51 protein-coding genes (2 of these 51 running past the window's edge) are annotated in these 57,671 nt (G+C 52.2%); 29 read left to right on the top strand and 22 right to left on the bottom strand.

Annotated features, from left to right (window positions below; all coding sequences use genetic code 11):
• Positions 1-220 carry the final stretch of a VUT family protein gene (locus AACY98_RS09520; RefSeq protein WP_126979616.1) on the top strand. It extends 278 nt beyond the left edge of the window, so only the last 220 of its 498 coding nucleotides appear in the window; its start codon lies off the left edge, out of view; its stop codon occupies positions 218-220.
• A 15-nt stretch (positions 221-235) separates the two neighbouring features.
• Here the strand turns inward: AACY98_RS09520 and AACY98_RS09515 are convergent, their stop codons facing one another.
• The 3 genes from AACY98_RS09515 to tldD all read right to left on the bottom strand — a co-directional run bounded on the left by AACY98_RS09515 (position 236) and on the right by tldD (position 2,789).
• Positions 236-679 carry a hypothetical protein gene (locus AACY98_RS09515; protein ID WP_339804451.1) on the bottom strand — a complete coding sequence of 148 codons (444 nt, stop codon included), beginning with the start codon at positions 677-679 and terminating at the stop codon, positions 236-238.
• Between the two features lie 120 nt (positions 680-799).
• Positions 800-1,312 (bottom strand): O-acetyl-ADP-ribose deacetylase, encoded by a 513-nt coding sequence (locus tag AACY98_RS09510; RefSeq protein ID WP_339804448.1) that lies wholly within the window; start codon positions 1,310-1,312, stop codon positions 800-802.
• 10 nt (positions 1,313-1,322) lie between these two features.
• Positions 1,323-2,789: a metalloprotease TldD gene (tldD, locus tag AACY98_RS09505; RefSeq protein ID WP_339804445.1), complete on the bottom strand. Its 1,467-nt coding sequence runs from the start codon at positions 2,787-2,789 to the stop codon at positions 1,323-1,325.
• 551 nt (positions 2,790-3,340) lie between these two features.
• Between tldD and AACY98_RS09500 the strand changes: the two genes are divergently transcribed.
• From AACY98_RS09500 to AACY98_RS09480, 5 genes are all read left to right on the top strand, one after another.
• Positions 3,341-4,795 carry a M20/M25/M40 family metallo-hydrolase gene (locus AACY98_RS09500; protein ID WP_339804442.1) on the top strand — a complete coding sequence of 485 codons (1,455 nt, stop codon included), beginning with the start codon at positions 3,341-3,343 and terminating at the stop codon, positions 4,793-4,795.
• 122 nt (positions 4,796-4,917) lie between these two features.
• Positions 4,918-6,090, top strand: a complete 1,173-nt coding sequence (locus AACY98_RS09495; RefSeq protein ID WP_423817556.1) for an ABC transporter substrate-binding protein — start codon at positions 4,918-4,920, stop codon at positions 6,088-6,090.
• 299 nt (positions 6,091-6,389) lie between these two features.
• The gene (locus AACY98_RS09490; protein WP_339804481.1) at positions 6,390-7,445 is read left to right on the top strand and encodes a branched-chain amino acid ABC transporter permease; all 1,056 of its coding nucleotides are present in this window, start codon (positions 6,390-6,392) and stop codon (positions 7,443-7,445) included.
• Positions 7,442-9,223, top strand: a complete 1,782-nt coding sequence (locus AACY98_RS09485) for a branched-chain amino acid ABC transporter ATP-binding protein/permease (RefSeq protein ID WP_339804439.1) — start codon at positions 7,442-7,444, stop codon at positions 9,221-9,223. Before AACY98_RS09490 ends, AACY98_RS09485 begins: the two co-directional genes overlap by 4 nt.
• Positions 9,220-9,984: an ABC transporter ATP-binding protein gene (locus AACY98_RS09480; RefSeq protein ID WP_339804436.1), complete on the top strand. Its 765-nt coding sequence runs from the start codon at positions 9,220-9,222 to the stop codon at positions 9,982-9,984. The genes AACY98_RS09485 and AACY98_RS09480 overlap by 4 nt, the downstream gene beginning before the upstream one ends.
• A 58-nt stretch (positions 9,985-10,042) precedes the next feature.
• Here AACY98_RS09480 and AACY98_RS09475 read toward each other — a convergent pair whose 3' ends face one another.
• The 5 genes from AACY98_RS09475 to AACY98_RS09455 all read right to left on the bottom strand — a co-directional run bounded on the left by AACY98_RS09475 (position 10,043) and on the right by AACY98_RS09455 (position 15,236).
• Positions 10,043-11,440, bottom strand: a complete 1,398-nt coding sequence (locus AACY98_RS09475) for a DUF945 family protein (RefSeq protein WP_339804433.1) — start codon at positions 11,438-11,440, stop codon at positions 10,043-10,045.
• Positions 11,441-11,611: 171 nt separating this feature from the next.
• Positions 11,612-12,625, bottom strand: coding sequence for a tyrosine recombinase XerC (xerC, locus tag AACY98_RS09470; RefSeq protein ID WP_339804431.1), 1,014 nt, complete (start codon positions 12,623-12,625; stop codon positions 11,612-11,614).
• A gap of 20 nt (positions 12,626-12,645) precedes the next feature.
• On the bottom strand, positions 12,646-13,338 hold the full coding sequence (locus AACY98_RS09465) for a DUF484 family protein (protein WP_339804428.1): 693 nt from the start codon (positions 13,336-13,338) through the stop codon (positions 12,646-12,648).
• Positions 13,335-14,207: a diaminopimelate epimerase gene (dapF, locus tag AACY98_RS09460; protein ID WP_339804425.1), complete on the bottom strand. Its 873-nt coding sequence runs from the start codon at positions 14,205-14,207 to the stop codon at positions 13,335-13,337. Before dapF ends, AACY98_RS09465 begins: the two co-directional genes overlap by 4 nt.
• Before the next feature lie 120 nt (positions 14,208-14,327).
• Positions 14,328-15,236, bottom strand: a complete 909-nt coding sequence (locus tag AACY98_RS09455; protein WP_339804422.1) for a lipid A biosynthesis acyltransferase — start codon at positions 15,234-15,236, stop codon at positions 14,328-14,330.
• A 246-nt stretch (positions 15,237-15,482) separates the two neighbouring features.
• On the opposite strand from AACY98_RS09455, the gene metK reads away from it, so the two are divergent.
• A complete protein-coding gene (gene metK, locus AACY98_RS09450; protein WP_339804419.1) occupies positions 15,483-16,679 on the top strand; it encodes a methionine adenosyltransferase in 1,197 nt (398 codons plus the stop codon).
• Between the two features lie 137 nt (positions 16,680-16,816).
• On the opposite strand, the gene lysA is transcribed toward metK, so the two are convergent.
• Positions 16,817-18,097 carry a diaminopimelate decarboxylase gene (gene lysA, locus AACY98_RS09445; protein WP_339804416.1) on the bottom strand — a complete coding sequence of 427 codons (1,281 nt, stop codon included), beginning with the start codon at positions 18,095-18,097 and terminating at the stop codon, positions 16,817-16,819.
• Positions 18,098-18,144: 47 nt separating this feature from the next.
• A complete protein-coding gene (lptM, locus tag AACY98_RS15045; protein WP_126978615.1) occupies positions 18,145-18,321 on the bottom strand; it encodes an LPS translocon maturation chaperone LptM in 177 nt (58 codons plus the stop codon).
• Positions 18,322-18,355: 34 nt separating this feature from the next.
• Between lptM and cyaY the strand changes: the two genes are divergently transcribed.
• Complete coding sequence (gene cyaY / locus AACY98_RS09440) at positions 18,356-18,691, top strand: iron donor protein CyaY (protein WP_339804413.1); 336 nt, start codon at positions 18,356-18,358, stop codon at positions 18,689-18,691.
• Between the two features lie 57 nt (positions 18,692-18,748).
• Here cyaY and AACY98_RS09435 read toward each other — a convergent pair whose 3' ends face one another.
• Positions 18,749-21,139, bottom strand: a complete 2,391-nt coding sequence (locus tag AACY98_RS09435; RefSeq protein ID WP_339804411.1) for a penicillin-binding protein 1A — start codon at positions 21,137-21,139, stop codon at positions 18,749-18,751.
• 184 nt (positions 21,140-21,323) lie between these two features.
• Here AACY98_RS09435 and AACY98_RS09430 point away from each other — a divergent pair, with 184 nt between their 5' ends.
• The 11 genes from AACY98_RS09430 (at position 21,324) to AACY98_RS09380 (ending at position 36,592) form a co-directional block, all read left to right on the top strand.
• Complete coding sequence (locus tag AACY98_RS09430) at positions 21,324-22,403, top strand: pilus assembly protein PilM (RefSeq protein ID WP_126978621.1); 1,080 nt, start codon at positions 21,324-21,326, stop codon at positions 22,401-22,403.
• Positions 22,400-22,990: a PilN domain-containing protein gene (locus AACY98_RS09425; protein ID WP_126978623.1), complete on the top strand. Its 591-nt coding sequence runs from the start codon at positions 22,400-22,402 to the stop codon at positions 22,988-22,990. Before AACY98_RS09430 ends, AACY98_RS09425 begins: the two co-directional genes overlap by 4 nt.
• A 42-nt stretch (positions 22,991-23,032) precedes the next feature.
• Positions 23,033-23,770, top strand: coding sequence for a type 4a pilus biogenesis protein PilO (locus AACY98_RS09420; RefSeq protein ID WP_126978625.1), 738 nt, complete (start codon positions 23,033-23,035; stop codon positions 23,768-23,770).
• 10 nt (positions 23,771-23,780) lie between these two features.
• The gene (locus AACY98_RS09415) at positions 23,781-24,323 is read left to right on the top strand and encodes a pilus assembly protein PilP (protein WP_126978627.1); all 543 of its coding nucleotides are present in this window, start codon (positions 23,781-23,783) and stop codon (positions 24,321-24,323) included.
• Positions 24,324-24,367: 44 nt separating this feature from the next.
• The gene (gene pilQ / locus AACY98_RS09410; RefSeq protein WP_339804406.1) at positions 24,368-26,533 is read left to right on the top strand and encodes a type IV pilus secretin PilQ; all 2,166 of its coding nucleotides are present in this window, start codon (positions 24,368-24,370) and stop codon (positions 26,531-26,533) included.
• Between the two features lie 72 nt (positions 26,534-26,605).
• Positions 26,606-27,154: a shikimate kinase gene (locus AACY98_RS09405; RefSeq protein ID WP_339804403.1), complete on the top strand. Its 549-nt coding sequence runs from the start codon at positions 26,606-26,608 to the stop codon at positions 27,152-27,154.
• A gap of 44 nt (positions 27,155-27,198) precedes the next feature.
• Positions 27,199-28,299 carry a 3-dehydroquinate synthase gene (gene aroB / locus AACY98_RS09400; protein WP_339804400.1) on the top strand — a complete coding sequence of 367 codons (1,101 nt, stop codon included), beginning with the start codon at positions 27,199-27,201 and terminating at the stop codon, positions 28,297-28,299.
• 5 nt (positions 28,300-28,304) lie between these two features.
• Positions 28,305-29,471, top strand: a complete 1,167-nt coding sequence (locus AACY98_RS09395; protein WP_339804398.1) for a deoxyguanosinetriphosphate triphosphohydrolase — start codon at positions 28,305-28,307, stop codon at positions 29,469-29,471.
• A complete protein-coding gene (locus tag AACY98_RS09390) occupies positions 29,471-30,166 on the top strand; it encodes a hypothetical protein (protein WP_339804395.1) in 696 nt (231 codons plus the stop codon). Before AACY98_RS09395 ends, AACY98_RS09390 begins: the two co-directional genes overlap by 1 nt.
• A 139-nt stretch (positions 30,167-30,305) precedes the next feature.
• Positions 30,306-35,072 (top strand): glutamate synthase-related protein, encoded by a 4,767-nt coding sequence (locus AACY98_RS09385; RefSeq protein ID WP_339804392.1) that lies wholly within the window; start codon positions 30,306-30,308, stop codon positions 35,070-35,072.
• Between the two features lie 53 nt (positions 35,073-35,125).
• Positions 35,126-36,592 (top strand): glutamate synthase subunit beta, encoded by a 1,467-nt coding sequence (locus AACY98_RS09380; RefSeq protein ID WP_339804390.1) that lies wholly within the window; start codon positions 35,126-35,128, stop codon positions 36,590-36,592.
• A gap of 93 nt (positions 36,593-36,685) precedes the next feature.
• Here AACY98_RS09380 and AACY98_RS09375 read toward each other — a convergent pair whose 3' ends face one another.
• The 4 genes from AACY98_RS09375 to AACY98_RS09360 form a co-directional block, all read right to left on the bottom strand.
• Positions 36,686-36,907, bottom strand: a complete 222-nt coding sequence (locus AACY98_RS09375) for a FeoC-like transcriptional regulator (RefSeq protein ID WP_339804387.1) — start codon at positions 36,905-36,907, stop codon at positions 36,686-36,688.
• A gap of 1 nt (position 36,908) precedes the next feature.
• Positions 36,909-39,266: a Fe(2+) transporter permease subunit FeoB gene (feoB, locus tag AACY98_RS09370; protein WP_339804385.1), complete on the bottom strand. Its 2,358-nt coding sequence runs from the start codon at positions 39,264-39,266 to the stop codon at positions 36,909-36,911.
• 26 nt (positions 39,267-39,292) lie between these two features.
• Complete coding sequence (locus AACY98_RS09365) at positions 39,293-39,511, bottom strand: FeoA family protein (protein WP_204250826.1); 219 nt, start codon at positions 39,509-39,511, stop codon at positions 39,293-39,295.
• Between the two features lie 79 nt (positions 39,512-39,590).
• Positions 39,591-39,848, bottom strand: a complete 258-nt coding sequence (locus AACY98_RS09360; RefSeq protein WP_162615250.1) for a FeoA family protein — start codon at positions 39,846-39,848, stop codon at positions 39,591-39,593.
• On the opposite strand from AACY98_RS09360, the gene AACY98_RS09355 reads away from it, so the two are divergent.
• Entirely contained in the window at positions 39,847-39,996 is a 150-nt protein-coding gene (locus AACY98_RS09355; protein ID WP_339804379.1) for a hypothetical protein, read from the top strand. The two genes, AACY98_RS09360 and AACY98_RS09355, sit on opposite strands and share 2 nt — an antisense overlap.
• Before the next feature lie 136 nt (positions 39,997-40,132).
• Here AACY98_RS09355 and AACY98_RS09350 read toward each other — a convergent pair whose 3' ends face one another.
• A complete protein-coding gene (locus tag AACY98_RS09350) occupies positions 40,133-40,840 on the bottom strand; it encodes a TerC family protein (RefSeq protein ID WP_339804377.1) in 708 nt (235 codons plus the stop codon).
• 432 nt (positions 40,841-41,272) lie between these two features.
• Between AACY98_RS09350 and AACY98_RS09345 the strand changes: the two genes are divergently transcribed.
• Positions 41,273-41,731: a DUF3717 domain-containing protein gene (locus AACY98_RS09345; RefSeq protein WP_339804479.1), complete on the top strand. Its 459-nt coding sequence runs from the start codon at positions 41,273-41,275 to the stop codon at positions 41,729-41,731.
• Positions 41,732-41,785: 54 nt separating this feature from the next.
• Here the strand turns inward: AACY98_RS09345 and purB are convergent, their stop codons facing one another.
• A complete protein-coding gene (gene purB, locus AACY98_RS09340) occupies positions 41,786-43,171 on the bottom strand; it encodes an adenylosuccinate lyase (protein WP_339804374.1) in 1,386 nt (461 codons plus the stop codon).
• Between the two features lie 594 nt (positions 43,172-43,765).
• Here purB and AACY98_RS09335 point away from each other — a divergent pair.
• Positions 43,766-44,074, top strand: coding sequence for a DUF485 domain-containing protein (locus AACY98_RS09335; RefSeq protein WP_126979626.1), 309 nt, complete (start codon positions 43,766-43,768; stop codon positions 44,072-44,074).
• Positions 44,075-44,094: 20 nt separating this feature from the next.
• Positions 44,095-45,807 (top strand): cation acetate symporter, encoded by a 1,713-nt coding sequence (locus AACY98_RS09330; protein WP_126978654.1) that lies wholly within the window; start codon positions 44,095-44,097, stop codon positions 45,805-45,807.
• Positions 45,808-45,892: 85 nt separating this feature from the next.
• On the opposite strand, the gene AACY98_RS09325 is transcribed toward AACY98_RS09330, so the two are convergent.
• The 3 genes from AACY98_RS09325 to pyrE all read right to left on the bottom strand — a co-directional run bounded on the left by AACY98_RS09325 (position 45,893) and on the right by pyrE (position 48,244).
• On the bottom strand, positions 45,893-46,423 hold the full coding sequence (locus AACY98_RS09325; RefSeq protein WP_339804368.1) for a CinA family protein: 531 nt from the start codon (positions 46,421-46,423) through the stop codon (positions 45,893-45,895).
• A gap of 66 nt (positions 46,424-46,489) precedes the next feature.
• Positions 46,490-47,149: a DUF4124 domain-containing protein gene (locus AACY98_RS09320; RefSeq protein ID WP_339804366.1), complete on the bottom strand. Its 660-nt coding sequence runs from the start codon at positions 47,147-47,149 to the stop codon at positions 46,490-46,492.
• A gap of 402 nt (positions 47,150-47,551) precedes the next feature.
• A complete protein-coding gene (gene pyrE / locus AACY98_RS09315; protein ID WP_423817555.1) occupies positions 47,552-48,244 on the bottom strand; it encodes an orotate phosphoribosyltransferase in 693 nt (230 codons plus the stop codon).
• Positions 48,245-48,256: 12 nt separating this feature from the next.
• On the opposite strand from pyrE, the gene AACY98_RS09310 reads away from it, so the two are divergent.
• The 3 genes from AACY98_RS09310 to AACY98_RS09300 all read left to right on the top strand — a co-directional run bounded on the left by AACY98_RS09310 (position 48,257) and on the right by AACY98_RS09300 (position 50,805).
• Positions 48,257-49,045 (top strand): exodeoxyribonuclease III, encoded by a 789-nt coding sequence (locus tag AACY98_RS09310; RefSeq protein ID WP_339804363.1) that lies wholly within the window; start codon positions 48,257-48,259, stop codon positions 49,043-49,045.
• Between the two features lie 158 nt (positions 49,046-49,203).
• Positions 49,204-49,809, top strand: coding sequence for a nitroreductase family protein (locus AACY98_RS09305; protein WP_339804360.1), 606 nt, complete (start codon positions 49,204-49,206; stop codon positions 49,807-49,809).
• 171 nt (positions 49,810-49,980) lie between these two features.
• Complete coding sequence (locus tag AACY98_RS09300; protein ID WP_339804359.1) at positions 49,981-50,805, top strand: phosphodiesterase; 825 nt, start codon at positions 49,981-49,983, stop codon at positions 50,803-50,805.
• 52 nt (positions 50,806-50,857) lie between these two features.
• On the opposite strand, the gene AACY98_RS09295 is transcribed toward AACY98_RS09300, so the two are convergent.
• Entirely contained in the window at positions 50,858-51,184 is a 327-nt protein-coding gene (locus AACY98_RS09295) for a DUF1840 domain-containing protein (protein WP_339804356.1), read from the bottom strand.
• A gap of 170 nt (positions 51,185-51,354) precedes the next feature.
• Here AACY98_RS09295 and aroC point away from each other — a divergent pair, with 170 nt between their 5' ends.
• The gene (gene aroC, locus AACY98_RS09290; RefSeq protein ID WP_339804355.1) at positions 51,355-52,443 is read left to right on the top strand and encodes a chorismate synthase; all 1,089 of its coding nucleotides are present in this window, start codon (positions 51,355-51,357) and stop codon (positions 52,441-52,443) included.
• A gap of 172 nt (positions 52,444-52,615) precedes the next feature.
• Positions 52,616-54,511, top strand: coding sequence for a molecular chaperone HtpG (gene htpG, locus AACY98_RS09285; protein WP_339804353.1), 1,896 nt, complete (start codon positions 52,616-52,618; stop codon positions 54,509-54,511).
• Positions 54,512-54,672: 161 nt separating this feature from the next.
• Here htpG and AACY98_RS09280 read toward each other — a convergent pair whose 3' ends face one another.
• The gene (locus tag AACY98_RS09280) at positions 54,673-55,179 is read right to left on the bottom strand and encodes a hypothetical protein (protein WP_339804352.1); all 507 of its coding nucleotides are present in this window, start codon (positions 55,177-55,179) and stop codon (positions 54,673-54,675) included.
• 473 nt (positions 55,180-55,652) lie between these two features.
• On the opposite strand from AACY98_RS09280, the gene AACY98_RS09275 reads away from it, so the two are divergent.
• A protein-coding gene (locus AACY98_RS09275; RefSeq protein WP_339804350.1) for a pilus assembly protein crosses the window boundary here: on the top strand, positions 55,653-57,671 show its 5' portion. The gene runs 1,824 nt beyond the window's last position; only the first 2,019 of its 3,843 coding nucleotides appear in the window; the start codon lies at positions 55,653-55,655; its stop codon lies off the right edge, out of view.

The following is a 57,671-nucleotide window of genomic DNA, read 5'->3' as shown; positions in this document are numbered from 1 at the left end:
GGCCTCCTGGTGGAAGGCGCCGTTTTTTGGCTCCACCGTGGCAACCGTGGTAGATACGCTGGTGTTCTTCTCTATCGCTTTTGCTGGTACGCACATGAACTGGTTCATGCTGGCCGCCGGTGATATGAGCGTGAAGTGGCTGATGGCAGTGATGCTGCTTGCACCCTATAAGGTGTTGCTGCCGTACTTATTCAGCTACTACAAAAGGGCATTCAACTGAGTTGAGCTGCTGGCATTAAGGCCGAATGGTAAATCCAGCCGGTGCAACGTTGGGAGCGGGCTGGTTACAGTGGTACATGTCCATGTAAATCATGACGATGTGGTCGCCACATTGCACATGGTAGCGGTCAATGATGTGATAGTCCGGGTCTCCGGGTTGTATCGGCTGGCCGCATTTGGCGGCATATTCTCTTTCCTGCGCGGGTGTCAGATTCTCGGGCCAAGGCGTACGCATGCCGACATTGCCGGTCCGGTAAAAGTACGGGCTTTGCCCGTCCGGGCAAATCAGTCGGGACAGATATTGGCGTTGTCCCACAGGCTTGCAGACTTCAATGGCGGTTTCTATGGTCATACCGTATTGCGGGTCTGGCGTTTCATGCACTGGGGCGTTTGATACGCACCCGGATGTGCTGATGATGGCTGACAAAAGCAGCAGCAAAGAGAAATATGATGGCTTCATAGGGGGCAATATGCTTTGCTGGTAAAGGACAAGCCTGCTTTGCATCACGCTGAGCGCAATGCAAATCTGGCCCACACAATAAGAGCAGTATATACGCTTGCCGGGGCAGCACCCACAAAATCAGAGTATGTGCTGGTAGATTGCCAGATCTGCAGCGCTGAAGCAGCAGAAAATGATTTCCTGAAGATGGTGGTTATGGAGCGCTTCTTCAGCCAGATAGGCTTTGACCGTGTTGACGGCAATTTCTGCCGCGGCTTTTTGGGGATAACGGTATGCGCCGGTGCTGATGCAGGGGAATGCCATGCTTTGAACACGGTGTTCGCCAGCCAAGGCCAAGCTGTTCTGGTAGCAGTTTGCAAGGGCCTGTGGTTCACCGTGCAGTCCATCCTGCCAGTAAGGGCCGACGGTATGGATAATGTATTTCGCAGCGAGGTTAAAACCTGGGGTTATACGTGCCTGCCCTACCGGGCAGCGTCCAATGCGGCGGCACGCTTCCAGCAGGTCAGGCCCGGCGGCACGGTGGATCGCACCATCGACACCGCCGCCACCCAGCAAAGAGGTATTGGCGGCATTGACAATGGCATCAACCTGCAAGGTGGTGATGTTGGCCTGAATCGCACGAAATTCTGGCATCGCCATGTATTCAGGCGGTACCGCCAACCGTCATGCCGTTGATTCGGATGGTGGGCTGGCCAACGCCAACGGGAACGCTCTGGCCTTCTTTGCCGCAGGTGCCTACACCGGTGTCCAGCTCAAGGTCGTTGCCGATCATGGTGACGCGGGTCAGGGCGTCAGGGCCGTTACCAATAATGGTGGCGCCTTTGACCGGGTACTGGATTTTGCCGTCTTCAACCCAATAGGCTTCTGATGCCGAAAATACAAACTTGCCGCTGGTAATGTCGACCTGACCACCACCGAAGTTGGTGGCGTACAGCCCCCGTTTCAGCGAAGAGATGATTTCCTGCGGGTCTTTGTCGCCGCCAAGCATGAATGTATTGGTCATGCGCGGCATGGGCACGCTGGCATAGCTTTCGCGGCGGGCGTTGCCGGTGGAGCTGGTTTTCATCAGGCGGGCGTTCAAGGCGTCGTGCAGATAGCCTTTGAGTATGCCGTCTTCAATGAGTACATTGCGCTGGGTAAGGTGGCCTTCGTCATCAATGTTCAGCGAGCCGCGCCGGTCGGCGATGGTGCCGTCATCCAGAATGGTGACACCAGGCGCTGCCACGCGCTCACCGATACGGCCGCTGAAAGCGCTGGAGCCTTTGCGGTTAAAGTCGCCTTCCAGGCCATGGCCGATGGCTTCGTGAATCAATACGCCCGGCCAGCCGCTGCCCAACACAATATCCATCTGGCCTGCCGGAGCGGGGCGGCTTTCCAGGTTGAGCAAGGCGGAGTTAACAGCCGTGTCGGCATATTGTTGAATCTGCGCTTCTGACAGTGCAGTCAGGGCGAAACGGCCGCCGCCGCCACTGGAGCCGATTTCACGCCGGCCATTCTGTTCTGCAATGGCGGTGACGGATAAGCGGACCAGAGGCCGTACATCAGCGGCAATGGTGCCGTCAGCACGGGCAATCAGTACAACATCGTATTCTGCGGCAAGGCCTGCCATGACCTGAACAATGCGTGGATCTTTGGCCCGGGCCAGGCGCTCCACTTTTTCCAGCAGAGCTACTTTTTCGGCGTTGTCCAGGGAGGTGATCGGATTCAGGGCCGGGTACAGGTTGTGCGAACTGCTGCCAGCAGTGGCTGGCCTGGCAATTTGGATGCGTTTATTTTGCCCCGCCGCAGCAATGGCGCGCACCGTGCGTGCAGCATCAAACAAGGCGTTTTCTGAAATATCGTCAGAATAGGCAAAAGCGGTTTTTTCACCCGTAATGGCACGTACGCCCACCCCGGTGTCAATGCTGAAGCTGCCGGATTTGACGATTCCTTCCTCCAATGACCAGCCTTGCAGGCAGGTGTACTGGAAATAAAGGTCGGCATCGTCTATACGGTGTTCGCCGATCAGTTTCAGTGCCCGGGCCAGTGTGGTTTCATCCAGTCCGAAGGGGGTCAGCAAAAGTGATTGGGCAGTTTGCAGCCGTTCCAGTGCAGGTTCGTGTGAAATCATGAAATAAATTCCGTGGTGAAGTCTGAATTATCGCGTAAAGGCGCTCCAGACGGGGAAACATCTTATAAAGATGGGGATGAAAATGCCGGATTTCCAGTGCAGGCAGAAAAATGATCTGTTTTTGGGAATAAGCAAGGCCTGAAACGCAGGAGGTGCGTATGATATGAACGCGTAAATCTAGGGTCAGGACTCATTAAATAGCGCGTTGCGCAAGTGTGTAAGGAGGATGCAGCATAAGGCGTTGAAGTGCGCCGTGTAATAAACTACGCAAGCACGAAACAACGCAGTGATGCGCCTCATGGCACATTTGCCCTTCGGGTTTGCTGGAATGGCGCTATTGACTGCGTTGCTCAGCTTGGCAAGGGCCCGTGCCATTGCCTTCGCTTCGTGCCTTGTCCTACCCCCATTCCAGCAAACGCAATCTCTCTATTTAATGAGTCCTGACCCTAATCAGCGTATCATGGCAGTTTGTTGCAGGCATAAGGTGTTTTTTCAGGCGGAAGGTGTTTACCTGCCTTTCTGCTTTTAATAGGGAATAAGGTTTAATGAGTATGGATCACAAAACAATCGACACACAGGCGCTACAGACACTGGTGCACCAAAAATGGGATCGGGAAATTACCCCTGCACTGGTGGAGTACATCAAAATTCCGGCGAAATCGCCTGCATTTGATGCACAGTGGGCAGAGCATGGCTATATTGACCGGGTGGTGCACGATGCGGTGGCGTGGGTCAAGGCCCAGCAGATACAGGGGTTGCAGATAGAGGTTGTGCGTTTGAGCAAGCCGGATGGTTCGCCCCGCACGCCGGTGATTTATTTTGAGGTGGCGGCATACCAATCCGCCGCAACACAAACGGTTTTGATGTATGGGCATTTGGACAAACAGCCTGAATTTTCCGGCTGGAGTGCCGGGCTGGGCCCGTGGCTGCCCAAAATTGTGGATGACAAGCTGTATGGTCGCGGTGGCGCCGATGACGGGTATGCCATTTATGCCAGTGCCACCATTGTGAAGGTTTTGCAGCAACTGGGGGCATCACACCCGCGGGTGGTGGGTGTGATAGAAACCTGTGAAGAATCGGGCTCGACCGATTTGCCTGCTTATCTGGATGCTTTGAAAGAGCGCATGGGTGATGTGGGCATGGTGGTCTGCCTGGATTCGGGTGCGGGCAACTATGATCAGCTCTGGATGACCAATTCGCTGCGTGGCATGGCTGCCGGCGTATTGCGGGTGGAGGTGCTGACGCAGGGCATCCATTCGGGCGATGCGTCAGGCGTGGTACCGTCCAGCATGCGGGTCATGCGCCAGTTACTGGACCGGCTGGAGGATAGCCAGACCGGGCAGCTCAAACCGGCGGTATTTCAGTGCGAAATCCCCGCCAAGCGGATGCAGGAGGCACGGGCCGCCGCCCGGATTCTGGGGGAAGGCATGCTCAAACGCTATCCCTGGGCGCAGGGGGCTGATGGCTCGCCGGTGCATCCGGTTACTACAGACCTGGTGCAGGCGCTGCTGAACCGCACATGGGGTGCGACTTTGTCGGTGACCGGTGCGGATGGTTTACCGGCACTGGGAAATGCCGGCAATGTGCTCAGGCCGCATACGGCGTTGAAACTGAGCCTGCGGTTGCCGCCGGTGGTTAATGCACAGGATGCCGTGCGGCAGGTGAAAACGCTGCTGGAAGAAAATACGCCCTATAACGCCAAAGTGACTTTTGCGCCTGAACTGCCGGCCAATGGCTGGAACCTGCCGGATTATCAGTCCTGGCTGGATCAGGCGTTGCAGCAGACTTCACAAGCTCACTATGGTGCGCCCTGTGCGTTCATTGGGCAGGGTGGGACAATTCCGCTGATCAACATGCTGCAAACGAATTTTCCAGCGGCGCAAATGCTGGTGTGTGGCGTACTGGGCCCCAACAGCAATGCGCATGGGCCGGATGAGTTTTTGCATCTGCCCTATGCACGCAAGCTGACGGCATCTGTGGCGCAGGTGATTGCAATGCATCCTTGACGCGGCCGGGGCAAAGAGCGGACCATGTATATGAGCCCCTTGCGCCTTGCGGCATGATTTTGTGGATAATCCGGTGTAAGCAATCAATGTGAAGAACGGTTCGGATAAAGGAGAAGGCAGAGATGAGATGGATTGAGCATTTACGCAAAGCAGCTATGGCGCTGACAGCGGTTGCGGCTGTGGGCATGGCGCCCATGGTACAGGCAGAGGTGAAGGTTGGGGTGGTGCTTTCCAGCACCGGGCCGGCGGCGGCATTGGGTATTTCAAGCCGCAATGCCATTCAGATGTGGCCCCAGACATTGGGTGGAGAGCCTGCCAAGTACATTATTCTGGATGATGCGACCGATCCTTCTGCCACCGTGCGCAGCTTCAGCAAATTCATCAATGAAGAAAAGGTGGATGTGATTGTAGGCCCCAATCTGACAGCTGGGGCACTTGCTGCGCTGGACCTGATTGCACAGAGCAAAACGCCAACCATCACGCTGGTGGGCTCAGGGGTGGTGGTGGAGCCGCCTGATGATCCCAAGAAACGCTGGGTATTTAAGATGGCTGCCACCGATACGCTGATGGCCGATGTGCTGGCGCAGTACATGGCGCAGCATGGTGTGAAAACGCTTGGGTTTATCGGCTATGCGGACAGCTATGGCGAAAGCTGGCTGAACGCGTTCAAGCCTTTTGCTGAAAAGCACGGCATTCAAATTGTGGGAGTTGAGCGTTACAACCGTACCGATACCAGCGTAACCGGTCCGGTGCTCAAGCTGATTTCGCTCAAGCCCGATGCTGTTCTGATTGCGGGCTCAGGCACCCCCAGCGTATTGCCCCAGAAAACACTGATGCAGATGGGCTATAAAGGCACCATTTACCAGACGCATGGCATTGCCACGCCGGAGTTTCTGAAAATCGGCGGGCGAGATGTGGAAGGCACCATTTTCCCGACGCAGCCGGTGGTGGTGGCAGAAACACTGCCGCAGGACCATCCGGTGCGTGCGGCGGCGATGGAGTTTGTGAATGCCTACAATGCCAAATATGGTGCCAATTCAGTGACGCAGTTTGCCGGTGATGCGGCCGGTGCTTATCCGGTACTCAATGCCGCAGTTGAGCGCGCTTTACAGCATGGAAAGCCGGGAACCGTGGAGTTCCGCACGGCTTTGCGCGATGAGCTGGAGCGGACCACTGAAGTGATCATGCCCAACGGCATTGTCAATACCAGTGCCAAAGACCATGTGGGGCTAGATGGCCGCTCGGCGGTGATCGGCACTATTCGAAACAACCGCTTCGTTTATCTGGCGGACTGAACGCGCAGGTTTTGGCCGGTGCATCCGGTTCTTTGACAGCCACCCTGAGCGGTGGCTGTTTTTATGGGGAGAGGAATTCCGACAATAGGTCATGTGGCTGTCAGAAGGTGCTGATAAGGAGGTAAAATCAAACCTTTGCCCGATGGGCGCAGCATTCTTTACGGCATTGACCTAAGAATGCGGTGTGAGGAGAGGTGTGTCGTGCTGTCAATCAGTGTGGCGCAGTCAGATGAACATGAACCGATTGAATGGCGATCAGATCAAATTGAGCAACATCAACCCGTATCAGGTGGTTTATGATTGACCCGTTTATTGCAGGCGTGCTGAGCATTGACGGGCTGACCACAGGTGTCATTTATGCCTTGCTGGGGCTGGCGGTGGTGCTGGTGTTTTCTGTCACGCGTGTGCTGTTTGTTCCTCAGGGCGAGTTTGTTTCATATGGGGCGTTGACCATGGCGGCCTTGCAGTCGCAGATGTTTCCGGCAACGGTGTGGCTGCTGCTGGTATTGGGTGGGGTCTGTTTCATGGTTGAAGCCGCACGCATGCTGGGGGCCCGCACCCGCTTCCCGGCCAAACAATGGGCATATATGCTGGTGCGCGATATTGCGTTGCCTGTGGCTATTTTTTTGCTGGTGCGCACGTATGCGCTCAGAGAAACCGGGCTGCTGGTGCAAAGCCTGCTGACGCTGCTGATTGTGATTCCGCTGGGTCCGATGGTCTACCGCCTGGCGTTTGAGCCGGTGGCGCAGGCCAGCACGCTGACGCTGCTGATCATTTCCATCTCTGTGCATTTTGCGCTGATGGGGCTGGGGCTGGTGATGTTTGGCCCCGAAGGCGTGCAGACAGCGCCTTTCATTGATGGCGGCATGTTGCTGGGCACCATTTTTGTGAAGTGGCAGACCGTGGTGGTGATCATGACGGCCTTGGCACTGGTGCTGGTGTTGTATGTGTATTTTGAGCACAGCTTCATGGGCAAGGCACTCAAGGCGATGTCGGTGAACCGCATGGGGGCAAGGCTGGTAGGGATTAATACCGCACGGGCCGGCCGTATGACATTTGTCATTGCCGCGGCGCTGGGGGCAGTCAGTGGCATGCTGATTGCGCCGCTGACCACGGTGTATTATGACTCCGGTTTTATCATGAGCCTCAAGGGGTTTGTCGGGGCTGTTTTTGGAGGCCTAGCGAGTTATCCGCTGACGGCGCTGGGTTCTATTTTTGTGGGCGTGCTCGAATCATGGGCATCCTTTCTGGCCAGCGCTTATAAGGAGGTGATTGTCTTTACGCTGATCATTCCGCTGCTGCTGTGGCTGTCTATTTCCAAGGGACAACACGATGAGGAGGAGGAGGAATCATGAAGCCTCATCATCTCAGTGCGGTTGGTCTGGTATTGTTGGTGATTTGCCTGGCTGTGCCTCAGTTGCCGGTGCCGGAGTACTGGATCACGCTGCTGAATTACACCGGCATTTATGCGCTGCCGGTGCTTGGTCTGGTGCTGTTGACCGGGTTTGCCCGCATCACCACACTGGGGCAGGCGGCGTTTGTCGGCATTGGCAGTTACGCAACAGCGGTGCTGGCGGTCAAATTCAATATCTCGCCCTGGTTCGGTTTGCTGGCAGGCATTGCACTGGCCGTGCTGATTGCCTTTTTGATCGGGCTGGTGACAATGCGGCTTTCCGGCCATTTCCTGACGCTGGCAACGTTGGCGTGGGGGCTTGCGCTGTTTTATCTGTTTGGCAATATGGAGTTCCTGGGCAAATACGACGGCCTTTCCGGCTTGCCGGCACTTCATGTCTTTGGGTGGGAACTGGCCAGCCCGCGGCAGATGTATTACCTGATCTGGATCGTATTGATTTTATCGATGCTGGGGGTGCGCAATCTGCTGAATTCGCGCATTGGCCGGGCCATCCATACACTTAAAGGTGGTAATGTGCTGGCAGAAGCCATGGGCATTAACAGCCAGTGGCTCAAGATGCTGGTGTTTATTCTGGCAGCGGTGCTGGCTGCCGTGTCCGGCTTTCTATATGCCGGGCTGCAACGGGCGGTGAACCCGACATCGTTTGGCATCAACTATGGCATAGAATATCTGTTCATGGCGGTCATTGGTGGCATGGGGCAGGTCTGGGGCGCGTTGATTGGCGCGGCGGTCATCACGATTTTGAAAGATGTGCTGCAAAGCATGCTACCCAGGTTGATTGGAGAGCAGGCCAATTACGAAATGGTGGTGCTGGGCATTGTCATGGTGCTGATTCTGCATTACAGCCGCGATGGGGTCTGGGGGTATATTTCGCGTCTGCTGCCGCAGCGCGCGCAAACGCAGGCGCCTGACCCGCAAAGTGTGGAGCCATTACCGTCACGGCGGCGGACTGGCGACAGCAATGGGCCGTTGCTGGAAGTGCGGCAGGCGCGTAAAACATTCGGTGAGCTGGTTGCGGTCAATGATGTCAGTTTTGATGTCGGACCGCGTGAAATCGTGGGGCTGATCGGCCCCAATGGTGCCGGCAAATCAACGCTGTTTAACCTGGTGTCTGGTGTATTGGCACTTAACAGCGGAGAAATCAGGTTCTGCGGCGAACGTATTGATGGGCGCTCCTCAAGACAGATTGTGTATCAGGGGGTTGGACGCACATTTCAGCATGTCAAACTGTTGCCGCAGATGACGGTGCTGGAAAATGTGGCTGTTGGCGCGCATCTGCGCGGGCACAGCGGCCCGCTGCGTGCGGTGTTGCGCTTGGACCGTCCTGACGAAAAACGGCTTTTGGCCGAGGCCGCCAGGCAGATTGAACGGGTCGGGCTGACAGGTGCCATGTATACCCAGGCGGGTAATCTGGCGCTGGGGCAACAGCGGGTGGTGGAGATTGCGCGTGCGCTGGCAGGAGACCCGACGCTGCTGCTGCTGGATGAGCCCGCTGCCGGGCTGCGTTATATGGAGAAAAAGGCGCTGGCAGATCTGTTGCGCAAGCTGCGTGATGAGGGCATGAGTATTTTGCTGGTGGAGCATGACATGGATTTTGTGATGAACCTGACCGATCGCCTGGTGGTGATGGAATACGGTGCACGCATTGCCAGCGGCACACCGCAGCAGGTTCAGCAGGACCCGGCGGTGTTGCAGGCTTATCTGGGAGGCATGGCATGAGCAGCCTAGCAGAGAGCCATATTCTGTTGAAAGTTGAACACGTGCATGTGTTTTACGGCAAGATTGAAGCCGTGCATGATGTCAGCCTGGAGCTCAGGGCCGGGCAGATTGCCACAGTGATCGGCCCCAACGGGGCGGGCAAAAGCTCTTTGCTCAATGCGTTGATGCATGCCTTGCCTGCAACCGGGCTGGCGCATGGGCAGGTCATGTTTGATGGGCAGGATATCAGTCACTGGTCGATTGAATCCCGGGTTCAGAACGGGTTATCGCTGGTGCCGGAAAAAAGAGAGTTGTTTTCATCCATGTCGGTGGAAGATAACCTGAAGCTGGGTGCCTATGTGCGCAAACTGGCTGGTGAGCGGGGCTTTCTGGACCAGCTTGATGTGGTCTATGCGCTTTTTCCCCGGCTGAAAGAGCGTTTCCGGCAGGAGGCCGGTACGCTGTCCGGCGGCGAGCGGCAGATGCTTGCTGTGGGCCGTGCGCTGATGGCAAAGCCCAAAGTGCTGATGCTCGATGAGCCGAGCCTGGGTTTGGCGCCGCTGATTGTGCAGGATATTTTTGCAACCCTGAGCCATCTGCGCTCACTGGGCATGGCGCTGCTGCTGGTGGAGCAAAATGCACGCATGGCCTTGCAAACCGCAGACTATGGTTATGTGCTGGAGACCGGGGAACAGGTTTTGCAGGGGAAGGCATCAGAGCTGCTGCACAACCCTAAGGTGATGGAAACCTATCTGGGGCTGGGACGCCAAAAGCAGAAATGAACAAAGCCGGAACGCTTTTTACAGCGGCCCGGCTTTGATCTGGAATGCAAAAGCAGGTTTAGAACGGGAATCCTCTGCCCATATTCAATGGTTTGCCGTTCACCGTCATATTGCCCATTTCATATGAAAAATTGGAAGTGATCCGGTCGCCTGTGCGGGTGATATAGCCGCGGGCAACGGTTTCGTCGAGGAAGTCCTCAATCTCATAATCTTCCATGAAAATATTCAACCAGCTGACAGGTATATCCATGCTGGCATGTGCCTGCAGTTTTTGCATAATCAGCAAATGCATGCGTGTCTGGCGCTCTTCAGCGGTGAATGGCTGAATACCGATGTCATAGCTCAGCTCGCCTTTATCGCCATTGAGCACCAGTGAGAATTTGCTGATATCAACCTTGGGGCCATGGCTGAGTATATCCAGCATGATGTTTTCCATGGCCTTGGAGTCCATACCGTAGAAATCATCTTTGAACTGATCCATCAGTTTGAGGTAATTGTCTACGTGCAGATTGCTGATCGTTCCGGCAACATCAAAGCTATCAACCTGTACGGGTTTTTCTGTCGGATTTTCAACATCCACAACGGCGTTGCCGGCAAAAGTGAACTGTGTTTGCAGCAGACCCTTGTCATCAACTTTGGAGTCTTCTGTGTATTTGCCATTGTTGAGCGTAAAGACGGTTTCACCTTCATCGCGGAATTCTGCTTTTTCAACGCTGACTTCATTGTGCCCGTTAAACTGCCACTGATGGTCACGGATGGGTTTGCCGCTTTGCAGGATGCGCAGGTTGGTTACCCATAAACCGCTGCCTTCGTAATAGGGATCGGTGCTGTAAACCGAAAGCGAAGGCATGGTAACGTCCATGTCGGCCAACTGCCCCTGATTGTATGTACGGAATGTTCCTGTATAAGACGGCACATTAAAGGCGATATCGTCTGCTTCGCCTTCCAGTGCCCGTGCACTTTGTATGGCACCGGTGATATCACCATTGAGCGCGATGGTGCCTTTGCCTTGCTCGATGGGCTGATCGCCCAGCAGTTCCAGCAACTCAAAAGTCGTGTTTTCCGTGGCGCGTGTGGTCCATTCAATTTGGGCAACGTCAAAATGCCCGTTTTCCAAAACCGGGTTATGGTGGATCGTCAGATCGGTTTCAAAGGTCATGTTGACCTTATCGTCTGTCCACATGTCCACTCCGAAATCGAAATAAGATTCGATGACAGCGGTAGACTGGTTTCCGGTATTTTGGAAAGTTTTCAGCGTAAAGCGTGAAGACGGAAAAGTGGCTTGCAACCCCTTCAGATAACTTTGCAACTGTTGTTCAGCCATGGTTCCGTAAACAGACTGTGCTGCCGGGGCTGCGGTTGCGGTTGTGCTGTCGCTGGTTTGGGCCATGGCGCAGGATATGCTGCCTGCCATGGTGGCAGCAATCAGGGACCGGGCAAAAAATTTGGTTTTCATAAAAGGTTTCCTGTCTCAGGTCTCATGGGAAGGAGCAACGAAGACGCAAAAACAAGCCGTCTTGTTGTTGATACCCGAAGTATTCTACCGTATCGCGTTCAAATAGCGCTAAAAACACGCATTTCTCTGTAAGCGCAATGTCATTATAGAAATGCAGAAATGGCAGCAGGCTTATTTTTTCGCTGGTTTGGGTTGTGTGGGTGTGTGCGGTACATTTCCGGCACGGGGGTGGGCGGCATCATATACCTGCGCCAGGTGCTGAAAGTCCAGACGGGTATAGACCTGTGTTGTGCTGATGCTGGCGTGCCCCAACAGCTCCTGTACAGCACGCAGATCGCCGCTGGACTGCAGCAGATGGGTGGCAAAGCTGTGGCGCAGCATGTGCGGATGCACTTTGCCTGCAATGCCGGCATGGCGGGCCCTGCTTCTGAGGCGGTTGCGGATTTGAACGTCTGTCAACCGGGTGCCATTGCGTCCCAGAAATAAGGGGGCCGGGTCTTCACGCACAAATTCCGACCGGACACGCAACCAGTTTTGAATGGCATGGATTGCGGTGCTTCCAATGGGAACGATACGCCGTTTGTTGCCTTTACCGAGAACATGTGCTTCTCCGGCCTGTAAATCAAGCCAGCCGGCAGCATGGTCAGATGGCGTGATATTCAGACCGACCAGTTCTTTGATACGTAAACCGCAGGAGTAAAGAAGCTCAATGATGGCATGGTCTCGTGTTTCAAGCCGCATGTCCTGATGATCAAAAGTGCTGGGAGGCTCCTTGTAATCGGTCAGTTGCATGGCCTGGTCCACAGATAGTGCTTTGGGTAATGGCTTGCCGGCTTTGGGTGCACGGATGCCGTCAATCGGATTGATGGATATAAGCTGTTGCTGGCCCAGCCAGCGAAACCAGCCACGCCATGCAGACAGCAAGTGCGCAATGCTGCGCGGGGCTAAGCCGCGCGCATGCAGTTTGGCCAGCCAGGAGCGCAGGTGAAACGGTTGAACCTGATCATATTGGGTCGACAGGTCGAGCCCGTGCTCTTGGGCCAGCAACGCCAGTTGGGCCAGGTCATGGCGGTAACGTTCTAAAGAGCGTGCGGCCAGCCGGCGCTCATAACGCAGGTGTTCCAGATAGGGCATGAACGCTGCCGGTTCTTCTTGAGAACTGGCAGGTGGCAAAGGCGTGTTCATGGCACCGGCTCGGGTTGCGGTTAAATGTCGCCGGAAGCCGGGGCTTCTTTAAGGCAGCGGGCCAGTGCCGAACTGGCAATGGTGCCCATGCTTTTGAGCACGTCTACGCCCATGTCTGGTGAGAAGCGCTGCGCATCTGGCGAGCCTAACACCATCAGGCCGAATGTTTTGTGCGGAGACTGGGTGTACAAAGGCAGTAATGCAACCGAGCGGATGGCGGCGGCATCGTCCAGCCAGTTAACGGCTTCCAGATCGGGGTTGTGCCCGCAATAGGGGGTGCCACCCATGCTGTTGACAAAAGACTGCACATTGGAAGATACCGGCTGCGCGTAGACACTGGAGGCATAAGCGCTGTCCATATCCCACAGGCGCAAAGCAATCTGGGGGACATTAAAGTGGTTTTGCAGGCCGGTAACCAGTTTGTGCGGGATACGTGTGGCAGTGCGCTCCTGCAACAGCGTCAGTATCCAGTCCAGCAGTTTCTGGTGTGTCTGGTCATTCTCGCTGGCTGCACGGATCATGTTGGCCATGCGCAGTTCCAGCCCCTTGATTTTGTCGCGCAGCAGTTCCATCTGGCGTTCCTGCAATGACACTGCACGCTGGCCGTGCGGGCTGGTTAACTGGATGGAGGCCAGTATATCGGCATTGCGGTCGAAAAAATCGGGCGTACTGAGCAGGTAAGCTGCAATGTCATCTTCTGTTATGGTATTCATAGTTCTATCACTCCCTCAAAAACGGTCTGGGCAGGCCCACTCATCCAAACAGGTTCCTGCAGCCCACGGCTAAAAGCCCAGCGGATTTGCAGGCGCCCGCCGCGGGCATCAACATCAACCTGCTCATCCAGCCAGCCTAACCGGATACCGCACACAACAGCGGCGCAAATGCCGGTGCCGCAAGCCAGCGTTTCGCCAGCGCCGCGCTCATAGACGCGGACTTTGATATGCTGGCGGGATACCACCTGCATAAACCCCACATTAGTCCGCTGCGGAAAGCAGGGGTGGTTTTCAAGCAGAGGCCCTGTTTCCGTGACCGGGGCCGTATCGACATTATCAACCCGTTGCACCGCATGCGGATTGCCCATGGAAACTACCGCGCATGAAATGCTTGCCGGCAATGCGGCTGCATTCAGGGGCAAAGGCCAGAGCTGCCATGCACCGTGAGCAACGGGCTGCAAATTGCCTGGTGCAAACGGAATTCGCTCCAGCTCAAAAACAGGAGCCCCCATATTGACGGTGATATGCCCTGCATCATCCATCTGCAAAACAATATCGCCTGCAAGCGTGCGAACTTTGACCGTGTTTTTTGTGGTCAGTTTTTTTTCATGGATAAAACGCATGAAACAGCGGGCGCCATTGCCGCATTGTTCCACCTCGCTGCCGTCGGCATTGATGATGCGGTAACTGAAATCAATGCCTGGCGCAGGGGATGGGCCGACGATCAGAATCTGATCAGCGCCAATGCCGAAATGCCTGTCTGCCAGTTGCCGGTATACCGCAGAATTCAGTTCAATGGGCATGGCGGTGGCATCCAGAACAATGAAGTCGTTGCCCGCGCCGTGCATTTTGGTAAAACTCAGTTTCATAGGCTGTTATTATGAACGATGGTGCAATGAAAACAAGGGGGTAAGGGGATTTTCACGGCAGCTTTCGACATGAGCACATATACCAGCTACATATGCCGGTTGATATGCGTATGCGCGTGGTCAGGCAGCCGGGCTTTTGTTCTCATATAAAGAAGGCTCTCCAGGCGGTCTGGTTTTAAAGCGGCGGTGCACCCACAGGTATTGCGACGGGTTCAGGCGTATTTGCTGCTCAATAAACTGGTTGATCCGAAGTGTGTCGGTGTATGCATCGGCGGTGGGCACGCCCTCTAACGGGGCATGGTAGTGCACTTTATAACCTTTTCCTCCGGGGAGCATTTCTGCAATGATGGGTACGATTTTCATGTTCAGCGTCTGAGCAATTCGCGACGGCGCTGTCAGCGTGGCGGCCGGAATGCCAAAGAACGGTACAAACTCAGCGTCCTGCATGCCAAAATCCTGGTCGGGCAGGTTAAAAAAAGCCATGCCTTCACGGCGGATGGCACGCATGACCGGTATCAGTCCCTGCTGGCGTGTGAAAATAACGGCTTTGCCTAAACGCAAGCGGGCTTTACGCACCGCTTTATCCATAATCGGATTGGACTGCGCCTGATAGATGGATGCCGCATGGCGCTCCTGGTTCAACTGGGTGGTGACTGCAGCAATGTCCAGCCCAACAAAATGAGGCACCAGCCACATCACGGGTTGATCGGGGTGTTTATCGGCATAGCGTGGGTTGCCTTCGACCTGAATCAGACGGCGTAAACGTGCCGGACTGGCATAAAACAGAATGCCACGCTCCAAAGCGCTGCGGGCCAGCCATTCAAAATGCTGGCGAACGATTTTGTCCTGCTCAGCAAAAGACAACTCAGGAAAGCACAATTCGATATTGCGTAGTGCAATGCGCCTGCGTGAGCCGGCCAGACGGTAAAGCAGCTTGCCCAAGCCTTGCCCGATAGGCGCAAGAATACACAAAGGCAGCCAGTGCAGCAGCCAAAGTAACCATAAAAGTAGCCGAGTACCTAAATACATGAAGCAAACAGATTAAGGCGGTGATTAAAATATGCGAATGCCGCCAAGTGTATAACCAGAAATCCGGGATGGGATTCGTTGCATGTATTATCGTGGATAAACGGACCTTTCCTAGCCAGGGCACAGCAAAAAGCCTATAATACGGTTCTATATCGCCGAGTTAATGAGCAACTTGCGGGGCGATTGATAAATGCCGCTAAAGCGTTCGCCGCTCAGTAACTTCAGAATGGCGATACGTCTTGTGTAATGCCGAAGTTTGAATGGAGTGAAAAAGTGGCGAGTAATGATTATCTGTTTACTTCTGAATCAGTTTCAGAAGGGCATCCTGATAAATTAGCCGATCAGGTCTCTGATGCGATTCTGGATGCTGTGCTTGAGCAAGACCCCCTTTCCCGTGTGGCAGCCGAAACGCTGGCAAATACCGGCCTGATTGTTCTGGCTGGGGAGATCAGCACCAATGCGCATGTGGACTATATCCAGGTGGCGCGCGATACCATCAAACGCATTGGCTATGACAATGGCGATTATGGTATTGACTATAAATCATGTGCCGTGCTGGTTGCTTATGATAAACAAAGCAATGACATTGCCCAGGGGGTAGACCGGGCTTCTGATGATTATCTGGATATTGGTGCTGGTGATCAGGGGCTGATGTTTGGTTATGCCTGCGATGAAACGCCGGTGCTGATGCCGGCCCCGATTTATTATGCACACCGGCTGATGGAGCGGCAGGCGCAGTTGCGCCGGGACGGACGTTTGCCGTGGCTGCGCCCGGACGCCAAAAGCCAGGTGACATTGCGTTATGTGGATGGCAAGCCGCACAGCGTGGATACAGTGGTGATCTCTACCCAGCATGCGCCTGATGTTACGCAGGAGACGATTCGCGAAGCTGTGGTGGAAGATATTATCCGGCCCGTTTTGCCTGAGGCATGGTTGAGCGGCACCCGCTTTCTGATCAACCCGACCGGGCGATTTGTGGTTGGAGGGCCGCAAGGCGACTGTGGTCTGACGGGGCGCAAGATCATTGTGGATACCTATGGCGGGGCGTGCCCCCATGGTGGCGGTGCATTTTCCGGGAAAGATCCGACAAAAGTGGATCGCTCAGCGGCCTATGCGGCACGTTATGTGGCTAAAAATGTGGTGGCCGCGGGGCTGGCACGGCAGTGCCAGGTGCAGGTGGCGTATGCGATTGGTGTGGCTAAACCGGTCAATATCACGGTGTATACGGAAGGCACAGGGGTTATTGCCGACGAGAAAATTGCGGATCTGGTCCTCGCGCATTTTGATTTGCGGCCCAAGGGCATTATCCAGATGCTCAATTTGCAACGCCCAATTTATGGCAAGACGGCTGCGTATGGCCATTTTGGCCGTGAGGAACCGGAGTTTACCTGGGAAGCAACCGACAAAGCGGCTGTTTTGCGCGATGCGGCAGGGTTAAAGTAAACGTCAATGCGTTTTTAAAACGGCAAGGCCGCAGCCTTATTTGGCTGCGGTTTTTGTTTGGCAATTTACGTTATTTCAAGCGACAGGCTTTGCTAATGGTACGGCTTGCCTGGTTGAATGACAGGCATTTTGGTGCATTAGGGCAGCAATTGTTCATGGGCATACAGGTCTGTAACTGCTTCCCGCTTTCTGATTAAATGAACAGATTTGCCATCCACAAGTATTTCTGCTGCACGTGTGCGCGAATTGTAGTTGGATGACATGGTCATGCCATAAGCACCGGCGGACAATACCGCCAGAAAATCACCAGCCTGTACACGAAGTTGACGGTCGTAGCCCAGCCAGTCGCTGGATTCACACACCGGGCCAACCACATCATATGGTGCCGCAGGGAGGTCGGCATGGCGTTTAAGCTCAACAATCTCATGATACGCTTCGTACATGGCCGGGCGGGCCAGATCGTTCATGGCCGCATCAACGATGCAGAAGTTTTTATGTGCCCCCGGTTTCAGGTACAAAACCTGTGTGATCAACGCGCCCGCATTGCCGACAATGGAGCGTCCGGGCTCAACCAGTAATTCCCGGCTTTGCAGGCCGTGCGCATGCAGCCGCTCAATCAGCGGTTGGTAAAGGTTGGTTGGCGTGGGCGGGGTTTCGTCATGGTATGTAATGCCAAGGCCGCCGCCCAGATCGATATGTTCCAAATGAATGCCATGGGATTCAATCTGCTGGATCAAGGCAAGCAGACGATTCACAGTGTCCAGATAGGGAGACGCCTCGGTGATCTGAGAACCGATATGACAGTCAATGCCAACAATGCGCAAATCCGGCAACGAGGCTGCATGCTGATAGGCCGCCAGCGCTTGTTTGTAAGCAATGCCGAATTTGTTATTTTCCAGCCCGGTGGAAATGTATGGGTGCGTTTTGGCATCCACATCCGGGTTGATGCGCAGGCTGACAGGCGCTTGGGCTCCGGCTTCTTTGGCAACGGAAGCCAGAACATCAAGCTCTTGCAGGCTTTCGACATTAAAGCATTTGATTCCGGCTTTCAATGCCTGGTGCATTTCTGCACGTGTTTTACCGACGCCGGAAAAGACGACGGTATTGGCTTTTGCCCCTGCGGTTAAAACACGCTGTAGTTCTCCACCAGAGACAATATCAAAACCGCAGCCGGCCTGTGCCAGCGTTTGCAAAATGGCCAGACTGGAATTGGCTTTAACAGCGTAGCAAACCAGATGAGACGGTGTGTGCGTCAAAGCCTGTTGGTAACCGGAAACAGCGTGTATTAAGGCGGCTTTGGAGTACACATACAGCGGTGTTCCATACTGTGCGGCTAACGCAGCCATGTCTACCTGTTCAAGATAAAGCTGGTCTTGGTGGTAATGAAAGAATGGAAATCCGGGTAATGAGGCGTTCATGGCGTGTGAGAAAATAGTTTGCTGAATATGCGAAATGGCGAAAAATGCTATTTTGATGTCGAAGCGGTTGTTGCAGAATGGGATGTATTGGACAGAGCCGCGGTGCTTTCTGGCAAATAAAGATCACCCTTGAGTCCGCAGGCGCTTAACAGTGCCAGAAAAACCCCGCCGACAGCCAATTTAATGATTCGCTGCAAAATGGCAGTTTCAGGTATATTGTTCATAGTGCATTAATATTTTGATAAAAGAATGATTGTAATGACAGATAAAGATTTTCTGGATGCAGCGGAAAAAGTGCTTGACGCAATTGAGGCATGTTGCGATGACATCAATGAACATACTGAGGCTGATATTGATAATTTGCGCAATGGAAATGCCGTCACGCTGGCTTTTACCAATAAAAGTCAGATTGTGGTGAATTTGCAAAAGCCGATACACGAAATCTGGTTGGCATCACAGGCAGGAGGATATCACTTTACGCTGGGTGATGATGGCTTATGGCATGATAGCCGTGAAGGACTGGAGTTGTTTTCAGCCTTGTCGTCTTTTGCATCGCAACAGTCCGGTATTACGGTACAGTTTCATCCGGTATAGCGGTGGGCCGGAAAGTAAAAAAGCACCTGAAATAATTCAGGTGCTTTTTTTCATGCGTTAACGGAACATGTCCAGAATCGTATCTCTGTGCTCGTCATTGACGATGGGGATATCTTCTGGATTGGGGGTTAACTCGTCTCCCAGTGATTTGATGCCGCCTGAATAGGCAAATTCATCATAAACCCACTGCCCATTGACATTGGTGACGCCGGCAACAGGGCGGAACGGTTTTTGCGGAACGCCTTCCAGGGCATCTTTCATATAGGATACCCAGATTGGCAGGGCCAGAAAGCCGCCGTTTTCCCGCCGGCCCAAGTCTTTGGGCGTGTCGTAGCCGACCCAGACAGCGGCCGCAAGGGTTGGCGTGTAGCCCACAAACCAGGCATCGCGTGAGTCGTTGGTGGTGCCGGTTTTCCCATAGATGTCACTGCGCCGCAATGCACGGTTGGCGGCTGCCCCCGAACCGCGGGTGACAACACCATTGAGCAATGTGTTCATGACAAAAGCATTGCGTGCGGGAATGACACGCCTTTGTTCTGAGAGGGCAGGTGGCGTGTAGTCCAGCAGGATGTTGCCTTTGGCATCGGTAACACGGGTTACCAGGTACGGATCAACCTGATAGCCGCCATTGGCAAAAATCGAGTAGGCACTGGCCATTTGTAACGGCGTCACAGAGCCTGCACCCAGTACCATGGTCAAATAAGGGGGATGCTTGCTGGGCTCAAAACCAAAGTGCCCGATCCATTGCTGAGCGTATTGGGGCGAAATGGCGTCCAATACCAGAATGGCCGGGATGTTTCTGGAGCGTGCCAAGGCTTCCCACATGGGAACGCGGCCGGCAAAAGAGCTTCCATAATTCTTCGGGGTCCAGACGCCCCTGCCCCCAGGGTTGCGGACCATGATCGGCGCATCGTTCAGTGTGGTGTTGGCAGTGACGCCCCGCTCAAGTGCAGCAGAATACACAAACGGTTTGAAGCTGGAGCCTGGCTGACGCCAGGCCTGTGTCACATGGTTATATTTTTTGCGGGCAAAGTCAAAGCCCCCGACCAGCGCCCGGATTGCGCCGGTTTGTGGATCCATAGCGACCAGTGCACCTTCCACTTCCGGAATTTGGGTAATGTCCCAACTGCTTTCCCCGGTTTGCACAATGCGAATGATGGAGCCGGGCTTGATCTGAACCTCTGGCCGTGCATTGGCGGCCAGTCCTGATTTGACTGGCTCCAGACCTGCGCCTGTAATTTCGATGACGTGCTGCCCGTCACGTGTCACAGTGACTTTTTTCGGGTCTGCTGAAAGCACAATGGCTGTCATCAGCTCTTCATTGTCAGGATGCTGCTCCAGCGTGGACGCAACGGTTTGGATCAGCGCCTGAGGATCTTGCGGTAAGTCGATATAGCCTTCAGGGCCCCGATAAAATTGGCGTCTTTCATAGGCCAGCAAGCCTTGCCGTACTGCGCGGTACGCTGATTTTTGATCGTTTCCTTGAATGGTGGTGTATACATTCAGGCCGTTGGTATAGGCATCAGCCCCAAACTGATCCAGGATCATCTGCTGCACGGCATCGGCAGCAAATTCTGCATGCAGTGTCGGGGGAGCAGGTTTTCTTAAAACGATCGTTTCGGCGACCGCCTGATCGTATTGTTCCTGGGTGATCCAACGGACTTCCAGCATGCGTCGCAGCACATGCATTTGCCGCTGACGTGCGGCATTAAAATCACTGATAGGGTTGTTTCTGGAGGGAGATTGAGGTAATCCTGCCAGCATTGCCGCTTCTGCTAGTGTGATGTCCTGCAGTTTTTTGCCAAAATAAGTTTGCGCTGCGGCGGCAAAACCATAAGAGCGATGCCCCAGGAAAATCTGGTTCATATAAATTTCCAGGATCTGGTCTTTGGTCAGATTGTTTTCAATCCGGAAAGAAAGCAGAATTTCGTAAAACTTGCGGATGTATTTACGCTCACTGGAAAGATAAAAATTGCGCGCAACCTGCATCGTAATGGTAGAGGCGCCCCCAGCATCCTTATTGAGCACCTGGCCCAAAACCGCGCGTGCCAGACCTTTGTAGTCAATACCAGGATGGTTATAGAAATTAGCATCTTCTACAGCCAGCACGGCATTGCGCATGACCAGCGGAATTTCGCTGATGGGCATAAATTCACGCCGTTCTTCGCTGTATTCGCCTATCAAAATACCATCTGCTGAATAAATTCGCAGAGGCAGTTTCGGCTGATACTCTGCCAGCAGGTGCACGTCCGGTAGTTTGGGGTACGCAATGGCATAAGCAATAGCGCCAACGGCTAACCCGCAGATAATTAGCGAAATAACGGCAATAACACCCCATTTGATCGCAGCCAGCCCCAAACGAAGCACAAGCGGAGAGGCGGGTGCTTTTTTGGCGGGTTTTGCCTTAGGGGATGATTTTTGGGTGGTTGAGGTTTGATGTCCGCTCATAAGTTTCCTAGAGACCGGAATTATAGGAATTTATGACAAATTCTTGAATTCATATTAAAAAGTGTTATATCCAGACAACAGCAAAGCCGAGTAAGCTGACATTTTTCTTTGATTCCGCTCCCAGATGCTGCTACGATCATACAACATATTTGAAAAAGACAATTATTAGAGAGCAGGGGGGTCTGTGAGTTCACTGACTAGTTTATTCCATCGTGAAGAGTCGTCGCCCTTATTTGGCCTGGATATCAGTTCTTCCAGCGTCAAACTGGTTGAATTAACTCAAGGCAAAAGTGGTGATTATATCCTTGAACACTGCGGTCTTGAGTTGCTTGAGCCGGGGTGGATTGAGGGCGGCAATATTGAAAACTTCGATGCTGTTGTCGCGGCTGTGCAACGGGTTGTCCGTACCAGTGGTACCAAGGCAAGGCGCGTGGCATTGGCTTTGCCGCCACCGGCTGTCATCACCAAAAAGATTATGCTTGCCGCAGATCTGTCAGAGGCAGAAATGGAGGTACAGGTGGAGGCCGAAGCCAGCCAGTACATTCCATTCCCATTGGAAGAGGTGAGTTTGGACTTTTGCGTGCTTGGGCCAGCATCTGGATCCGGGAAAGATGTGGAAGTCCTGCTGGCGGCATCCCGTAAGGAGAAAGTCCAGGACCGGCAGGCTGTGGCAGAAGAGGCCGGGCTGAAGCCAGCGATTATGGATGTGGATATTTTTGCAGCACAACTCGCTGCTTCTCGTGTCATTGACTCGATGCAACTGGGTAAAAATGGTATTGTTGCGCTGTTTGAAATTGGCGGATCAACGACCACTTTACAGGTGTTGCGCGGCGGCGAGTCGGTCTATGAGCGTGATTTGAGTTTTGGCGGACAGCAATTGACGCAGGCCATGGCGCGCCAGTATGGGTTTACCCAGCAGGAAGCGGAAGCTAAAAAGCGTACGCATGAAGTGCCGGAGGATTTTGAAACCACCTTATTGCCAGAATTTGTTGGGAATGCGGCATCTGAAATTTCCAGGGCCATGCAACTATTCCTTTCTAGCACCGTGTACGGAAAAGTAGACCGTATTCTGTTGGCTGGTGGTGTGGCTAATGTGGCGGGTTTGGATGCCCAGGTTGCCAAGCAGGCAGGGTGTCAGGCCATGGTGATTAATCCTTTTGAGGGTATGCAAATAGGTCGAGGCGTGCGGCAGCAACGATTGGTGCATGAGGCCCCCTCTTATTTGACGGCTTGCGGTTTAGCCATGCGGAGGTTTCAACAATGATCCTCATTAACTTATTACCTCATCGCGAAGAGGCGCGCAAAAAACTGCGTGAAGGGTTTTACGCAAATGTTGGTATGGCGTTTGTCATTGGGCTGGTCATTGTGGCCGGGGCCTGGTTTGCGCTGGATATGATGAAAAATGCGCAGAGCACTCGTAATGAGTATTTAACGCAAAGAAATGCAGAGTTGGACCGGCAAATTGTGCAAATCAAAGCGCTGAATGAAGAAATTACGGCGCTGCAGGCACGTCAGACAGCCGTTGAAAACCTGCAATCTGATCGTAATTTGGCTGTACATTGGATGGAAGAGCTGGCAAGGCAAACACCCGATGGCATCTTTCTGACCAAAGCACAGCAAAGAGAGTTGAGTCTTACCATAGAAGGTGTAACGCTTTCGAATGACCGGGTGAGTGAGTTTTTGGCAAAGACAGCGGCTGGGCGCTCAAACTGGATGACCAACTCACAGTGGATTGGGAGCATTGAGGCAAAAAACATGCAGCTTGCACCTAATGAGCCAGCGCGGCGGGTATTTACATTCAGCATGCAATTTGATCTGGTACGTGAGAATGCCACAAATGCAGGTATGTAAGCAGAGTCTCTGGAAGCGAATATGATGAGGGAGAATTGAATAATGGCCGCTAAAAAAAATAGAGGCGGGGGGCCTAAAAAACAGAGCTTTGCTGAGATGCAGCAAAGTATTTCCAAGCAGTTCCAGGGGTTGAATATGAACGACCCTGGGCAGTGGCCTTTGGCACCCAGAGTGGCAGCTTACATTTTTGTTGTTGTCATCGTTGTTGTGCTTGCTTGGTTTTTGGTTCTGGCTGGTAAAAAAGATGAATTGACTCGGGCACAAGGTCAGGAGTTGACACTCAAAGATGACTTCTCCAGAAAAGCGGCACAGGCAGCGAATCTGCCACGTTTGCAGCAGCAGCAGCAAGAAGTACAGAAGTATGTGGAACAGCTTGAGCAGCAATTGCCCAGCAAAGCATACATGGACCAGTTGCTGATGGACATCAATGCTGCTGGGATTAATAATCATCTGGAGTTTGACAAGTTGCAGTCGGAAGAAAGGATTCTGCAGGAGTATTATGCAGAGCAACCTATTTCCATCTCTGCAGTTGCTCCCAATTATCAGCAGATTGCCTTGTTTGCAGCAGAGCTGGCAAGACTTTCTCGAATTGTGACGTTGGATAATATCACCCTGGAGTCACTTAAATCCTCCTCTTCATCCTCTTCGCGCACATCGAGCGCAGCAGGGGGGGTGCCATTAGATGCGATGAGAATCACGGCGACATTAAAAACCTATCGCTATCTGGATGCCGATGAAGTTCGTCTGAACCGGCAGGCCGCGGCAGGAAACAGGAGATAAGGGAGGCAATATGTCAAAATTTGCATTCAAAATGATCTGCCTGACAACTGCTGCTTTTGTTGTGGCAGGATGTACCGGCTCTACATCGGATCTGGAAGAGTGGACGCAGCAACAGCGTAGAACTGTTCCTCCAGCGCCGCTTGATGTGAAAGCGCCACCGGAATTTGTGCCTTATGCGTATAACGGTATTGGATTGCCAAATCCCTTCAGTACATCTAAACTGACGGCCGTGCTTCAACCGACAGGGGATACAACCAAAGAACCCCCGGAGGTCACTGACAAGCGAGATCCGGAACCACTGGAATCGGTGCCGTTAGAAGCGATCACGATGGTCGGCAGCATGAGCATGCCGCAAACAAACCAGGACGTGGCTTTATTGAGTGTGGATGGGTTTATTCATCAAGTCAAAGTAGGTAATTACATTGGCATGAACTATGGAAAAATCCTTCGCATTACAGAAACAACGATTGATTTGCGGGAATGGGTAAAAACAGGACAGGGTGAATGGATCGAAAGGCCAGTAACACTGCATCTGCAGGAGGGGCAGTCATGAGCACGAGGGAAATAATCAATAGAGATGCGAAGCGAAAAATGAATATGCAGCAATGGTTAAAAAATGCAGGGGGATTGATTGTCGGGCTGGTTCTTGCAGGGCATGCATGGGCACAAACGGCGATTCAGTCGATTACAAGCGGTGTGCAATCCGGTGAGATTGTGGTGAAGGTTCAGCTTTCTGAACCGCTGACACAGGCTCCTGAAGGGTTTGTGATTCAGAGTCCGGCGCGTATTGCATTGGATTTGCCAGGCGTTGTCAATGGAATGAACCGATCTGTTGTCGATTTGAGTCAGGGGAACTTGCGCTCTATTTCAGTTGCGCAGGCCAATGACCGTACCCGACTGGTATTGAACCTGGGAACGGCTACAACGTACACAACAGAAATGTCCGGCAATACATTGCTGGTTAGGTTAGGCGGATTGCAAGCAGCAGCGTCAGCAGCGGTTGAAACCTCACCGTTTTCTCCAGCAGCGACAACTCCGGTTGCATCGGCCCCGGTAGCACAGCCTGCAGCGCCAGCGCCTGTATCAACAGACTTGCAGAATATTGACTTTCGTACTTCTGCGGATGGTGCAGGGGCTGTGATTGTTACTTTGCCTTCAGACCAGACCGCAATTGACATTCGTCAGCAAGGCGGCAATGTGGTGGTTGATTTGTTTCAGACCACTTTACCGGTATCATTGCGTCGCCGGCTGGATGTCAGCGATTTCAGAACCCCGGTGAAGACGGTAACCGCCGAACAGGTAGGCGCAAATGTACGTCTGACGATTGCACCGACCGGGAACTGGGATCAATCAGCTTTTCAGGCAGGTAATCAGTTTGTACTGGAACTGCATCCGATCAAGGAGGATCCGACCAAACTGGTGCAGGGGGTTGGTTACCGAGGCGAACGGCTGACACTGAATTTCCAGAATATCGATGTGCGTGCCGTGCTGGCGGTGATTGCAGATTTTACAGACTTTAACGTTGTAACATCTGACTCTGTGCGTGGCAGCCTGACTTTGCGGTTGAAAGATGTGCCCTGGGATCAGGCGCTGGATATCATCCTGCAGGCCAAGGGTTTAGCAGCAGACAGGAACGGGAATGTGCTGTGGATCGCACCGCGTGATGAAATCAATAACATGATGCGGGAGCGGATGCGCTCACAAAGTGAAAGCGAGGTACTCGAACCTTTGCGTACCCAAATTTTCCAACTGAACTATGCAAAAGCGGAAGCGGTTATGAATGCGTTGAAACCCAGTGGGGGTTCAACTACAACATCCGGCGTTAAGCCACCGTCTATGCTTTCCGAGCGAGGAACCGTGATTGTAGACCCTCGGACCAATAAGCTGATTGTCACGGACGTGCCTTCCCGTCTGGAGAGCTTGGCAGCAGTGATTGCTCAGGTCGATATTCCTGTCAGACAGGTGGTCATTGAAGCCCGTATTGTTGAAGCTTCTGAAGGCTGGGGACGTAGCATCGGGACGCGTTTGAGCGGTGTGGGCTGGTCCGGTAACTGGACTGGTGGCGGTACAATGCCTTCTGAGGAGCAATCATCTGGCGATGATGAAGATTCAAATGAATATAGCAGAGACAATGATTTGTTTAACATGTTCAACTTGCCAGCACTGTCGTTGAATGCAACCCAACCAGGCTACTTTGCGTTGCAATTCTCGCCGTCTGAAGGCAAATACCTCCAGCTTGAATTGCAGGCTCTGGAATCTGAAAACTATGGGCGTGATATTGCCAGCCCACGGTTGATGACGGTAGATTCTGTGACGGCCTCGGTGGAGCAGGGGGTGGAAATTCCTTACCAGAATGCAACGGCCAGTGGTGCTACATCGGTTGAGTTTAAGAAGGCCGTACTGTTGTTGGAAGTTACACCGCAGATTACACCTGATGGTAATGTCAGCATGAACATCAATATCAGCCAGGATACGCGAGGTGAAAATACGACTGCTGGGCCTGCTATTAATACGAAACGTGTGAATACGCAAGTAACGGTTGAAAATGGCGGTACGGTGGTGATTGGTGGTATCTATACGCAGAGTGAATCTTCTACACAGTCCAAGATTCCTTTGCTGGGTGATATTCCTCTGATTGGTAACTTCTTCCGTAATAACAATAAATCAACATCACGCTCTGAGCTGTTGATCTTTATTACGCCACGTATCATGAACGATGGATTAAGCAGAGGCATTACACCATCGTTTAACGGAACACTCTAATTTTTAGTGATCTGTTTAAAGCGTACTCCTTGGAGTACGCTTTTATTATTTTTAAATAGATAAAATAGACACATGTTAAAAAAACCGATTGTTTTGATAGGCTTGCCAGGTGCAGGGAAAACAACAATCGGACATCGGTTGGCCCAACGCCTGTCTTTACCTTACATTGATGCTGACCAGGTGGCTGAAGAACAGTTAGGGCAATCAATTCGGTCTTTTTTTGAAGAATGCGGAGAGAGTGCATTTCGTGATATTGAAGAGCAGATTTTATGCACTCTGCTCCAGGGCGACAGTTCAGGCGTGATATCTACCGGTGGCGGGGTTGTATTGCGCGAATCCAACCGCCGTTTGCTTAAAGAACAGGCTTTTGTTATTTACCTGAATGCCTGTCCGGATGAATTGTTTCGTCGGTTGCGGAATGATCAGCAGCGCCCCCTACTCCAGGTAGCAGATCCATTGCACCAATTGCATGAACTGAAAAAGCAGCGTGATCCGCTGTATCGTGAAGTGGCACACTTTATTGCAGATACAACAAAGCATGGATCTTCGCATCAGGTATTGTTGTCATTGATTATTTCTCAGCTTGAACTGGCCGGGTATGTTTTTAATGCAGGCAATTAAGGCACCTTGAGCATAGGAGAAGGTAGTTTTATATACTTGAGCTTATGAAACCATCTGTCCCTAATTCATCGTTGACCATAGACCTGGCTGAACGGTCTTATGACATTTTAATTGGCCCGGATTTATTGCTTGACGCTTCCTGCTTTGATCGCTTGGGGGCTGTAACCAGTGCCGTGATTGTGACCAACACCACCGTCGGGCCGTTGTATGCAAAGCGGGTTGAGCAGACTTTGCGACAGTGTTTTCCACATACACAGCTTATTGAGCTACCGGACGGTGAAGTTTATAAAGACTGGAACACGCTGAACCTTATTTTTGATGACCTGCTTGGCACAGGCGCAGACCGCAAATGCATGCTGTTTGCTTTAGGCGGTGGGGTTATTGGCGATATGACTGGTTTTGCCGCAGCGTGCTATATGCGCGGCGTTCCCTATGTGCAAGTCCCGACAACGTTATTGGCACAAGTGGACTCTTCGGTTGGCGGTAAAACGGCCATTAACCACCCACTAGGCAAAAACATGATCGGGGCGTTTTATCAACCTCAGCGCGTAGTGGCTGATATTTCAACCCTTTCAACGCTCCCGGAACGTGAGTTGAAAGCCGGGCTGGCCGAAGTGATCAAGTATGGGCCTATTTATGACACGCGCTTTCTGTCCTGGATTGACCAGCACTTGAATGATTTGCTGGCATTGGATCCGGCAGCTATTACCCATGCTATCCGTCGTTCATGTGAGATCAAAGCGGAAGTTGTTGCTCAGGATGAGCGGGAAAGCGGTTTACGTGCCATTTTGAATTTTGGTCATACGTTTGGGCATGCGATTGAGGCTGGCTCCGGTTATGGCGTATGGCTGCATGGCGAGGCTGTCGCATGCGGTATGGTGATGGCTGCCGATCTGTCATGCCGAATGGGTTTGCTTGATCCAGCGGATGCTCAATACCTTCAGTCCATCATTGAACGTGCCGGCTTGCCAACCAAAGCACCTGCTTTGGGTCTATCGCGATATATGGAATTGATGCAAATCGATAAAAAGACAGAAGGCGGTGTTATCCGGTTTGTGCTGCTCAATGGGCTTGGAACGGCGGTGATTCAATCCGCGCCTCACGATCTGGTTGCAGAAGTTTTGCGCGCCCATCAAGGCACCTGAAAACAATGTCTGCCGATTTGCTTGCGCCTTATGCCTGTCACCCGCAGATGACACGTGGCAGACATATTCAGGAGTTACCTGCACCCACTCGCAGTGATTTTCAGCGTGATCGGGACCGCATTGTCCATTCCAGTGCCTTTCGCCGGCTTGTGTATAAAACCCAAGTGTTTATCAATCACGAGGGTGATATGTTTCGCACCAGGTTGACGCATTCGCTGGAGGTGGCTCAGCTTGGGCGTTCGATTGCCCGGACATTGAAGCTGAACGAAGATCTGGTGGAGGCCATTTCACTGGCGCATGATTTGGGGCATACCCCGTTTGGACACGCCGGACAGGATGCCTTGCACGAGTGCATGCGTGAACATGGCGGTTTTGAGCATAATATCCAGAGCTTGCGCGTGGTTGATCGTCTGGAAAAACGTTACCCTCATTTTGACGGCCTGAACCTGTGTTATGAAACACGCGAAGGTATCTTAAAGCATTGCTCTGCTCAGGCGGCAAAAACGCTGGGAGATGTCGGGCAACGATTTTTGTCACATCAGCGCCCAAGTATGGAAGCGCAGCTTACCAATCTGGCCGATGAAATTGCATACAACGCACATGATATTGATGACGGCGTGCGCTCCGGACTGCTTTCTTTAGAGCAGATGGAGCAGGTTCCGCTGTTTTTGTACTGGCGCGATGATGTACTGAAAGAATACCCTCAACTGCGGGGCAAGCGTTTATTGTTTGAGACGATCCGGCGTATGCTCTCGGCGCAGGTTTATGATGTGATTGATGCAACAGATGCGCAGCTAAAGCAGTATCAGCCTGGGCATGTTGATGATGTCAGAGCGATGCCACCATTGGTGGTTTTCTCGCCAGAGATGCGCAGCATGAGTCATGAGCTTAAAACATTTTTGTTAAAGCATTTGTATCGCCACCCGCAGGTGATGGATACCATGAACAAGGCCAAGCAAATTGTGCATGACCTGTTTCATGTCTATTGCACCTACCCGCATGAGGCTTCGCCTGAAATATCTGCCAACGATATCCCCAGGCAAGTGGCAGACTATATTGCCGGCATGACCGACCGTTTTGCCATTTATGAACATGCGCGGCTGACCGGTGAGCACTTATTTCCTGCTGACAGCAGCTTTTACAGTGCAGGCAAGATGAAGGGGGCTTTATAGTGGTGCGCAAAGCCCGGCGCTCAGTGGCAGGCGAGCTGCATTTGGTTGTGCAACGTGTCCGCCCGGAGCGAATCCCCTTATTTCGTAACAACGGGAGTTACGAAACATACCTGAGCACGCTGGCAGCATTGCTGCCTGAGTGTAAGGTTGCTGCTTATGCCTACGCTTTGTTGTCAGACCGTATTTATCTGTTGCTGCGCCCGGAAAGTGAAGAAGGGGTGAGCCAGCTCATACAGGCGCATTCGCGCTTTTTTGTGTCGGCCATGAATCGTGAGTTTGGCTGGCGCGGCGGGTTATGGCTGGACCGGTTTGCCTGTGCGCTGGTTGATCCGCAATGGCTGCTGAGGGTCATGCGGTTCATTGATGTCTCTCCTGTGTATTCAGGGCTGGTTGGCGCGCCGGGGATTTATCCCTGGAGCAGTTATGCCCATCATATTGGTCAACAATTCGTCTCTTTTTTGCAGACGCCCTCAGCTTATTGGGATCTGGGCGATACATCTCATGAACGCGAGGCTTCTTACCGCGAATGGTGTCAAAAACTCGTGAGCCGTGCGGACACGCGGCACATTGAACAGACTGCTTTACGTAATAGCATCTTAGGTGAAGATGCATACTTTTCATTGCTGGAGCAGCAAGTGGGCTGTTCATTGCGTGTTCGTCCTCGAGGGCGCCCGACTAAACCAGCATCCAATTAAATTGTGTGTCCCTATTTTTAATATGTTGGAATTATATTATAAATAGGGACGGACCCTATTAAATTAATGCTTGCGTATCCAATAACAACAAATTATGCTTGTGACTCCACGATAAACACAGTACATGCTGGAGTCTTACATGACCTCTTTGGCACAAGAAATCAAAGCCTGCACAGAGCAGGGCCTATATCGCAGCGAAAATGAACACGATGCCTGTGGCGTTGGTTTTGTTGCACATATCAAGGGTGAAAAATCCCACTCAATTATTGAACAGGGTCTGCAAATCCTGATCAACCTCGACCATCGCGGCGCCGTGGGCGCAGACAAGCTGATGGGTGACGGTGCCGGAATCATGATTCAGATTCCGGATGATTTTTACCGTGCAGAAATGGCCCAACAGGGTATTGAACTGCCTCCCCCCGGCGAGTATGGCGTGGGCATGGTGTTTCTGCCCAAAGAACACGCGTCGCGTCTGGCATGTATCCGTGAACTGGAGCGTGCAGTGCGTGCGGAAGGCCAAGTGGTACTGGGATGGCGCAATGTTCCTGTTGATGAAGAAATGCCAATGTCTCCGACCGTGCGCCAAAAAGAGCCTGTCATTTGCCAGATTTTCATTGGGCGCGGCGCTGACGTTATTGTGCAGGACGCGCTGGAACGTAAGCTGTACGTTATCCGCAAAACGGCATCCAGTGCAATTCAGCACCTCAAACTGACGCACAGCAAAGAATACTATGTGCCAAGCATGTCTTCTCGTACGATTGTGTACAAAGGCCTGCTGCTGGCAGACCAGGTTGGCTGGTATTACAAAGATCTGCAGGACCCGCGTTGTGTTTCTGCATTGGCTTTGGTACACCAGCGGTTTTCCACCAACACATTCCCCGAGTGGTCGCTGGCACACCCTTACCGCATGATTGCGCACAATGGCGAAATCAATACAGTAAAGGGCAATTACAACTGGATGCGTGCCCGCGAAGGGGTGATGTCTTCCCCCGTACTGGGCGCCGATTTGCAGAAGCTGTACCCTATCAGCTTTTTTGGTCAGTCCGATACGGCAACGCTTGATAATGCCCTGGAACTGCTGGTGGCAGCAGGCTATCCGCTGTCGCAGGCCATCATGATGATGATCCCCGAGCCATGGGAGCAACATACCCTGATGGACGAGCGCCGCCGCGCATTTTACGAATACCATGCAGCCATGCTGGAGCCCTGGGATGGCCCGGCCTCCATCGTTTTTACCGATGGCCGCCAGATTGGTGCCACGCTGGATCGCAACGGGCTGCGTCCGTCGCGCTATTTGATTACCGATGATAACCTGGTGGTCATGGCATCTGAAGCGGGTGTCTTGCCGATGATTGCGGACAGCAAAATTGTGCGTAAATGGCGCTTGCAGCCAGGCAAAATGTTCCTGATCGATCTGGAACAGGGCCGCATGATCCATGACGAAGAAATCAAATCCACGCTGGCCCACAGCAAGCCTTACAAGCAGTGGGTTGAAAACCTGCGGGTCCGTCTGGATGATATGTCATTCAAGCCTGAAGAGCTGCCACGCAGTGATATTCCTCTGTTAGACCGGCAGCAGGCGTTTGGTTATACGCAGGAGGATATTAAATTCCTGATGGCGCCTATGGCCAGCAAGGGCGAAGAGGGCAATGGTTCCATGGGGAACGATGTGGCGTTGTCCGTGTTGTCCAACCAGAACAAATCATTGTTCACTTACTTTAAACAACTGTTTGCCCAGGTAACCAATCCGCCGATTGACTCCATTCGCGAAAACATTGTGATGTCGCTGGTGTCTTTCATCGGACCGCGGCCTAATCTGCTTGACATCAACCAGGTGAATCCGCCTTTGCGTCTGGAAGTGCAGCAGCCCATTTTAAGCATGGAGGAAATGGCAAAGCTGCGCTCTATTGAGCATCACACACAAGGCAAATTCAAGAGCTATGTGCTCGATATTACCTATCCGCTGGCCTGGGGCAACGAAGGGATTGAAGCGAAGCTTGCATCGCTGTGTGCCGAAGCAGAGGATGCGATCCGGGACGGTTATAACATCGTCATTATCAGTGACCGCAACCTCGGCAAAGACCAGGTCGCCATTCCATCATTGTTAGCGCTTTCTGCGGTACATCAGCATCTGGTGCAGGAAGGGCTGCGCACCCTGACCGGGCTGGTGGTTGAAACCGGTGCCGCGCGCGAAGTGCATCACTTTGCCGTGCTGGCCGGTTATGGCGCAGAAGCGGTTCATCCTTATCTGGCCATGGAGACCATTGCCGATATGCATAAAGAGTTTTCCGGTGATCTGTCAGCGGAAAAAGCGGTGGCTAACTATATCAAAGCCATTGGCAAAGGGCTCTCCAAAATCATGTCCAAAATGGGCATATCCACCTACATGTCTTATTGCGGGGCGCAGATTTTTGAAGCCATTGGCCTGAACCGCGATTTGATTGAAAAATATTTCAAGGGGACTGCTTCTCAGGTGGGCGGTGTCAGTGTGTTTGAACTGGCGCAGGAGGCCATCAACCTGCATAAGAAAGCATTTGGCAATGACCCGGTGCTGGAGCATATGCTGGATGGCGGCGGCGACTATGCGTGGCGTGCTAACAGCGAAGAGCACCTGCTGACGCCTCAGGCAATTGCCAAGCTGCAGCACAGCACTCGTGCCAATAATTTCAATACGTATAAAGAGTATGCCCATATTATCAATGACCAGTCCAGACGGCATCTGACGTTGCGCGGGCTGTTTGAGTTCAAGACGGACCCAAGCAAAGCCATTCCGCTGGAAGAAGTGGAGCCGGCCAAAGAGATTGTCAAACGCTTTGTGACAGGTGCCATGTCCATGGGCTCCATCAGTGCGGAATCTCATACCACACTGGCGATTGCAATGAACCGGATTGGCGGCAAGAGCAACACGGGTGAAGGCGGTGAAGATCCGGCACGTTACATCAATGAGTTCAGAGGCGTTCCGATTCAGTCTGGAACCATGGTCAGCGACGTGGTGGGCAAAGATAATCTGGAAGTTGACTATGCCATGCAGGCGGGCGACTCGCTGCGCTCACGCATCAAGCAGGTGGCTTCCGGCCGCTTTGGCGTTACGGCAGAATACCTGGTCAGCGCTGACCAGATTCAGATCAAAATGGCACAGGGTGCCAAACCTGGTGAAGGCGGTCAATTACCGGGCACCAAAGTGTCGCCCTACATTGGTTACCTGCGCTATTCCGTGCCAGGCGTTGGTTTGATTTCACCGCCACCGCATCACGATATTTATTCCATTGAAGATCTGGCGCAGTTGATTCATGACCTGAAAAATGTCAACCACCATGCGTCTATCAGCGTGAAGCTGGTGGCTGAAACGGGTGTGGGAACGGTGGCTGCGGGTGTGGCTAAAGCCAAGGCCGATCACATTGTGATTTCTGGCTACGACGGCGGAACCGGTGCTTCACCTCTGACGTCAATCAAACATGCCGGCTCTCCCTGGGAAATCGGGCTGGCGGATACGCAGCAGACGCTGGTGCTTAACCGTCTGCGGGGCCGTGTCTGTGTGCAGGTGGACGGACAGATTAAAACCGGACGTGACGTGGTCGTTGGTGGGCTGCTGGGTGCTGACGAGTTTGGTTTTGCAACCATTCCGCTGGTCGCCATGGGCTGTATCATGATGCGCAAATGCCATCTAAATACCTGCCCGGTCGGTGTGGCAACACAAGACCCTGAACTGCGCAAGCGCTTTACCGGAAAACCGGAATACATCATTAACTACCTGTTCTTTGTGGCTGAAGAAGTGCGCCAGATCATGGCGGAACTGGGTATTCGCAAATTCAATGATCTGATCGGGCGCTCTGACCTGCTGGATATGCGCAAAGGCATTGAGCATTGGAAGGCCAAAGGGCTGGATTTCTCCCGTATTTTCTACCAGCCGCAAGTGCCTGCTGATGTGCCACGTTACCATGTGGATACACAGGACCACGGGCTTGAAAATGCGCTGGATCACCGTTTGATCAAGAAATGCCAAAGCGCAATGGATGACGATGAGAAAGTGCAGTTCATCGAAACTGCCCGTAACATCAACCGTACCGTGGGCGCGATGCTCTCTGGTGAAATTGTGCGCCGCCGTGCCGGAAAACGGCTGGATGACGACAGTATTCGCATCCAGTTTGAAGGAACCGGTGGGCAGAGTTTCGGCGCGTTCCTGGTGCATGGCGTAACGCTGTACCTGATTGGCGAAGCCAATGACTTTACCGGCAAGGGGTTGTCAGGTGGGCGCGTGATTGTGCGTCCGAATGTGGAGTTCCGCGGTGATCCGGCACAGAACATCATTGTGGGCAATACCGCGCTCTATGGTGCAACCCAGGGGGAGGCCTATTTCAGCGGCGTTGCCGGCGAGCGTTTTGCGGTGAGACTGTCCGGCGCTACAGCCGTTGTCGAAGGCACGGGCGACCATGGCTGTGAATACATGACCGGCGGCATTGCCGTGATTCTGGGGAAAACAGGCCGTAATTTTGCTGCAGGCATGAGCGGCGGCCTGGCTTATGTCTATGATGAAGAAGACGACTTTGCATCGCGCTGCAACACCTCGATGGTTGGGCTGGAACAGGTTCTGACCAAGGCTGAACAGGAGCTTCATGTTGAAAAAGCACTTTGGGCGCGTGGCAAGGATGGTGAGTTGCTGAGTGATGAAGAATTGCTGCGCAAAACGATCAGTGACCACCTGAAGTGGACCGGGTCCATGCGTGCACGGCATATTTTGGATAACTGGCTGACAGCGTTCCCGAAATTCGTCAAAGTCTTTCCGCACGAATACAAGCGGGCCATGCGTGAACTGTATGCGCAAAGTGAAAAGCAGCAGATCAGCAAAGCCAAGCCTGTGGCGAAAGCAGGCAAGAACAAGGAGCGTGCTGGCAGTACAGCAAAATAACGCAGCGAAAAGATATAACCTCACGATCGAATCAGAGTATAAGGATTTCAACCATGGGTAAGATTACTGGCTTCATGGAGTTCGCCCGGATAGAAGAAGGGCACGAGACTGTTGCAAAACGGCTGAAGCATTACCACGAGTTCACGATTGGGCTTGACGATGAACAGGCCAAAACACAGGGCGCGCGCTGCATGGATTGCGGTACACCATTTTGCAACAATGGCTGCCCTTTGCATAACGTGATTCCTGATTTCAACGACCTGGTTTTCCGTGGTCAGTGGCAGATGGCGTTGGAGGTTTTGCATTCCACCAACAATTTCCCTGAGTTTACGGGGCGGGTGTGTCCTGCACCCTGTGAAGCATCGTGCACGCTCAATATTGATGAAGCGCCTGTAGGCATCAAGTCCATTGAGCACGCCATCATCGACCGGGCCTGGGAGTCTGGGTGGATTCAGCCTAAACAGGCCAAGCATAAAACCGGCAAGCGTGTGGCTGTGGTGGGTGCAGGGCCTGCCGGGATGGCTGCCGCACAGCAACTGGCACGCGTCGGGCACGATGTGGTGCTGTTTGAGAAAAATGACCAGATCGGCGGCTTGCTGCGTTATGGCATTCCAGACTTCAAGCTCGATAAAGGGCTGATTGACCGCCGTGCCCAGCAACTGGAAGCAGAAGGCGTGGAAATCCGCACCGGGGTTGTTGTGGGAGACTGGCCGAAAGACAGCAAGGTGACCAACTGGTCAAAGGCCAAAGTATCCGCCAAGGAACTGATGCAGGAGTTTGATGCAGTATTGCTTGCCGGAGGGTCCGAAGTTTCGCGTGATCTGCCGGTGCCTGGCCGCGATCTGGATGGAATTCACTTTGCCATGGAATTTTTGCCGCAGCAGAACAAAGCCAACGCAGGCGGTAAAGTCAAAGACCAGATCAACGCGAAAAACAAGCGTGTGGTTGTGATTGGCGGTGGTGATACAGGCAGCGACTGTGTGGGCACCAGCAACCGCCAGGGTGCAAAGAGTGTGGTGCAGCTCGAGTTGATGCCGCAGCCGCCTGAGCATGAGAACAAGCTGCTGACCTGGCCAGACTGGCCCTATAAGCTGCGCACCAGCAGCAGCCATGAAGAAGGTTGCACGCGTGAATTTGCTATTTCTACCAAAGAGTTTATCGGTAAAAACGGCAAGCTCACAGCACTGAAGACCGTGCGTGTGGAGTTAAAAGACGGTAAGTTCCAGGAAATTCCGGGAACCGAGCAGACACTGGAAGCTGATCTGGTATTTCTGGCGATGGGGTTTGTGCATCCCATGGCCAAAACGCTGGAAGCATTTGGTGTGGAAGTGGACAAACGCGGCAACGCCAAGGCCACGACAGATCTGATCGATGGTTACGTAACCAATGTATCTAAAGTGTTCGCTGCAGGCGATATGCGCCGTGGACAAAGCCTGGTGGTCTGGGCAATCCACGAGGGTCGCCAGGCAGCCAGAGCCATTGATGAATTTTTAATGGGTGTATCTGATTTGCCTCGATGAGTTATTGAAACTCGTCTTCAACCCTTGGCCTTACATTTATCTATTTGGGTTTAATGTAAGGTCATTTTTTGTCTTTTCAGCTTAAGCAGCGTGTCAGGATAACCAGCGATAGACCGTGATATTTTCCGGCTTGCATTCGCAACAACCCTTGGCGCAGCCCGAAGACGCGGAAGTTTCGCTGGCCATTCCTTTGCGGATCCAGGTGTGCATAGCCGCTTTGACCGCTTGCGGGTCTGAGTTGAAATGAATTGCAAGATCAGCCAGGCTGGCTTGATGATGCTGTTTTAAATAGTCTCTGAGTTCGCTGGGCGTCATATCACGCTCCTTGTGTTTTGGCCTGGTGTTCTGGTGCGTCTGAGATGTCGTGACGCAATCCATACTGGCGCATGACCAGCAACACAACAGCCATGAAGACCAGAATACCAATGATCCACGATGCTGAATAAACCGGATGTTGTGCAAACGTGGCTGTCTGATAAAACAGTACCGCGACACAGTAGCCCAATGCCGTGCTCCAGAACGCGACAAAACCGGCCCAGCGCAAGCTGGCTTCACGTGCGATGGCTCCGATCACGGCTACGCATGGGAAATAGAGCAGAATCAGCAGCAGGTAAGCAAATGCGGCGGCAGTACTCGGAAACTTTTTCACCATGGCGCCGTAGGTGGCAACGGAAACTTCCTGTCCTTCGGCAATTTCCTCCAAAGAACCCTCTGCTTTGACGGCACCCAACCCCAGAGGATCAAGGAGGCTGTCTTTCAATGCAATCAGGTTGGTTGGAATGGTTTTGAATGCATCAACAACACCGCCCCATAGGCTGAATGGCTCAGGCTCTGCCGCCCCTTCTTCTGCGGCAGCCTCTTGTCCGGCCTGGGCATAAAGCGCGTTCAGGGTTCCCACCACGGCTTCTTTGGCCAGCAGGCCGGTGAAAATACCCACGGCTGCAGGCCAGTTTTCGTCGGTTACGCCTAACGGATGGAACACCGGGGTAATGGCTTGACCGATTGCGGATAAGGCAGATTCCTGACTGTCTTCATGCCCAAAGCTGCCATCGGTTCCAACAGAGTTCAGTATGTTTAATACCATCACCATCGGGATGATGACTTTGCTGGCGCGTAACACGAAAGATTTAAGCCGGTCCCAGGTGTGGCGTAATATGCCCTTGACGGTTGGCAGGTGGTAAGGGGGCAGCTCCATGATGAATGGCATGCCCTGGCCGGGTAATAATGTGTGCTTCAGTGCCAGACCTGTGAGCACGGCGGCAGCAACCCCGATCAGGTACAGGCCAAAGACCAGATTTTGTCCCCCGCTGGGGAAGAAGGCAACCGCAAACAAAGCATAAATAGGCAGCCGGGCACCACATGACATGAAGGGTGCCATGGCCATGGTCATCATGCGGTCACGCCGGCTTTCCAGCGTGCGCGTGGCCATGACGGCCGGCACATTGCAGCCAAAGCCGACAATCAGCGGCACAAAGGATTTTCCGGGCAGCCCGATAAACCGCATGAAGCGGTCCATGACAAAGGCGGCACGGGCCATGTAGCCCGAGTCTTCCAGAATGGACAGGAAAATAAACAGAAATCCGATGACCGGGACAAATGTGGAAACGGTCTGAATCCCGCCGCCGATGCCGTTGGCCAAAACCACTTTCAGCCATTGCGGGCAGCCCATGGCTTCCAGGCCGTGGCCCAGGCCATCGACCAGCAAGGTACCGAACAGTTTGTCAAAGAAGTCGATGAATGCGCCACCCAGATTGATGGTAAACAAAAACATCAGGTACATCAGCAACAGGAAAATGGGGATGCCCAGAAACCGGTTCAGGACAATATGGTCGATTTTGTCTGAGGTGGTTTTGGAGACCTGCTGTTTGCGTGTAATGACATCATGAACCACTTTGCCAATAAAGGCGTAGCGTGCATCGGCGGTGACAATGTCAATGTCATCGCCCAGGATGGTTTCAGTCTGCTCACGCAGTTGGGAGATGGCTTCTTTTTGTTCCGGCGTCAGCAACTGGGTAATGCCGTGGTCACCTTCCAGTGCTTTGAGTGCAGCCCAGTGCGGGTTAAGCTGGCGTTGGGCGCAAAGTGCTGCGACGTTGGGAATCGCGGTGTTGACGGCCTGCGTCATTGCCAGAGGGTAAACCGGTTGGGCGGCAGGCAGCTTAAAGTTCTCTGACGTTGCCAGATGATTCTTCAGTTCTGCCACCCCTTGGCCTTGGGACGCAATAATCTGGAATACCGGGCATCCTATTTCCTGCTGGAGTTTGTTCGTGTCCAGCGCCATTCCCCGGGTTTCTGCCACATCCACCATGTTCAGCGCCACAATGACCGGCACGTCCATTTCCAGCAGTTGTGTTGTCAGAAAGAGGTTGCGCTCCAGATTGGAGGCATCCACAATGTTGACAATGACATCAGCCTCCCCGGAAAGCACATAGTCCCGGGCCACCTGCTCATCCAGCGATACACTGCTGTCAGTGGTGTCCAGGGAGTAAAGGCCGGGCAGGTCAATGACTTCAATCTTATGACCTTCGTGGACAAAATAGCCGGACTTCCGTTCGATAGTAACGCCAGGCCAGTTGCCAACCTGTTGATGTGCTCCCGTCAAGGCATTAAAAAAAGTGGTTTTACCGCTGTTCGGATTGCCAATGAGCGCGATGGTGTGTTTGATATTGGACATCTCTTATACCCAATGGAAAGTAAGTATCACAGCAGTTCAACTTGCAGTGAGGCGGCCTCGTGTTTACGCAGGCTCAGTGAAAAACCGCGAAGCCTGATTTCAACCGGGTCTCCCATCGGGGCAAGGCGTGTGACAGTGAACTCGGTGCCTGGCGTCAACCCCATTGCCAGCAGCTTTTGACGATAGGCTTTTCCGCCCTCAGTTTTTGTAAAGCCTGTAACGCGTGCGTTCTGACCAACTTTCATGTCTGTGAGGCTTGAAGTCATATGGTCTGTTTAATGTGTTTTAAGTAAGCACTGACGGAAAGGCCAGTACCTGTTTCAATTAAGGTGTATCGGTAGGCGTGACCATCACCTGATGCGCAATACCCGGCCCTATGGCCAGGCGAGTGTTGCCAATGGCGACAATCAATCCGCCATGCGCGTGCTCAATGGTTTTCAGAACGCTGCCAGGATTGATCCCCATGCTGGCCAGACGGTGGGCTGTATTTTTGCCGGTTCCGAAATTGACAACGCGAACCGGCTCCCCAATGGGAGCTAAAGGCAATGGCAGACAGGGCCCGAGGGCAGGTTTTGAGGACATGACAAATCCCATTAAAGCAGCAAAAGCGCAATATGCATCTGCGCTCAGCGTAACCAATATCCTAAGTGTCAGTAAAGGTGCTGTGGGTGATAAATCAGATATTGTTCTTACTGACTTCAGGAGTTGTTACCATTCTAGTATTGAATGATAATAATTGTCAATTAGATTCCTGTTATCTCTTTGATTTCTATCAATTTTATCGTGTGATATATTTTTGTTTGCAAACAAATTTTCCGCCGCACAGTGGGTAGCTGTGCGGCGTTTGGATGCTGGTAAAAGCGCAGTTATTTGGAAAACCCGGTAGGGCTTTGTTTTTTGCGTGCAATCAGCCACCCAATGCCCAATACGGTAACTACCATAAGCGCTTCAACGATATAGACGACCAGTTGGGGTATTGCTGCCAGAACCGGATCTAACAAAGGCTCGCTGACAATCATTTTGGCTGCGGTGAAGGCCAGAATACCCGCGCCAATATAAATAATGGATGGAAAGCGGGAAATGAGCTTCAGCACCAGCGTACTGCCAAAAACGACAATGGGGATGCTGATCAGCAAACCGATAACAACCAGCCCGAAATCATTCTGAGCCGCGCCGGCAACAGCCAGCACATTGTCCAGCCCCATGAGTGCATCAGCAATCACAATGGTTTTTAACGCTGCCAGAAAGCTCATGGGGGCAGCGTGTCCATGGGAGGCGTTTTCATCGGGATGTGCATCGTGGGGTTTCAGCAACTTGACCGCGATCCAGAGCAGGCCCAGGCCACCGACCAGTTTCAGGCCCGGAATGGTGAGCAGCCAGGCAACAATCAGTGTCATTAAAACCCGTATACCGATGGCACCGGCAGTACCCCAGATAATGGCTTTGCGTTGCAGATGCGCGGGCAGGTGCCGCGCTGCCAGCGCAATCACAATGGCGTTGTCGCCTGCCAGCACCAGGTCCAGCAAAATGATGGATAACAATGCCCAAAACCAGGCAGCAGATAAAAATTCCATATAAAGACCTTATTCAAGTTGATAACAGACGCCTTAGCGTGTATCTGCATCACAGCAGGTCAAGTGGAAATATGGGCAGAAAAGCACAAAATGAAAGATGGCTGGGAATTCAGAAACCAGCTTCAACAATCATCTGCACTTGGCGTAAGCCATACCTCCAGGTTGTAGCCTGGCAGTCAATCAGATATCGCTGAAGGTCTGGCTCAACATGTCGGTGTGACAAATCAGGTAAACCGGAAGCGTTTAAAAAGCTTCGTATTGACGATTTACCTTCGCTGTGCTGCTCAAATTTTGAGCACAACGCGAGTTACTCCCCTTCTTGAGAATCTTATGTTTGTTCACATAAAACCTCAGGTGCATATTAAATCATAAAAGACAAGGACTTGCAGACAAGAGGCCAAACAGGTGGACAGATATTCTTACAATCCGGCTATGGGAACGCAAATACACATTACAGATATTGAGGCGGCGATTAATTACTGGCGGGTGCAGCCAGGGATGATTGAGGGGGTGTCTTTGGGGGCACCGTTGCGTGAACTGGCAGCAGTGTACGGGCTGATGGTGTATCAGAAAAAAACGGAAATAGACCCGGCACAAATGTCCATGAAAGCCAAAGAGGCCTGGATGCAATGGTATCTGACTACACCGGATGCACCATGCATTGCCATTTGTACGACTAGCCAGGGAGATATGGTCTGCAAGGGGTGCGGGCGTACTTTCGAGGAGGTGCAGTACTGGACGGCGATGACGCCACCGCAAAAACGCGCTGTCTGGCGGCGGATTGTTCAGGAAGGTACCGCATGGCGTTTCACCCGGTATAAAGAGAGGGCAGCAGACGTTGCCAAAGACGATCAACTGGTGTCGCCGGACGAGGATAAGAAAAAAGGTTAAATAAAAAACCACTTCCTGCTAGGAAGTGGTTTTGAAATGAAGTTAAAACAAGCTTTACGGATGCAGCCGTTTGGCCAGTTCAACGGCTTTGCCGATGTAGTTGGCTGGAGTCAGCGCTTTCAGGCGGGTTTTTTCGGCTTGCGGCAAATCCAGCGTATCGATGAACGCGCGTAATGTTTCTGCTGTGACTTGTTTGCCACGGGTCATTTCTTTGAGCTGCTCGTAAGGGTTGGGCAGTCCGTAGCGGCGCATCACGGTTTGGATGGGCTCGGCCAGCACTTCCCATGCGGCATCCAGATCGGCGGCCAGTGCCGCTTCGTTAACCTCCAGCTTACCCAGGCCTTTTGCCAGGCTGTCCCATGCCAGCAGCGTGTAGCCGAATGCAACGCCCATATTGCGCAGGACGGTGGAGTCGGTCAGGTCACGCTGGAAGCGGCTGATCGGGAGTTTTTGTGACAGGTGGGCAAGCAATGCATTGGCCAGGCCGTAGTTGCCTTCGGCATTTTCAAAGTCAATCGGGTTGACTTTGTGCGGCATGGTTGACGAGCCGATTTCTCCGGCTTTGGGGCGCTGTTTGAAATAATGGAAAGAAATATAGCCCCAGACATCGCGTGCAAAATCAATGCCGATGGTGTTCAGGCGGGTAATGGCGTCGAACAGTTCGGCCATATAGTCATGGGGTTCGATCTGAATGGTGTAAGCGTTAAACGTTAGCCCCAGTTCATCTTGTACCACGTGGCGTGAAAAGGCTTCCCAGTCATAGTCGGGGTAAGCAACCATATGCGCGTTGTAATTACCGACAGCGCCATTCATTTTGGCCAGCAGTTCAACCCGTGCAATGCGCTGGCGCGCCTGCTGCAAGCGAATGGCCACGTTGGCAATTTCTTTGCCAACGGTGGTTGGGCTGGCGGTTTGGCCGTGCGTGCGGCTGAGCATCGAGGTCTGTGCATGTTCGCTGGACAGACGTTGCAGCGTGGCGATGATGCCGTCCAGTGCCGGCAGCAGCACGTCATCGCGTGCGGTTTTCAGCATCAGGGCGTGAGAGGTGTTGTTGATATCTTCGCTGGTGCAGGCAAAATGCACGAACTCTCCCACGGCATTTAGTTCCTGGGCAACGTCTGGCCATGCTTTGAACTGGTTTTTAATCCAATATTCAACTGCTTTGACATCATGGTTGGTTGTTTTTTCTATGTCTTTAATTTCCTGCGCATTGGCTGGAGAAAAGTTTTTGACCAAAGCGTTTAAATGTGAGCGTGCTTTTTCAGACAGCGAAGGAAATTCGGTGAAACCGGCATCTGACAAAGCGATGAACCAGGTAATTTCAACCTGTACCCGGCGGTGCATCAGGCCGTATTCAGACAGTGCGTGGCGTAATGGATTCAAACGGGCGGCGTATCGCCCGTCCAGCGGACATAAAGCGGTCAGTGGGGACATATCCATGAATTTTCCTTCGTGAAACGTGATCTTTTGTGCAAAAGATACTGAAAAAGCTATTTTAGGTGGGTTTGTTTATCCAACCGGAATTAGTGGTTCTCGGCGTTTTAAAAAGACGCTCATTTCAGCAGGGACATGTGTGGCAAGTGATGTGACAAGTTGTTTACGGGATAAGAGAAGCTCAAAAATAACCATGAGCACATATTTTGTTTTTCTTTTGAAAATGGCTTAACCATGCGGGTTTTAGGTGGATCCAATCACGCGCAACCAAGGCAGTTTACAGGCTTGGAAAGGATGGTGTTTTCCCTGAGCGGGTTTGTCCGATACAACTTCTGATTGACATCCATTAAATTGAGCGGGTGCTTTTGCATATGGATGAGGTACAGAACGTAAGGTTACGTTTTCAGTATTTTGAAATCGGGTTTTCAGGCGCTTTGGCGTATCCCCGCATAACGTATACACCTGCTGGCAGGGGTGTAAGGAGACAAGATAATGGACGAACAAATGGTGGTGAGAATCGGTGCCCCTCCCAATTACAGCGGGGCAGACAAAAAGCGCGATCACTCGGAAAAAGCTCCGGAAATAGGGCAGGAGGCAGGTATGAGTGAGCAGATCATTGCTCAGATCGAAGCCAACCCCGACTACATTGCATTGCGTAAAAAGCGCAACCTGCTGGGCGGCTCGCTAACGCTGGTGGTTCTGGTAATTTATTACGGCTTTATTTCGCTGATTGCATTTGATAAGGAGTTTCTTGCCAAACGTATTGGCGAAGGTGTGACAACCATTGGCGTACCGATAGGACTCGGTGTGATTGTGGTCATGATCATATTGACGGCTTTTTATGTGCGGCAGGCAAACAGAAGTTATGACGGCCTGATTGAAAAAATCAAATCGGAGATTCAACAATGATTCACTCCAAAAAAACATGGATGCCCCCAGTTGTTTTTCTGGGACTGGGCAGTTTGGCTTTGCAGGCGCAGGCGGCAGGGGATGTGGGTGTGGCAGACAAGCAGCCGACCAACTGGATTGCCATTGTGCTGTTTTTAGCATTTGTCGGGGCGACGCTGTTCATTACCAAATGGGCAGCTAAACGGACAAAATCTGCATCTGATTTTTATACGGCCGGCGGCGGTATTACAGGTTTTCAGAACGGGCTGGCGATTGCCGGGGACTTTATGTCTGCCGCTTCGTTTCTGGGGATTACGGCCGCGGTCATGATGACCGGATATGACGGACTGATCTATGCGATTGGATTTCTGGTCGGCTGGCCGATTGTGACGTTTCTGCTGGCAGAGCGTTTGCGCAATTTAGGTAAATATACGTTTGCCGATGTGGCCGGGTTCCGTTTTCAGCCTGTCCCTATCCGTATTTTCTCTGCATCGGGAACCCTGGTGGTGGTGGCGTTTTATCTGATCGCCCAGATGGTAGGGGCCGGGCAACTGATTAAACTGCTGTTCGGGCTGGATTACTGGATCGCCGTGATGCTGGTTGGCGTTTTGATGATGGTGTATGTGATGTTTGGCGGCATGACGGCCACGACATGGGTTCAAATCATCAAAGCCTGTCTGCTGCTGTTTGGCGTGACTTTCATGGCGTTCATGGTGCTTTGGAACTTTAATTTCAATCTGGGATCATTGTTTGCCAAAGCCGTTGAAGTGAAAGCGCTGCATGCGGCCAATGCCGGTATGACGCCTGATAAAGCGGCGGCGGCGGGGCAGGCGGTATTGTCACCGGGTGGATTTGTAAAAGATCCGATATCGGCTATTTCATTCGGTATGGCGCTGATGTTTGGTACGGCCGGACTGCCCCATATTCTGATGCGGTTCTTTACCGTGCCAAATGCCAAAGAGGCGCGTAAATCGGTTTTGTGGGCAACGGCATGGAATGGCTATTTTTACATCGTCATTTTCATCATCGGTTTTGGTGCCATTGCGCTGGTTACAACCAACCCTGAGTTTGCCAATACCGCTACAGGGGCGCTCAAAGGCGGGCAGGGGGCCAATAACATGGCTGCTGTGCTGGTCGCGAAAGCCGTAGGGGGTAACATTTTCTATGGCTTTATCTCCGCCGTGGCGTTTGCAACGATTCTGGCCGTGGTGGCCGGGCTGACACTTTCGGGTGCAGCCGCTATTTCACACGATGTGTATGCCACGGCAATTAAAAAAGGCAAGGCAACAACGCGTGAAGAACTGCGTGTTTCCAAAATCACGACCATTGTATTAGGTGCGGTTGCCGTGTTGCTGGGTATTGCATTCGAGAAACAGAATGTAGCCTTTATGGTGTCACTGGCGTTTGCGATTGCGGCGTCGGCTAACTTCCCAGTTTTGCTGCTTTCTGTGTTGTGGAAAAACTGTACGACCCGTGGAGCGGTGATTGGCGGATTTTTGGGCCTGATTTCATCGCTGGGCCTGACCATTGTTTCGCCACCGGTGTGGGAGGTGACATTGGGTAATCCTGCCGGGTCGGCATTGTTCCCTTATGCATCACCGGCATTGTTTTCTATGACGATCGGGTTTGTCGGCGTATGGTTGTTCTCGGTTCTGGATCGCAGCGCTCAGGCGCAGAAAGAACGGGCGCTGTTTCCCGCGCAGCAGATCCGCTCTGAAACCGGTATCGGGGCTTCCAGAGCAGCGGAGCATTGATCATTAAAAAGGGATTTGACCAATCCCTTTGGGTCATAGTTTGACTGATGCGGCATGTGCATTGCAGCACATGCCGCATGTTATTTTATGAATGGGTAAGGCGGGCAAGTAAGCCATGGAGTGCATGTTCAACTGTGGCATGACGAACTGCATGGCGATCGCCTGAGAAATGCATTTTTTCTGTTTGAATTTGCAGTTCTGCTGTGGCGGTGGAATGTATAGACAACCGCCGGGCAAATCCGAACCAGACCAACCCTACCGGTTTTTCTGCTGAGCCGCCGGAAGGTCCGGCAATGCCTGTCACGGATACGCTCCAGTGTGCCCGGGAATGGTTCAGTGCATTTTGGGCCATGGCGTGCGCGACGGGTTCGCTGACAGCGCCATGTTGTTCAATCAGCGCCAGAGGGATATCAAGCAACTCATGTTTGGCTTCGTTGGAGTAGGTGACAAAGCCACGTTCAAACCATTGGCTTGAACCCGCAAGGCTGGTGCAATAAGCTGCAATAAGCCCGCCAGTGCATGATTCCGCTGTGCATAACATCTGCTGGCGCTTTAATAATGCACCGGATAGTTCTGCAAGCAGGGGCTGTAATGAAGACGCATGGATCAAAGTCATAACAAAACGGGCACCTTTAGCTGGCGGCAAATGTGCGCTAAATGGAGATGTGACCAGAGGGCGTTACTAGCGTCCTGTTCCATTGGCAGACGAGCGTTGTTGCCAATAAGGGGTGAGCAACTGGTGCTCCTGATCAAACTGGGTATTGGTATTTTCTATCTGGGTGCCCAGGTTATTGATAATCCGCTGCTGAATGGATATATCGCGCTGGTTGAACTCATAACGCTCCCGCAATTGCATTGGCGCGTCGGCAGGGGATGAATAAGGCCGCATTTCCTGCTGCAACGTACGGCGGGTGTCTTCAAGAACGACCATTTCCTCTTGTGCCACACGCAACCGTTCCGTCAATGGCTGTAGTTGCTCTGCGCGAGCTTTATCATGAGATGCTGGCGAAGGATAACGGACGAGCAAACTGCGGGCAGAGGCATCTGCTCTTTCCTGTGCCTGCCGGGCTGCATCCTGTTGGCGGCGTTCAGCTTCCTGAGCAGCACGCTGTTGGGGAGTCAGTTGTGGCGGAATGACCGACAGTGTGGCGCCACTGAGACCCAAAACACGCTGTTCCCGGTAAAGGCATTCGCGAATCGGCCGGTCAGACACCAGTTTGCGTCCATCTGCTGTTTCGCAGGCGTACGTAATGGTTGTTGAGTTGGTGGTTGGCTTTTGTGCCCACGCAGGCGTTATTACAAAAGTAAGTAATAACAAAAAGGAAGCCAGACGTGTCAGCATAATAAGTATTCTATAACAACCTAAGGTACATATTAGACTAAAAAGCAGCAAAAAAGATGCCAAAAGATGTGAGTAATGTCAATTAATCAAGAATCATGAGACATGTTTCCCATGTTATACCAGTTTAATAACTTCAATTGGCAGAAGGTATATGAAAAAAAAAGGATTATCAAAAAGTATTGCTTATAACGCGATAGTTTTACAAGAACGTTAAGCGAAATAACCAAGAGTTATAAAACGAAATATGTCATATTTTTTACTAACTGTGACAATTATGACAGAGATTCAACATGATTTAACATTTTTGTCACGTTAAGCTCAGACCATTGCCCGCATTCCGAAGAGGTTCGTTCCTCTGATGACCATTCTGTGTCAGGCTGTTGATGGAACATGGCATTGACATTACACGCCAAATTGTTTCCGGTACGCCAGTACTTTGGCATGAAAAAGCGCAAACTCAGGGGCGGCAGAAGTTTGCAGATAGTCCAGCAGATCATGTAACGTCGCAATGGCAATCACAGGTAACTGGTGTGTTTGCTGCACATACTGTGCAGCGGAATGTTCCACATCGTGGATCTGTCCATCTGCCCCTAAGGCGGTGGCTTTTTCCTGTCTGTCTAAAGCGATGGCAACGCCGCAGGGTGTTCCGCCGGCATGCTGAATCAATGCCAGGGATTCGCGGACAGATGTTCCGGCAGAAATGACATCGTCAATGATCAGTACCCGGCCTTTTACCGGGGCGCCGACGAGCGTTCCGCCTTCGCCATGGTCTTTGGCTTCTTTGCGGTTATAAGCGAATGGTACGTTATGTCCCAGACGGGCCAGTTCAATCGCTACCGCTGCAGCCAGCGGGATGCCCTTGTATGCCGGGCCGAACAGCATGTCAAACGCTAGGCCGCTGGCAATCAGGCGCCGAGCATAAAACTGGGCCAGCAGGCTCAGCTTGGCGCCATCGTTGAATAACCCGGCATTAAAGAAGTAGGGAGACAAGCGTCCGGCTTTGGTGGTAAATTCTCCAAAACGCAGGACACCGTTTTCAACGGCGTTGCGAATGAATTCTTGAGCGAGCTGATCTGGTTCGTGCATCATTGACATAGGAGTATTCAGTTGTTTCGTTTGGTGAGTTTAAATCTCAATGGTATCCGCTCAGCATATACCAAAGGTGTTGCCCATTGGTTGGAGCGCACGCAACCCGATTGTATTTGTGTCCAGGAACTTAAGGCGCAATTGCCTGATATTCAGGGGCGTTTTGATCAGTTAGCTGATATGACAGGGTATTTTCACTGTGCTGAAAAAAAAGGGTACAGCGGCGTGGGAATCTATACCCGGAGCGAACCCAGCGATGTGGTTTATGGTTTGGGTGTGTGTGAGTTTGATGCCGAGGGCCGTTACGTCGAAGCGCGTTTTGACCGGCCAGGGAAAAAGCTTTCTGTGATCAGTTGTTACTTTCCTTCAGGGACCAGTTCCGAGGAGCGGCAGGAGGTCAAATACCGGTTCCTGGATGTGATGTACCCCCATCTGATGCAACTGAAGCAGGAAAGAGAGCTGATTTTGTGTGGTGATGTCAATATTGCGCACCATAACATCGATATTAAAAACTGGCGCGGTAATCAGAAGCATTCGGGGTTTTTGCCAGAGGAGCGTGCCTGGATGACCCGCTTGCTGGAAAGTGGCGGGTTGGTTGATGTGTTCCGTCGTTTGAACCCGCATCCTGATCAATATACCTGGTGGAGCAACCGGGGGCAGGCCTGGGCCAAAAACGTGGGCTGGCGTATTGATTATCACCTGGCAACGCCTGCAATCGCGGAGCAGGCGCGGTCTGAATTTATTTATAAGGATGAACGGTTTTCTGACCATGCGCCACTGGGCATTGACTATGATCTGGCAGTGGCATAACGTGAACCGGTCATCAATACTGCCAGGGCAGTTTTCCTGTGTTGGATATACTGGGCATGGCGCATCCGCTTTTCTCGCATCAGGGCACGCTTGCTGAATCAGGTGTCAAGAGCAAGAGGCAAGAGCGTGCGATGGATACGGTAATTTGATATATCAATATGATGAATTCCATTCAAAAATACGACTTTTCTCATTACAGCGAATCACAGTGTGCGACTCTGGAGGCATTGCTGAGCCGTTATTCCGCCTGGCCATTGACAGTTCCTGGGCCCAGTGAACAGGAACTGAACTTGGCGATTGATATTGCATTGCGGGCACCGGATCATGGGCACCTGAAACCATGGCGTTTTGTGGTGATACAGGGAGACGCACGCCAGGCATTGGCCGACGTTTTTGAACAGGCCGCGCACCAACGGGGGGCAGATGATGATGTGCCGCGGATGCGCAACAAGGCATTGGCCGCACCTGTGATCATTGCCCTGGGGGTACACATTACGCCGGCGCGCAAAGTACCGGCGCAGGAACAGGCATTTGCTGTTGCTGCGGCTGCAATGAACATTCTGAATGCGCTACAGGCGATGGGATACAGTGGTTTTTGGGGGACCGGGCCTAATGCCTATGATGTGAATGTGCAAAAAGCGCTGGGGTTTGCCGATGACGAACAATTGATCGGCTTTTTATATGCAGGCACACCGAAAGAACCGAAAAAGCATGTAGAGCGGCCAGACCCCGGAGCATTTATCCGTTACTGGACCGGAGGGTAACCTGTTGCAGATCCTATACAGGACCATATGATAAAGTCCTTAATCTGATAAATTGTTCACAAAGTTCGTAGGCTGCCAAGATATACAGAGTGCCGGTAAGCCTTGATAATTGGGGTCATAACGAAATCAAATGAACTAAAAGATTACAATATTCCTTCAAACGGGCAGAATATGGTGCCAGAACCTATCAAAATCTTGTTACAACTCAGTGACGCCCATATTGTGCCGGAAGGGCAGATGCTTTCGGGTAAGGTCGATACCCGTTCTTGCCTGATGCAGGCCATCAAACAAATCAAGCGCATGAAGTTACAGCCGTCAGCCGTTGTGATTACGGGGGATCTGGTTGATGATGGCGAGCTGCAAAGCTATGCGCATTTAAAAGATATTATTTCGATGCTGGATATGCCGGTTTATGTGCTGCCCGGAAATCATGACCGGCGGGATCATATGTTGCAGGCGTTCCCATCTTTAGTGCAGGACCCCCGCATGCAAAGTGCAGGGTTTATCCAGTACACCGCTCAGGTTGATGAGTTGCGTCTGGTCGTGCTGGACACCTCGGTGCCGGGTGAACCACATGGGGAATTGTGTGATGTGCGGCTGGACTGGCTGGAAGATGTTCTGGCGCAGGAGCCGGATTGCCCTACGGTGGTGGCCATGCATCATCCGCCATTCAAAACCGGTATGGCTTTTATGGACGGCATCAGGCTGTTGAAGGGCGTGTCCCGTCTGGAGCAGATCATTGCCAGTAACCGCCAGGTTCAGCGCGTGGTGTGCGGGCATGTCCACCGCATGTGTGCACATGCATTTGGCGGGACGGTTGCGATTACCACACCATCGGTGGCGCATCAGATGGCATTTCAGTTCCTGCCTGCAGAAGCTCCCAGTTTCACATTTGAATCTCCCGGGTGCCTGCTGCATACCTGGCAGGCGTCCAATGTCTGCGTTACATCCCATCTGATGGCGCTGGATGATTTTGCCGGGCCGTTTTCTTTTTAACCAAACAGGCCTCAATAAGCGCAGGCAGCCATCAACCCAGGCTGCAAGTGCTTTACACGCCCCAGACCACGGGCTTCCCGGCAGACTGCGCGGCCTTCAGCATTTCGATAAAAGGCCAGGCCCTTTGCTCTAAAGAAATAGGGATATTGGTTTCCTGCATGTCGGCCTGTGCCGCCTCATTGGCTTTAGGCGTGGCTTTGGCACGGTTTTTTTCAGCATCAATTGCTTTTTGCAAGGCGGTGATGGCCCCTGCAATCTCGTGAACATCAATAATGCCGGGTTTGCTGGGGTCTTTGCCGACAAGCTCCAGTATCTGCTGGGCCGGTTTGGTCAACATCAGTAAATCGCCTGTTGCCTGACTTTTGAATGTATAGGTCATGTCAGTACTTTCTTATCAATGGTCTGGGTTTGCTGTTATTGTATGCCCTGCAGGTGGAAATTTCTAAAAAGTGCAGCCGCTGCACATATCGTCGGGGTGGGTTTATCAGAAAAAGCCTGAAATACTGTATAAATATGTGCAAAATGCAGTCTCTACGATAATATACGCCCATGGCAGGAAATACATTAGGCGAACTGTTTCGCGTCACAAATTTTGGGGAGTCGCATGGCCCGGCAATCGGCTGTGTGGTTGATGGCTGTCCGCCCGGCTTGGCATTGACGGTGGCAGATATTCAGGTGGAGCTGGATCGCCGCAAACCGGGGACGTCACGCCATGTGACGCAGCGGCAGGAGGCCGATCAGGTGGAGATTCTCTCCGGCGTTTATGAGGGCTATACCACCGGGGCGCCGATTGCGCTGCTGATACGCAATACCGATCAGCGCAGCAAAGATTATTCCAATATTGCACAAAGTTTCAGGCCCGGACATGCGGATTTCAGTTATTGGTATAAATATGGCGTGCGGGACCCCCGCGGTGGCGGCCGCTCGTCTGCACGGTTGACGGCACCCACTGTGGCCGCAGGCGCGGTTGCTCGGAAATGGCTGCAGGAGCAGTACGGTACGACGTTTCGGGGCTGCATGACAGCGCTTGGCGCCATTGAGGTTGCAATAGAAGACTGGGCTCAGACAGAACAGAATCCCTTTTTTGCAGCCAACAACTCGCAGATTGCCGAGATGGAGGCTTATATGGATGCATTGCGCCGCGATGGAGATTCCATTGGTGCGCGCATCCGGGTTGAGGCGCAGCGGATGCCAGTAGGGCTGGGTGAGCCCATTTATGACCGGTTGGACGCTGATATTGCCAAGGCCATGATGGGACTGAATGCGGTTAAAGGGGTTGAAATTGGAGACGGATTCGCCAGTGTTTCACAACGAGGCAGTGAGCATGGTGATGAAATCACACCCGAAGGGTTTATGAGCAACCACGCAGGGGGCATTCTGGGCGGCGTTTCAACCGGGCAGGATCTGGTTGTACACCTTGCCATTAAACCGACCAGTTCGATCCGTGTGCCCCGGCGCTCGCTGGATACCGAAGGCAACCCTGTCACGGTGGAAACGCACGGGCGGCATGATCCGTGTGTCGGCATTCGTGCAACGCCAATTGCCGAAGCGCTGCTGGCGCTGGTGGTCATGGACCATGTGTTACGGCAGCGGGCTCTGCGCGGTGAAGTCAAAGGCGCAGGCTTTCCTTTTGTATGATGACTGCGCAAGGGGCCGTACAGGCGCATTGCTGCGGATATGAAAAACAATTGCCAGCAGCAACCTCTTGAATTGGGCTGATCCTGTCCTTAATTAAATAGAGTTAAATTGGACGGCATAAAAGTTTTTATGCCGCCACCCTGTTGAAACAACCAATTAATTTTTATAAACCATGAGTAAACAGACACAATCTTTTCAGGCGGAAGTGAAGCAATTGCTGCATCTGGTGACACATTCACTGTATTCCAATAAAGAAATTTTTCTACGTGAACTGGTCTCTAATGCTTCTGACGCCTGCGACAAGCTGCGTTTTGAAGCCATTGACAAACCCGCGCTGTATGAAGACCAGCCGGATTTGCAGATCCGGCTGTCCATTGATAAAGACGCACGCACGCTGACCATTACCGACAACGGGATTGGCATGTCTTTTGAAGAGGCGGCAAGCAATCTGGGCACCATTGCCAAAAGTGGAACGCGTGAGTTTATCAGCCAGTTGGAGGGTGATCAGAAGAAAGATGCCAATCTGATTGGTCAATTTGGCGTCGGGTTTTATTCCGGCTTTATTGTGGCTGACCGCATCACTGTTGAATCGCGCCGTGCGGGTTTGAATGCCGAAGACGGGGTACGCTGGCAAAGCGAGGGTGCCGGAGAATTTGAAATAGAAAATATCTCTCGCGAACAACGGGGCACATCGGTGACCCTGCATTTGCGTGAAGGTGAAGATGAGTGGCTGGAGCCCTGGAAGGTCAGGCAGATCATCAGTCGTTATTCAGACCATATTTCACTGCCGATTCTGATGCGCCAGCAGGAATGGGACAAAGACAAAGGCGAGTACATTGAGCAGGACGCGTGGGAGCCGGTCAACCAGGCCAACGCATTATGGACCCGTTCCAAAAATGAGATCGGTGACGAGCAATACATTGAGTTTTACAAACAGATTTCATGGGACAGTGAGGCGCCGCTGGCGTGGACGCATAACCGTGTAGAAGGGAAAACCGAATATACACAGTTGCTTTATATTCCGTCGCATGCGCCCATGGATATGTGGAACCGTGACAGCAAAGCGGGCGTCAAGCTGTATGTCAAACGCATCTTTATCATGGATGATGCGCAGCAACTGCTTCCTAATTACCTGCGTTTTGTCAAAGGAGTGATTGATTCGGCTGACCTGCCGCTGAATGTTTCTCGTGAGTTGTTGCAGGATAGCCGTGATGTGCGCATGATTCGTGATGGCTCGACCAAACGGGTTTTAAGTCTGCTGGAAGACATGGCAGACAGCGAAGATACGGCCAAGCAGGAAAAGTATCAAACCTTCTGGCATGAATTTGGCTCGGTGCTCAAAGAAGGCGTGGGTGAAGATAACAATAACCGCGAGCGCATTGCCAAGTTGCTGCGTTTTGCCTCCACCCAGTCTGATGCGCAGACAGTCTCTTTGGCTGATTATGTCGCGCGCATGCAGGACGGGCAAAAAGCCATTTATTATGTGACGGCCGATACGCTGGCAACAGCGAAAAACAGTCCCCAGTTAGAAATATTCAACGCCAAGGGTATTGAGGTGCTGCTGCTGACAGACCGTGTGGATGAATGGATGCTGAGCTTTTTGCAAGAGTTTGACGGTAAGCCCTTGCAGTCCGTTGCCAAAGGTACGGCAGACCTGGGTGATTTGCAAAATGAAGAAGAGAAAAAGCAAGCGCAGGATGCCGGCAATGATTTGCGGCCAGTATTGGAAAAAATCAAAAATGTGCTGCAAGAGCGGGTGAGTGAAGTGCGTGTCACTACACGGCTGGTTTCTTCGCCGGCATGTGTGGTGGTTTCGGAAGGGGCGCTGTCTTCCCATTTGACGCGTTTATTGCAACAGGCCGGTCAGGAGGTTCCTCAAACGCAGCCGATTCTGGAAATCAACCCGCAACATGCGCTGGTCAAAAAACTGGCCGCTTTCAACGAAGAGAATGCGGATCAGTTCAGTGATCTGGCGAACGTTATTTTTGATCAGGCGGTTCTGGCCGAAGGTGGTGCACTGGAGAATCCTGCTGCGTATGTACAGCGGGTGAACCGGTTGTTAATGTAATTGTGTGAACGTGAATGAAATATTTTTCAACGGGCTTCGGCCCGTTTTATTTTGGGTAAATAGGTAAAAGGTATTTAATGTGCGTGAAATCATGTGCAGAAAACGCCATGCAACCATTTGTGAAATGCATCAGCGTGTTATCGAAAGTACCTGTCGGTTCGTTATGAAGATAGTACTGACGGTGTGGGTGTTGCAGGTTCAATCGGCTGAAGTTCAATGTGAGCAGCTTTTTGATTTTCTACCGTCACAATGACGCGGTGGTGTGCATCCTGCCATATATAGGTGTCTGGCTGTGTAGAAGTTTTTTTGCCTAAAGCCTGGGCTGTCTGGACGACTTTAACCAGCGGCATACCGATACGGATTTGCTGTACCAGCCGGGAGGCGTTGGCGGTATAGCCTTCGGGAGCATGGTTGATGGTAGAGATGAGCTTGACCGTACTGTACAACTGAAAGCCGCACAGTATGACAAACAGAAAGACAATTGCCAGAATACCGATCCAGCCAAATGACCGACCTAATACCCAGCATGCAATACCGAGGACCGCCAGGACACAGATTGCGCCTAAAAATTTATTTTTCATAGGTTGGTATTGTAGATAAGGAAAACGGAAATAAAGCGTGGCATGGAAATAGCCATGCACTTTCAGCAGATCAGGTGCAGTTGCCATTGTTGTTGCCTTTGTTAATGGCCAGATAGCATGCATGCAAAATGAAGACATGCCTGCGATGATAGGCGAGTAAAATCTTTTTGTTTGATGATATCTGTTGAATAGTCGGCAGAATTTAATTTACAATGTCGAACATAATAATTCCTTTTCAGAAAAATTGGATACATGAAGATGCCTGTGAAGGCAGCCGTTTCTGAAAAATGATTTACTGTTCAGCAGACCAGATCTAGCCGAAGCAAAAAGAAGAATCGAAACATGGCAAAGCCAGTTTCAGCCATGATTAAAACAGCTTCAACCAATATGCAGGGTGCCATCATAAATAAGAGTTGACGCAGCCCTCAGCACATTCTGATCTCATAATAAATTTCGGGCCACATCATCAACGGGCGTTAGTTTTGTATCACGGCAATTGGCTGTGAGGTGTTCCTGTGCGTCGAAATCATTAAACCATTGATTGAAGTTGAATGATGAAAATGATCAGAAAATATTTATTGGCAGCCTTGGTCCTGGGGTTGCTGGCCCCTGTGATATATGCTGAAACCCCATCGTGGCTGGAGCTGTCTTCGGAGCCCTTATTCGGAACGGCACGCAATGCCAAACCCACGCTGACATTGGCGCTGTCAGTTGAGTTTCCTACCGTAGGGGCCCAATATCTGAGCGCCACGTATGATGAGGGTGCGGAATACATTGGTTATTTCAACCAGAACCTGTGTTACAACTATGACCGCACCCAGGGGTATTTCACCCCTGATAAAACCGCCAGTTCACATAAATGCGGGGGGCGCGGGTTCAGCGGCAACTTTTTAAACTGGGCAACGGGCTCAGCCATTGATGTGCTGCGCTACAGCCTGACAGGCGGAGACCGGATTTTGGATACGGAATCAAAAACCGTATTGCAGCGTGCTGTGCTGCAACAGGGATGGTATGGTTCCAACAGTAATTTTCCTGTCAAAACATTGACCCCTGCCCAGGCACTGCAAGCGGTGCCTGATGAATTAAGGCGGTTGCCAAATAACGCGTTGCACAACGGTACGGTTTATATCTACAACTGCTCTGACCGGATATATTTCCGTTCAGCTACCGGTGGGTCCTGCAGCGATAATAAAGATAATAACCAACTGGGCCGAAGTCTTTCATTAAAGGTTTACTTTTTTACCCGTGTTGAAGTTTGTACCAAGGCGTCAGATGGCAGCTTGTTCGATGTTCGGACCGTAGGCGGGGAAGATTACCCCTTGTGTGAAAAATATCCGTCCGGCTATTTCAAACCAACCGGAAAACTGCAGCGCTATAACGATGCATTGCGTGTGGCAGCGTTTGGATACCCGATTCACAATGTGCAGTCAGAATACTCGGGGGTATTGCGGGCGCCCATGAAATACGTAGGGCCCGTGACATTCAATGCAGACTATGAAAATGTTGGCGATAACCCGCGTAAAGAGTGGGATCCGCAAACCGGGGTCTTTTATAAAAACCCGGAAAAAGATACACAGTTTGGCATCAGCGGGGTCATCAATTACCTGAACCAGTTTGGACGCACGGGCCAGTACGGGGTCTATAAAACATATGACCATGGCAATGAGCTGTATTATGAGGCGCTGCGCTATCTGCAGGGCTTGAAGCCGACTGCAAAAGCACTGGAACCATTAAGATCAACAAGTGCTTATGATGGTTTTCCGGCATACAAGGAATGGACCGATCCGCATCCGCCGGTTTCTAATTTAGGCGCCACCGGAGATTACTCCTGCTACAGGAACCATATCCTGTTTATTGGCGATAAAAATACCCACTATGACAACCAGATTCCGGGAAATACGGGTGGTGCATCTGCAAACCGGGCTGCAAATCCGGCGGCGAATGAGCCTGATTTTGTGTACTGGACACGTATTGCCAGCGGGTTTGAGAATAACAGTGCAATGACCTATCAGGATGGTGCGGGCGAGAACCGGTCCACCAGGGGAAATCCAAGTCCGTATTCCATTAATCTGGAAACAGCCTGGACAGGCTCGGGGGGTAAAACCCGTTTCTATTTAGCCGGTATGGGCTATTGGGCCAATACGCACGATATCCGCGGGGCTCAATGGACAAGTCGCAACAATGCGTCGGGCTCTGGAGACCCGAGACGGCCGGGGATGCGCGCGCGCAGCTATTTCATTGACGTTAATGAAGGCAATGCATCGGCGACTGCAACGCAGCGGCGTACCAACCAGTTTGTTTATGGCGCCAAGTATGGAGGGTTTGACTCAGATGTCAGTTTTGGCGGCAGTCCTTTTACATCCGATGGTGTTCATTATGCCAATACGTTGTGGCTGCGCGAGCCGGCGGCGGCTCTTTTTCCGAAGACCTACTTTCTGGCTTCTGAGCCCGAAGCGGTGATTTCTGCATTTGATACCATTTTTGCTTCCATCGTATCAAGCAATTACAGTATTGCCGGCATGGCGTTCAGCAACAACTATACCGGATATGTTGCTGATGGCGATCAGACATACCAGGCT

This window comes from Saezia sanguinis (genome assembly GCF_963921665.1).
GTDB classification, from domain to species: Bacteria; Pseudomonadota; Gammaproteobacteria; order Burkholderiales; family Burkholderiaceae_C; genus Saezia; species Saezia sanguinis.
Note: the sequence above shows the minus strand (reverse complement) of the source record. Positions and strands in the feature narration are given on the sequence as shown.

Excerpts from the sequence above, each read along its gene's own strand:
- AACY98_RS09425 (WP_126978623.1), top strand. The coding sequence starts at position 22,400 with ATGATCCTCATTAACTTATTACCTCATCGCGAAGAGGCGCGCAAAAAA.
- lysA (WP_339804416.1), bottom strand. The coding sequence starts at position 18,097 with ATGAACGCCTCATTACCCGGATTTCCATTCTTTCATTACCACCAAGAC.
- AACY98_RS09335 (WP_126979626.1), top strand. The coding sequence starts at position 43,766 with ATGAGTGAGCAGATCATTGCTCAGATCGAAGCCAACCCCGACTACATT.
- AACY98_RS09360 (WP_162615250.1), bottom strand. The coding sequence starts at position 39,848 with ATGTCCTCAAAACCTGCCCTCGGGCCCTGTCTGCCATTGCCTTTAGCT.
- htpG (WP_339804353.1), top strand. The coding sequence starts at position 52,616 with ATGAGTAAACAGACACAATCTTTTCAGGCGGAAGTGAAGCAATTGCTG.
- AACY98_RS09510 (WP_339804448.1), bottom strand. The coding sequence starts at position 1,312 with ATGCCAGAATTTCGTGCGATTCAGGCCAACATCACCACCTTGCAGGTT.
- AACY98_RS09515 (WP_339804451.1), bottom strand. The coding sequence starts at position 679 with ATGAAGCCATCATATTTCTCTTTGCTGCTGCTTTTGTCAGCCATCATC.
- AACY98_RS09500 (WP_339804442.1), top strand. The coding sequence starts at position 3,341 with ATGGATCACAAAACAATCGACACACAGGCGCTACAGACACTGGTGCAC.
- AACY98_RS09325 (WP_339804368.1), bottom strand. The coding sequence starts at position 46,423 with ATGACTTTGATCCATGCGTCTTCATTACAGCCCCTGCTTGCAGAACTA.
- dapF (WP_339804425.1), bottom strand. The coding sequence starts at position 14,207 with ATGAAACTGAGTTTTACCAAAATGCACGGCGCGGGCAACGACTTCATT.
- AACY98_RS09435 (WP_339804411.1), bottom strand. The coding sequence starts at position 21,139 with ATGAGCGGACATCAAACCTCAACCACCCAAAAATCATCCCCTAAGGCA.
- AACY98_RS09320 (WP_339804366.1), bottom strand. The coding sequence starts at position 47,149 with ATGCTGACACGTCTGGCTTCCTTTTTGTTATTACTTACTTTTGTAATA.
- AACY98_RS09345 (WP_339804479.1), top strand. The coding sequence starts at position 41,273 with ATGGGAACGCAAATACACATTACAGATATTGAGGCGGCGATTAATTAC.
- aroB (WP_339804400.1), top strand. The coding sequence starts at position 27,199 with ATGAAACCATCTGTCCCTAATTCATCGTTGACCATAGACCTGGCTGAA.
- tldD (WP_339804445.1), bottom strand. The coding sequence starts at position 2,789 with ATGATTTCACACGAACCTGCACTGGAACGGCTGCAAACTGCCCAATCA.
- purB (WP_339804374.1), bottom strand. The coding sequence starts at position 43,171 with ATGGATATGTCCCCACTGACCGCTTTATGTCCGCTGGACGGGCGATAC.
- AACY98_RS09485 (WP_339804439.1), top strand. The coding sequence starts at position 7,442 with ATGAAGCCTCATCATCTCAGTGCGGTTGGTCTGGTATTGTTGGTGATT.
- AACY98_RS09330 (WP_126978654.1), top strand. The coding sequence starts at position 44,095 with ATGCCCCCAGTTGTTTTTCTGGGACTGGGCAGTTTGGCTTTGCAGGCG.
- AACY98_RS09405 (WP_339804403.1), top strand. The coding sequence starts at position 26,606 with ATGTTAAAAAAACCGATTGTTTTGATAGGCTTGCCAGGTGCAGGGAAA.
- AACY98_RS09350 (WP_339804377.1), bottom strand. The coding sequence starts at position 40,840 with ATGGAATTTTTATCTGCTGCCTGGTTTTGGGCATTGTTATCCATCATT.
- metK (WP_339804419.1), top strand. The coding sequence starts at position 15,483 with ATGCCGAAGTTTGAATGGAGTGAAAAAGTGGCGAGTAATGATTATCTG.
- AACY98_RS09300 (WP_339804359.1), top strand. The coding sequence starts at position 49,981 with ATGGTGCCAGAACCTATCAAAATCTTGTTACAACTCAGTGACGCCCAT.
- pilQ (WP_339804406.1), top strand. The coding sequence starts at position 24,368 with ATGCAGCAATGGTTAAAAAATGCAGGGGGATTGATTGTCGGGCTGGTT.
- AACY98_RS09375 (WP_339804387.1), bottom strand. The coding sequence starts at position 36,907 with ATGACGCCCAGCGAACTCAGAGACTATTTAAAACAGCATCATCAAGCC.
- AACY98_RS09465 (WP_339804428.1), bottom strand. The coding sequence starts at position 13,338 with ATGAATACCATAACAGAAGATGACATTGCAGCTTACCTGCTCAGTACG.
- AACY98_RS09495 (WP_423817556.1), top strand. The coding sequence starts at position 4,918 with ATGAGATGGATTGAGCATTTACGCAAAGCAGCTATGGCGCTGACAGCG.
- AACY98_RS09365 (WP_204250826.1), bottom strand. The coding sequence starts at position 39,511 with ATGAAAGTTGGTCAGAACGCACGCGTTACAGGCTTTACAAAAACTGAG.
- AACY98_RS09355 (WP_339804379.1), top strand. The coding sequence starts at position 39,847 with ATGACAAATCCCATTAAAGCAGCAAAAGCGCAATATGCATCTGCGCTC.
- AACY98_RS09385 (WP_339804392.1), top strand. The coding sequence starts at position 30,306 with ATGACCTCTTTGGCACAAGAAATCAAAGCCTGCACAGAGCAGGGCCTA.
- aroC (WP_339804355.1), top strand. The coding sequence starts at position 51,355 with ATGGCAGGAAATACATTAGGCGAACTGTTTCGCGTCACAAATTTTGGG.
- pyrE (WP_423817555.1), bottom strand. The coding sequence starts at position 48,244 with ATGTCAATGATGCACGAACCAGATCAGCTCGCTCAAGAATTCATTCGC.
- cyaY (WP_339804413.1), top strand. The coding sequence starts at position 18,356 with ATGACAGATAAAGATTTTCTGGATGCAGCGGAAAAAGTGCTTGACGCA.
- AACY98_RS09380 (WP_339804390.1), top strand. The coding sequence starts at position 35,126 with ATGGGTAAGATTACTGGCTTCATGGAGTTCGCCCGGATAGAAGAAGGG.
- AACY98_RS09420 (WP_126978625.1), top strand. The coding sequence starts at position 23,033 with ATGGCCGCTAAAAAAAATAGAGGCGGGGGGCCTAAAAAACAGAGCTTT.
- xerC (WP_339804431.1), bottom strand. The coding sequence starts at position 12,625 with ATGAACACGCCTTTGCCACCTGCCAGTTCTCAAGAAGAACCGGCAGCG.
- AACY98_RS09395 (WP_339804398.1), top strand. The coding sequence starts at position 28,305 with ATGTCTGCCGATTTGCTTGCGCCTTATGCCTGTCACCCGCAGATGACA.
- AACY98_RS09280 (WP_339804352.1), bottom strand. The coding sequence starts at position 55,179 with ATGGCAACTGCACCTGATCTGCTGAAAGTGCATGGCTATTTCCATGCC.
- AACY98_RS09305 (WP_339804360.1), top strand. The coding sequence starts at position 49,204 with ATGATGAATTCCATTCAAAAATACGACTTTTCTCATTACAGCGAATCA.
- AACY98_RS09415 (WP_126978627.1), top strand. The coding sequence starts at position 23,781 with ATGTCAAAATTTGCATTCAAAATGATCTGCCTGACAACTGCTGCTTTT.
- lptM (WP_126978615.1), bottom strand. The coding sequence starts at position 18,321 with ATGAACAATATACCTGAAACTGCCATTTTGCAGCGAATCATTAAATTG.
- AACY98_RS09480 (WP_339804436.1), top strand. The coding sequence starts at position 9,220 with ATGAGCAGCCTAGCAGAGAGCCATATTCTGTTGAAAGTTGAACACGTG.
- AACY98_RS09295 (WP_339804356.1), bottom strand. The coding sequence starts at position 51,184 with ATGACCTATACATTCAAAAGTCAGGCAACAGGCGATTTACTGATGTTG.
- feoB (WP_339804385.1), bottom strand. The coding sequence starts at position 39,266 with ATGTCCAATATCAAACACACCATCGCGCTCATTGGCAATCCGAACAGC.
- AACY98_RS09475 (WP_339804433.1), bottom strand. The coding sequence starts at position 11,440 with ATGAAAACCAAATTTTTTGCCCGGTCCCTGATTGCTGCCACCATGGCA.
- AACY98_RS09455 (WP_339804422.1), bottom strand. The coding sequence starts at position 15,236 with ATGTATTTAGGTACTCGGCTACTTTTATGGTTACTTTGGCTGCTGCAC.